Source organism: Mesorhizobium sp. LSHC412B00 (assembly GCF_000503035.1).
Lineage (GTDB): Bacteria > Pseudomonadota > Alphaproteobacteria > Rhizobiales > Rhizobiaceae > Mesorhizobium.
Genome location: NZ_AYWB01000026.1, coordinates 1 through 54,839 on the forward strand (window position 1 = coordinate 1; position 54,839 = coordinate 54,839).

General features: G+C 63.0%; 57 protein-coding genes and 2 pseudogenes. 27 read left to right on the forward strand and 32 right to left on the reverse strand.

Annotated features, from left to right (window positions below; translation table 11 throughout):
* The first annotated feature begins 332 nt into the window (after positions 1 to 332).
* From X757_RS137515 to X757_RS137470, 10 genes are all read left to right on the forward strand, one after another.
* Positions 333 to 599 carry an acylphosphatase gene (locus X757_RS137515; RefSeq protein ID WP_023689148.1) on the forward strand — a complete coding sequence of 89 codons (267 nt, stop codon included), beginning with the start codon at positions 333 to 335 and terminating at the stop codon, positions 597 to 599.
* 157 nt (positions 600 to 756) lie between these two features.
* Positions 757 to 1,410, forward strand: coding sequence for a Rieske 2Fe-2S domain-containing protein (locus tag X757_RS137510; RefSeq protein ID WP_023727820.1), 654 nt, complete (start codon positions 757 to 759; stop codon positions 1,408 to 1,410).
* The gene (locus X757_RS137505; RefSeq protein ID WP_023727821.1) at positions 1,407 to 2,252 is read left to right on the forward strand and encodes an aromatic ring-hydroxylating dioxygenase subunit alpha; all 846 of its coding nucleotides are present in this window, start codon (positions 1,407 to 1,409) and stop codon (positions 2,250 to 2,252) included. Before X757_RS137510 ends, X757_RS137505 begins: the two co-directional genes overlap by 4 nt.
* Positions 2,249 to 2,908 (forward strand): glutathione S-transferase family protein, encoded by a 660-nt coding sequence (locus X757_RS137500; RefSeq protein WP_023689145.1) that lies wholly within the window; start codon positions 2,249 to 2,251, stop codon positions 2,906 to 2,908. Before X757_RS137505 ends, X757_RS137500 begins: the two co-directional genes overlap by 4 nt.
* 1 nt (position 2,909) lies before the next feature.
* On the forward strand, positions 2,910 to 4,289 hold the full coding sequence (locus X757_RS137495; RefSeq protein WP_023727822.1) for an amidohydrolase: 1,380 nt from the start codon (positions 2,910 to 2,912) through the stop codon (positions 4,287 to 4,289).
* A gap of 26 nt (positions 4,290 to 4,315) precedes the next feature.
* Positions 4,316 to 5,413, forward strand: a complete 1,098-nt coding sequence (locus tag X757_RS137490; protein WP_197031298.1) for a BMP family ABC transporter substrate-binding protein — start codon at positions 4,316 to 4,318, stop codon at positions 5,411 to 5,413.
* 3 nt (positions 5,414 to 5,416) lie between these two features.
* Positions 5,417 to 6,940: an ABC transporter ATP-binding protein gene (locus tag X757_RS137485; protein ID WP_023727824.1), complete on the forward strand. Its 1,524-nt coding sequence runs from the start codon at positions 5,417 to 5,419 to the stop codon at positions 6,938 to 6,940.
* On the forward strand, positions 6,937 to 8,037 hold the full coding sequence (locus X757_RS137480) for an ABC transporter permease (protein ID WP_023727825.1): 1,101 nt from the start codon (positions 6,937 to 6,939) through the stop codon (positions 8,035 to 8,037). The genes X757_RS137485 and X757_RS137480 overlap by 4 nt, the downstream gene beginning before the upstream one ends.
* Positions 8,034 to 8,945, forward strand: a complete 912-nt coding sequence (locus X757_RS137475) for an ABC transporter permease (RefSeq protein ID WP_023727826.1) — start codon at positions 8,034 to 8,036, stop codon at positions 8,943 to 8,945. The genes X757_RS137480 and X757_RS137475 overlap by 4 nt, the downstream gene beginning before the upstream one ends.
* Before the next feature lie 542 nt (positions 8,946 to 9,487).
* On the forward strand, positions 9,488 to 10,081 hold the full coding sequence (locus tag X757_RS137470) for a hypothetical protein (protein WP_023727827.1): 594 nt from the start codon (positions 9,488 to 9,490) through the stop codon (positions 10,079 to 10,081).
* A gap of 355 nt (positions 10,082 to 10,436) precedes the next feature.
* On the opposite strand, the gene X757_RS1000000168705 is transcribed toward X757_RS137470, so the two are convergent.
* Positions 10,437 to 10,619 carry a hypothetical protein gene (locus X757_RS1000000168705; protein ID WP_196813864.1) on the reverse strand — a complete coding sequence of 61 codons (183 nt, stop codon included), beginning with the start codon at positions 10,617 to 10,619 and terminating at the stop codon, positions 10,437 to 10,439.
* 218 nt (positions 10,620 to 10,837) lie between these two features.
* The gene (locus X757_RS137460; protein WP_023727829.1) at positions 10,838 to 11,941 is read right to left on the reverse strand and encodes a LacI family DNA-binding transcriptional regulator; all 1,104 of its coding nucleotides are present in this window, start codon (positions 11,939 to 11,941) and stop codon (positions 10,838 to 10,840) included.
* 581 nt (positions 11,942 to 12,522) lie between these two features.
* Here X757_RS137460 and X757_RS137455 point away from each other — a divergent pair.
* From X757_RS137455 to X757_RS137445, 3 genes are all read left to right on the forward strand, one after another.
* Complete coding sequence (locus tag X757_RS137455; RefSeq protein WP_023672352.1) at positions 12,523 to 13,485, forward strand: sugar-binding protein; 963 nt, start codon at positions 12,523 to 12,525, stop codon at positions 13,483 to 13,485.
* Positions 13,486 to 13,607: 122 nt separating this feature from the next.
* Positions 13,608 to 15,146 carry a sugar ABC transporter ATP-binding protein gene (locus X757_RS137450; protein WP_023727830.1) on the forward strand — a complete coding sequence of 513 codons (1,539 nt, stop codon included), beginning with the start codon at positions 13,608 to 13,610 and terminating at the stop codon, positions 15,144 to 15,146.
* Between the two features lie 44 nt (positions 15,147 to 15,190).
* Positions 15,191 to 16,177: an ABC transporter permease gene (locus tag X757_RS137445; RefSeq protein ID WP_023684050.1), complete on the forward strand. Its 987-nt coding sequence runs from the start codon at positions 15,191 to 15,193 to the stop codon at positions 16,175 to 16,177.
* Positions 16,178 to 16,179: 2 nt separating this feature from the next.
* On the opposite strand, the gene phnN is transcribed toward X757_RS137445, so the two are convergent.
* The 9 genes from phnN to X757_RS137400 all read right to left on the reverse strand — a co-directional run bounded on the left by phnN (position 16,180) and on the right by X757_RS137400 (position 25,940).
* Positions 16,180 to 16,809 carry a phosphonate metabolism protein/1,5-bisphosphokinase (PRPP-forming) PhnN gene (phnN, locus tag X757_RS137440; protein ID WP_031251667.1) on the reverse strand — a complete coding sequence of 210 codons (630 nt, stop codon included), beginning with the start codon at positions 16,807 to 16,809 and terminating at the stop codon, positions 16,180 to 16,182.
* Entirely contained in the window at positions 16,806 to 17,960 is a 1,155-nt protein-coding gene (locus tag X757_RS137435) for an alpha-D-ribose 1-methylphosphonate 5-triphosphate diphosphatase (RefSeq protein WP_023727832.1), read from the reverse strand. Before X757_RS137435 ends, phnN begins: the two co-directional genes overlap by 4 nt.
* A 35-nt stretch (positions 17,961 to 17,995) precedes the next feature.
* The gene (locus X757_RS137430; protein WP_023727833.1) at positions 17,996 to 18,703 is read right to left on the reverse strand and encodes a DUF1045 domain-containing protein; all 708 of its coding nucleotides are present in this window, start codon (positions 18,701 to 18,703) and stop codon (positions 17,996 to 17,998) included.
* A 151-nt stretch (positions 18,704 to 18,854) separates the two neighbouring features.
* Positions 18,855 to 19,667 (reverse strand): 5-deoxy-glucuronate isomerase, encoded by an 813-nt coding sequence (iolB, locus tag X757_RS137425; RefSeq protein WP_023672346.1) that lies wholly within the window; start codon positions 19,665 to 19,667, stop codon positions 18,855 to 18,857.
* 192 nt (positions 19,668 to 19,859) lie between these two features.
* Positions 19,860 to 20,108 carry a hypothetical protein gene (locus X757_RS137420; protein WP_023672345.1) on the reverse strand — a complete coding sequence of 83 codons (249 nt, stop codon included), beginning with the start codon at positions 20,106 to 20,108 and terminating at the stop codon, positions 19,860 to 19,862.
* Positions 20,109 to 20,117: 9 nt separating this feature from the next.
* Complete coding sequence (gene iolE, locus X757_RS137415; protein WP_023727834.1) at positions 20,118 to 21,035, reverse strand: myo-inosose-2 dehydratase; 918 nt, start codon at positions 21,033 to 21,035, stop codon at positions 20,118 to 20,120.
* 144 nt (positions 21,036 to 21,179) lie between these two features.
* Positions 21,180 to 22,970, reverse strand: coding sequence for a 3D-(3,5/4)-trihydroxycyclohexane-1,2-dione acylhydrolase (decyclizing) (gene iolD, locus X757_RS137410; protein WP_023727835.1), 1,791 nt, complete (start codon positions 22,968 to 22,970; stop codon positions 21,180 to 21,182).
* Positions 22,971 to 23,007: 37 nt separating this feature from the next.
* On the reverse strand, positions 23,008 to 24,942 hold the full coding sequence (gene iolC, locus X757_RS137405) for a 5-dehydro-2-deoxygluconokinase (protein ID WP_023727836.1): 1,935 nt from the start codon (positions 24,940 to 24,942) through the stop codon (positions 23,008 to 23,010).
* A 152-nt stretch (positions 24,943 to 25,094) separates the two neighbouring features.
* The gene (locus X757_RS137400; protein WP_023672343.1) at positions 25,095 to 25,940 is read right to left on the reverse strand and encodes a MurR/RpiR family transcriptional regulator; all 846 of its coding nucleotides are present in this window, start codon (positions 25,938 to 25,940) and stop codon (positions 25,095 to 25,097) included.
* 213 nt (positions 25,941 to 26,153) lie between these two features.
* Between X757_RS137400 and X757_RS137395 the strand changes: the two genes are divergently transcribed.
* Positions 26,154 to 27,263 carry a Gfo/Idh/MocA family protein gene (locus X757_RS137395; RefSeq protein ID WP_023727837.1) on the forward strand — a complete coding sequence of 370 codons (1,110 nt, stop codon included), beginning with the start codon at positions 26,154 to 26,156 and terminating at the stop codon, positions 27,261 to 27,263.
* Positions 27,264 to 27,275: 12 nt separating this feature from the next.
* Here X757_RS137395 and X757_RS137390 read toward each other — a convergent pair whose 3' ends face one another.
* On the reverse strand, positions 27,276 to 27,974 hold the full coding sequence (locus tag X757_RS137390; RefSeq protein ID WP_023727838.1) for a YafY family protein: 699 nt from the start codon (positions 27,972 to 27,974) through the stop codon (positions 27,276 to 27,278).
* Positions 27,975 to 28,100: 126 nt separating this feature from the next.
* Here X757_RS137390 and X757_RS137385 point away from each other — a divergent pair, with 126 nt between their 5' ends.
* Positions 28,101 to 28,736 carry a LysE family translocator gene (locus X757_RS137385; RefSeq protein WP_023727839.1) on the forward strand — a complete coding sequence of 212 codons (636 nt, stop codon included), beginning with the start codon at positions 28,101 to 28,103 and terminating at the stop codon, positions 28,734 to 28,736.
* Positions 28,737 to 28,851: 115 nt separating this feature from the next.
* Here the strand turns inward: X757_RS137385 and X757_RS137380 are convergent, their stop codons facing one another.
* The 11 genes from X757_RS137380 to X757_RS137330 form a co-directional block, all read right to left on the reverse strand.
* On the reverse strand, positions 28,852 to 29,367 hold the full coding sequence (locus X757_RS137380) for an SRPBCC domain-containing protein (RefSeq protein WP_023727840.1): 516 nt from the start codon (positions 29,365 to 29,367) through the stop codon (positions 28,852 to 28,854).
* The gene (locus tag X757_RS137375; protein ID WP_023687408.1) at positions 29,345 to 29,704 is read right to left on the reverse strand and encodes a helix-turn-helix transcriptional regulator; all 360 of its coding nucleotides are present in this window, start codon (positions 29,702 to 29,704) and stop codon (positions 29,345 to 29,347) included. The genes X757_RS137380 and X757_RS137375 overlap by 23 nt, the downstream gene beginning before the upstream one ends.
* A gap of 75 nt (positions 29,705 to 29,779) precedes the next feature.
* Entirely contained in the window at positions 29,780 to 30,871 is a 1,092-nt protein-coding gene (locus tag X757_RS137370) for a 3-deoxy-7-phosphoheptulonate synthase (RefSeq protein WP_031251670.1), read from the reverse strand.
* Between the two features lie 473 nt (positions 30,872 to 31,344).
* Positions 31,345 to 31,767 (reverse strand): type II toxin-antitoxin system VapC family toxin, encoded by a 423-nt coding sequence (locus tag X757_RS137365; protein WP_023727842.1) that lies wholly within the window; start codon positions 31,765 to 31,767, stop codon positions 31,345 to 31,347.
* A complete protein-coding gene (locus tag X757_RS137360; protein WP_023684063.1) occupies positions 31,764 to 32,027 on the reverse strand; it encodes a type II toxin-antitoxin system Phd/YefM family antitoxin in 264 nt (87 codons plus the stop codon). The genes X757_RS137365 and X757_RS137360 overlap by 4 nt, the downstream gene beginning before the upstream one ends.
* 71 nt (positions 32,028 to 32,098) lie before the next feature.
* Entirely contained in the window at positions 32,099 to 32,893 is a 795-nt protein-coding gene (locus X757_RS137355) for an SDR family oxidoreductase (protein ID WP_023727843.1), read from the reverse strand.
* Between the two features lie 30 nt (positions 32,894 to 32,923).
* The gene (gene iolG, locus X757_RS137350; RefSeq protein WP_023727844.1) at positions 32,924 to 33,919 is read right to left on the reverse strand and encodes an inositol 2-dehydrogenase; all 996 of its coding nucleotides are present in this window, start codon (positions 33,917 to 33,919) and stop codon (positions 32,924 to 32,926) included.
* A gap of 113 nt (positions 33,920 to 34,032) precedes the next feature.
* Complete coding sequence (locus X757_RS137345) at positions 34,033 to 34,815, reverse strand: ATP-binding cassette domain-containing protein (protein WP_027049093.1); 783 nt, start codon at positions 34,813 to 34,815, stop codon at positions 34,033 to 34,035.
* A gap of 2 nt (positions 34,816 to 34,817) precedes the next feature.
* On the reverse strand, positions 34,818 to 35,894 hold the full coding sequence (locus X757_RS137340) for an ABC transporter permease (RefSeq protein WP_023727845.1): 1,077 nt from the start codon (positions 35,892 to 35,894) through the stop codon (positions 34,818 to 34,820).
* A 158-nt stretch (positions 35,895 to 36,052) separates the two neighbouring features.
* On the reverse strand, positions 36,053 to 36,994 hold the full coding sequence (locus X757_RS137335) for a sugar ABC transporter substrate-binding protein (protein WP_023684065.1): 942 nt from the start codon (positions 36,992 to 36,994) through the stop codon (positions 36,053 to 36,055).
* A 372-nt stretch (positions 36,995 to 37,366) separates the two neighbouring features.
* Positions 37,367 to 38,398 (reverse strand): LacI family DNA-binding transcriptional regulator, encoded by a 1,032-nt coding sequence (locus X757_RS137330; RefSeq protein WP_023727846.1) that lies wholly within the window; start codon positions 38,396 to 38,398, stop codon positions 37,367 to 37,369.
* A gap of 383 nt (positions 38,399 to 38,781) precedes the next feature.
* Between X757_RS137330 and X757_RS137325 the strand changes: the two are divergent.
* The 3 genes and pseudogenes from X757_RS137325 to X757_RS137315 all read left to right on the forward strand — a co-directional run.
* Positions 38,782 to 39,783: pseudogene (locus X757_RS137325) on the forward strand (fatty acid desaturase family protein); the annotation flags it as partial.
* Between the two features lie 85 nt (positions 39,784 to 39,868).
* Positions 39,869 to 40,183, forward strand: a complete 315-nt coding sequence (locus tag X757_RS137320) for a MocE family 2Fe-2S type ferredoxin (protein WP_023672328.1) — start codon at positions 39,869 to 39,871, stop codon at positions 40,181 to 40,183.
* Positions 40,184 to 40,199: 16 nt separating this feature from the next.
* Entirely contained in the window at positions 40,200 to 41,417 is a 1,218-nt protein-coding gene (locus tag X757_RS137315; protein ID WP_198024435.1) for an NAD(P)/FAD-dependent oxidoreductase, read from the forward strand.
* 133 nt (positions 41,418 to 41,550) lie between these two features.
* Here the strand turns inward: X757_RS137315 and X757_RS137310 are convergent, their stop codons facing one another.
* The 5 genes from X757_RS137310 to hslV form a co-directional block, all read right to left on the reverse strand.
* Positions 41,551 to 42,507: a DUF1402 family protein gene (locus X757_RS137310; protein ID WP_023710440.1), complete on the reverse strand. Its 957-nt coding sequence runs from the start codon at positions 42,505 to 42,507 to the stop codon at positions 41,551 to 41,553.
* 276 nt (positions 42,508 to 42,783) lie between these two features.
* A complete protein-coding gene (gene hslU, locus X757_RS137305) occupies positions 42,784 to 44,097 on the reverse strand; it encodes an ATP-dependent protease ATPase subunit HslU (protein ID WP_023727850.1) in 1,314 nt (437 codons plus the stop codon).
* A 1-nt stretch (position 44,098) separates the two neighbouring features.
* Positions 44,099 to 44,701 carry a DUF2585 domain-containing protein gene (locus X757_RS137300; protein ID WP_023727851.1) on the reverse strand — a complete coding sequence of 201 codons (603 nt, stop codon included), beginning with the start codon at positions 44,699 to 44,701 and terminating at the stop codon, positions 44,099 to 44,101.
* A gap of 4 nt (positions 44,702 to 44,705) precedes the next feature.
* Entirely contained in the window at positions 44,706 to 45,233 is a 528-nt protein-coding gene (locus X757_RS137295; RefSeq protein ID WP_023727852.1) for a GNAT family N-acetyltransferase, read from the reverse strand.
* Positions 45,223 to 45,774 (reverse strand): ATP-dependent protease subunit HslV, encoded by a 552-nt coding sequence (gene hslV, locus X757_RS137290; protein WP_023672322.1) that lies wholly within the window; start codon positions 45,772 to 45,774, stop codon positions 45,223 to 45,225. The genes X757_RS137295 and hslV overlap by 11 nt, the downstream gene beginning before the upstream one ends.
* Positions 45,775 to 46,011: 237 nt before the next feature.
* Here hslV and hisB point away from each other — a divergent pair, with 237 nt between their 5' ends.
* From hisB to coaA, 9 genes are all read left to right on the forward strand, one after another.
* Entirely contained in the window at positions 46,012 to 46,611 is a 600-nt protein-coding gene (gene hisB, locus X757_RS137285; RefSeq protein WP_023727853.1) for an imidazoleglycerol-phosphate dehydratase HisB, read from the forward strand.
* 4 nt (positions 46,612 to 46,615) lie between these two features.
* Positions 46,616 to 47,092, forward strand: coding sequence for a DUF2628 domain-containing protein (locus X757_RS137280; RefSeq protein WP_023727854.1), 477 nt, complete (start codon positions 46,616 to 46,618; stop codon positions 47,090 to 47,092).
* A 1-nt stretch (position 47,093) separates the two neighbouring features.
* Positions 47,094 to 47,744, forward strand: coding sequence for an imidazole glycerol phosphate synthase subunit HisH (hisH, locus tag X757_RS137275; protein ID WP_023681413.1), 651 nt, complete (start codon positions 47,094 to 47,096; stop codon positions 47,742 to 47,744).
* 1 nt (position 47,745) lies between these two features.
* Positions 47,746 to 48,036: a DUF1330 domain-containing protein gene (locus tag X757_RS137270; RefSeq protein WP_023681412.1), complete on the forward strand. Its 291-nt coding sequence runs from the start codon at positions 47,746 to 47,748 to the stop codon at positions 48,034 to 48,036.
* Positions 48,037 to 48,039: 3 nt separating this feature from the next.
* On the forward strand, positions 48,040 to 48,786 hold the full coding sequence (gene hisA, locus X757_RS137265) for a 1-(5-phosphoribosyl)-5-[(5-phosphoribosylamino)methylideneamino]imidazole-4-carboxamide isomerase (RefSeq protein WP_023727855.1): 747 nt from the start codon (positions 48,040 to 48,042) through the stop codon (positions 48,784 to 48,786).
* The gene (locus X757_RS137260) at positions 48,783 to 49,619 is read left to right on the forward strand and encodes an arginase family protein (protein ID WP_023727856.1); all 837 of its coding nucleotides are present in this window, start codon (positions 48,783 to 48,785) and stop codon (positions 49,617 to 49,619) included. The genes hisA and X757_RS137260 overlap by 4 nt, the downstream gene beginning before the upstream one ends.
* A complete protein-coding gene (hisF, locus tag X757_RS137255; RefSeq protein WP_031251675.1) occupies positions 49,616 to 50,422 on the forward strand; it encodes an imidazole glycerol phosphate synthase subunit HisF in 807 nt (268 codons plus the stop codon). Before X757_RS137260 ends, hisF begins: the two co-directional genes overlap by 4 nt.
* A gap of 8 nt (positions 50,423 to 50,430) precedes the next feature.
* A complete protein-coding gene (locus X757_RS137250; RefSeq protein WP_023672314.1) occupies positions 50,431 to 50,754 on the forward strand; it encodes a phosphoribosyl-ATP diphosphatase in 324 nt (107 codons plus the stop codon).
* A 132-nt stretch (positions 50,755 to 50,886) separates the two neighbouring features.
* On the forward strand, positions 50,887 to 51,846 hold the full coding sequence (gene coaA, locus X757_RS137245; protein WP_023672313.1) for a type I pantothenate kinase: 960 nt from the start codon (positions 50,887 to 50,889) through the stop codon (positions 51,844 to 51,846).
* Here coaA and X757_RS137240 read toward each other — a convergent pair.
* From X757_RS137240 to X757_RS137225, 4 genes and pseudogenes are all read right to left on the reverse strand, one after another.
* Positions 51,833 to 52,972, reverse strand: coding sequence for a phosphatase PAP2 family protein (locus X757_RS137240; protein ID WP_023694619.1), 1,140 nt, complete (start codon positions 52,970 to 52,972; stop codon positions 51,833 to 51,835). The two genes, coaA and X757_RS137240, sit on opposite strands and share 14 nt — an antisense overlap.
* A 58-nt stretch (positions 52,973 to 53,030) precedes the next feature.
* Entirely contained in the window at positions 53,031 to 54,119 is a 1,089-nt protein-coding gene (locus X757_RS137235) for a phosphatase PAP2 family protein (protein WP_081725589.1), read from the reverse strand.
* A gap of 79 nt (positions 54,120 to 54,198) precedes the next feature.
* Positions 54,199 to 54,558 (reverse strand): annotated as a pseudogene (locus X757_RS137230) (alpha-ketoglutarate-dependent dioxygenase AlkB); the annotation flags it as partial.
* 6 nt (positions 54,559 to 54,564) lie between these two features.
* The coding region (locus X757_RS137225; protein WP_023727859.1) for an IS256 family transposase at positions 54,565 to 54,839 on the reverse strand (275 nt) is incomplete at its 5' end.

The window sequence follows — 54,839 nt, forward strand, 5'->3', positions numbered from 1 at the left end:
TGCTCTCCTTGCAAAGGGCCGAAAGTGTAACCCATGTCTCCGGAATGAACTGTCACCCATCTCTCGGGAAGGGCAGATGCATTACAATAGCTCAGATAACCCTAAAGAGCGTCGCGCTGAACGGATTCATGCGACGCGCTTTAAAGTCTTTGTTTAATGCATGTCGTTGTCCCACAACCTCGGCACTTCTGGGCGACATGCATGAGTGCCCGGGTCTAGGCACGGGCGATCAGTCGATATTCGGTGTTATTGGCGCGTCGATTACCACTTCCGCCCGTTCAGTCAGACGCTATGCTGCTGACCGTGACACCAAGGCGCGCGTTCCGTTCGTGATGAAGCAAAGTCAACACCGCTTGCATGAGCGGATGACCATTCGCGGCCACCTCGAACCCGCGTCCTTCCTGCCCTGGATCATGCGCCATGCGGCCAAGCTCGGTCTCGCGCACCACATCGCTCATGCAAGCACCGATCGCATCGAACTCGATATTGCCGGTGCGGCGGAACTGATCGACATGATGGAGATGGGATGTTCGCTTGGGCCCATTGAAGTCTGGGTCGAGACGATCGACCGCGCGCCTGTCGAGCAAAAAAACATATAGCTTTGCGTGTGGTTACCCTCCGTTTGCACTTAATTTAATCAATATTGCAATTGCGAAATAATTATGCATACGTCAGCCGCATCGAGCGGTTCGCCAACTCCTTGCGCCGGCATCTCTCTGGTCGGGAAACAGTAGTATCAGTACGGAAAGTAAGGTCATGCTGTCCGACAAGACGGACACCTGGGTGCCGGTCGCCCTTTCCCAGGATCTGCCAACAGGACAGGTAATGCCGGCGCGGACGCCCGCCGGTCCCATTGCCCTCTGGCGAAGCCAATCGGGGCGCTTGGCGGCATCGGCGGATCGCTGTCCGCATCGCGGCATGCGCCTCTCCCATGGCTTCGTGCGCGGCGAGGCGCTCTCCTGCATCTATCACGGCTGGACCTATTCGCAGGCCGGTCAGTGCCTGCGCATTCCTGCCCATCCCAGCCTCACGCCGCCGGAGACGATTCGCGTTGCGACCCGGTTGGTCGAAGAGGCCGGCGGGATCATCTGGGTCGCGGATGGAGAGCCTGACGGCAAGCCACCCCTTTTTGAGGGTTACGTCCCGCTCCGTTCATTGACGGCCCGCGCCGGAAGTTCGGCGCTCTTTGTCGCTGCCGGTACGAAGGCCACCGTTGAAGGATGCGTCTGGCAGGCGCCCGGCGCGCCGGCAATCCGCCTGCTGCCTATCCCGCAGGAAGCCGGCGAGACGCTGATCCACGTCCTTGTTCCAGCCGATTGCGATGCGTCCGAGCGCATCGCGGCCTCGCGAGCCGCCGAGAGCCTTCGGCGCATGGCCGAAGGGATCGAGGCGAAAGGGACTGTGCCATGATCGACGATGCGATGCGCCACGAATGGTATCCGGTCGGGCTTTTCAGCCGGCTCGACCGCTATGGGCGCGAGACCACCCTGATGGACGAGCCGATCAAGGTTGCGCTCGACGCCGATGGCGCGGCGAAAGTGACAGGCGAAAACGGGCGCGTGCTGCCGGTTTCGGTGCGCTATGGCCATATCTGGTCGTCGCTCGGCGAACCGAAGAAACCGGTCTTCCCAATTCCCGAGGCAGACCAGCCCGGGCGCCGCTTCGTCGATGTCGGCGTGGTGCGGGTGCGCTGCTCGCCGCTCCGCGCCGTCGAGAACTTCCTCGACATCGCACACTTCCCCTTCGTCCATACCGACATCCTCGGCTCGGAGCCGCATACCGAGGTCGAAAACTACAAGGTCGAGATCCGCGAGGAAGAGGACGAGGTCTGGGCGACCCAGGTGAAGTTCTACCAGCCGCAGGCGGCGAAATCCGCGAGCGGAGGTATCACGACGGAATACATGTACCGCGTGCCGGCTCCGACCTGCTCAGTCCTCTACAAGACCTGCCCGCCGCGCCCGGGCGAATGGGATGTCATTACGCTATTCGTCCAACCGCTTGCCGAGGATCTCTGCGACGTCTGGCCGTGGATGGCGCTTTTCGATGACGAGACGCCACAGACCGACCTCATCCATTTCCAGCAGACGATTTTCCTGCAGGACCGCTCGATCCTCGAAAACCAGATCCCGCGTCTTCTGCCGCTCGATCCCGGCATGGAAATCCCGACGCGCGCCGACCTGACCTCGGTCGCCTATCGCCGCTGGCTGAAGCGCCACAATTATACCTACGGCGCGCAATTGGTGGCACAGTGAAGCTTTACGACTACATCCTCTCCCCAAGTTGCTACAAGGTGCGCCTGATGGCGACGCTGTCAGGTGTGAAGCTCGAAATCCGCCCGGTCGACTTCCATCCCGGCGCCGAGCATCGTGGCCCCGAGCTTATGGCGCTTAATCCGGGAGGCTCCATCCCGATCCTTGAAGACGGCGACCTGATCCTGACCGAGTCTTCCGCCATGCTTGGCTATCTCGCCGCGAAGGCAGCACCGGCCTGGCTCGGCAGCGGCGCCCCCGAGGAGACGGCGCGCATCCAGCAATGGCTTTCCTTCTCGCACAGGCTGACCGCCAACCTCGGCGGCGCGCGCCTGCATGAGATGCTGCTGCGCCCCGGTGACATCGGTGCGCTTCAGGCCAATGGCATAGCGGCACTACGTGAGCTGGAAGCCGGCCTCTTCGAACAAAAAATGCGTGGCGACCGGTTTCTCGCTTCCGACCGGCCGACGATTGCCGACATTGCTTGCTTTCCCTATGTCGCGCTCGCGCCCGACGGCGGCGTTTCCCTCGATTCGTATCCCACGATCCGGCTCTGGTCGCGAGCGCTCCGCAGCCTCGACAATTTCATCGAGATGCCCGGTATCCACCGGCTGCACGAGTTGAAGCCCGAACCGCGACCCATGCTGGACGAGGCGTGAGGTGACCGGCTATCTCCTGAAGAATTGCGCAGCGGTCATCACCGACGAGGGCAGGGGTCCGAGCGTCCGGCGCAATGTCGATGTGCTGACGAATGGCCCGCAGATCGAGGCAATCGGGCAAGGCCTGCACAGAAGCGAGTTGCCGGCCGGTACTATCGTGCAGGACGCCGACGGCTGGTTCGTCTATCCCGGCCTCGTCAACACGCACCATCACTTCTTTCAGTGCTTTGTGCGCAACCGTGCCGAACTCGACTGGACGAAGCTGTCGGTCATCGAATGGCTCGACCGGATCTATCCGATCTTCTCCCGGCTCAACGAGGATTGTTTCTACCACGCCTCGATCACGGCGATGGCAGAGATGATAAAGCACGGTTGCACGACGGCCTTCGACCACCAGTACAATTTTCCGCGCCATGCCGGAAAACGGCTCATCGACCGGCAGTTCGAAGCGGCCGATCTTCTCGGCATGCGTTTCCATGCCGGCCGCGGCGGCAACACGCTGCCAAAATCGGAAGGCTCGACCATTCCAGACGAGATGCTGGAGACCACGGACGAATTCATTGCCGACTGCGCACGCCTCATCGACACTTATCACGACACCAGTCCCTTCAGCATGCGTCAGGTCGTGGTCGCTCCCTGCCAGCCGGTCAACTGCTACCGCGAGACCTTCGTGGAATCGGTTTCGCTGGCGCGTGATCGCGGGGTGCGGATGCACACCCATGTCGGCGAGGGCGAAAGCCCGATCATCGAGGCCCGCCATGGCATGCGTACGGTGGACTATCTCGAGGACCTCGGATTTGCCGGCCGAGACACTTTCTATGCCCATTGCTGGGAGCTGACGCATGACGAACTGCGGCTGATGGCGGCGAGCGGCACCGGTGTCTCGCATTGCCCGGAGCCGGTCTATCTGGTGGGTGCGGAGGTGACTGATATTCCCGCCATGTCCGCCTTTGGCCTGCGCGTCGGTCTCGGCTGCGACGGTGCTGCCTCGAACGACAACTCCAACCTCATGCACTGCATCCATTCCGCCTACATGCTGCAATGCCTGGCGGCCTCGACGCGCGCTCATCCCGTGCCTGCGCCGGTCGATTTCCTCGGCTATGCGACAACGGGCGGGGCCGCGCTTCTGGGCCGCAATGACATCGGCCGACTGTCGCCCGGCATGGCCGCCGACCTCTTCGCGATCGACACGCGCCGCATGGATTATGTCGGCACGCGCCACGATCCATTGAGCCTGATCGCCAAGGTCGGCATCGGCATGCCCACCGACATGACCATGATCAACGGCCGCATCGTCTGGGAGAAGGGTGCGTTTACCGGGCTGAACGAGGCCCGGCTTGCTGCGGACGCGGAAACCGCTTTTGCCGCGGTGGAATTCTAACAACTTAAGACAGGGGAACTGACATGCTGAACTATCTGACCCGCAGAACTCTGATGAAGGGCCTTGCCGCAACAGGGCTTGCCGGCGCGCTTGGCAGCCGTCCCGCCTTTGCGGCCGACGAGCCGCTCGGTATCACGCTCGTGCTCCCGTCGCCGGTCGGCGATGTCGGCTGGGGCCATGCGCTCGCCGCCGGCCTCGAGCCGGTCAAGGCCGCATACGGCGACAAGGTGAAGATCACCGTCATCGAGAACATCGCCGAAGGGCCGGACGCCGACCGGATCATGAACAAGACCGTCGCCGACGGTAACAAGTTCCTGATCGCCGGCTCATTCGGCTACCAGAATGGTGCACTACAGATCGCCCGCCGCGATCCTGCGGTCACCGTGCTGCATGCCTCCGGCTTCCAGACCGCGCCGAATTTCTCGCCCTTCGCGGCGAAGTATTTCCAGGGCACTTACCTGCTCGGCATAGCCGCCGCAACTCTTTCCAAGACCGGCAAGGTCGGCTCCGTCTCGGCCTTCGCCATTCCGGAGCTGATCACCTCGATCAACGCATTTACGCTCGGCGCACAGACCGTAAATCCCGATATCGAGGTATCGGTCGTCTGGGTGAACTCCTGGTTCGACCCGGCCAAGGAACAGGAAGCCGCCAAGGCGCTGATGGCACAGAACTGCGACGTGATCTTCTCGAACGCGCAGGACACACCCTCCGTGATCTCGGCCTGCGAGGAGGCTGGCGTCTACGCGTTCAACCTCAATTCGTCGATGAAGAAATATGCACCGAAGAAATATCTCGGCTGCATCGCGACGGACTGGTCGCCCTTCTTCAAGGCTTCCGTGGATGCCCATCTGGCCGGAACCTTCAAGGGCGCCAACACCTTCCTCGGCGTCGCCGAAAAGGTGGTGGAGGTCGTGGACTGGAACTCAGATATCCCAGCCGACACGATGACGAAGATCAAGGAAGTGGCGGCGAAGATCGCCGACGGCAGCTTCTCGCCCTTCACAGGTCCAATCACCAAGGCCGACGGCAGCGAAGCCGCCGCCGCCGGTGCGACGATAGCGGATCCCGAGATCGTCGCGATGGACTGGCACGTCAAGGGTGTCACCACACCACTGCCGAAGTAAGTCATGACCCCGCCCCTTCTGTCGCTCCGCGGCATCTCGAAGAGCTACGGCCAGATCCGGGCCAACCAAGCCATCGATCTGGACGTGGCGCCCCAATCGATCCATGCGATCCTCGGGGAGAATGGGGCGGGCAAATCGACGCTGATGAAGCTCATCTATGGCGTTGAACAGCCGGACGAAGGCACCGTCGTCTGGAACGGAGAGCCTCTGCGCCTTGCCTCGCCCGCTGAGGCACGGCGCAGGGGCATCGGCATGGTCTTTCAGCATTTCTCGCTGTTCGAGACGCTGACTGTCGTCGAGAACATCCAACTCGTCGTCCCCGGCGGCAAGGCGGAGCTGGCGGCGCGCATCCGCAGCCTCGGCCAGGATTTTGGCCTTGAAGTGGATCCTCTCGCCGATGTGCACGCGCTCTCGGTCGGCGAACGGCAGCGGGTGGAGATCATCCGCTGCCTGATGACGGACCCGAAGCTGCTCATTCTCGACGAGCCGACCTCGGTCTTGCCGCCGCAGGCGGTGAAGAAGCTGTTCGACACGCTCAGGCGCCTTCGCGACCGCGGCGTGTCCATCCTGTTCATCTCCCACAAACTGGAGGAAATTCGCACGATCTGTGACCAGGCGACGGTCTTGCGTGGAGGGCGCGTTATCGGCACCGTCGACCCGCGCGACTATGATGCGCACGACCTCGCCCGGATGATGATCGGCCGCGACATGCCCGAGGTGATGCCCGCGTTGGCCATGCCCGAGGGGGAGAAGCGGCTGGAAATAATCGACATGGACTACACGCCGGACGACCCCTTTGCCACGCCGCTCTCCGGCATCAGCCTCACGGTACGATCAGGCGAGATTCTTGGCATAGCCGGAATATCGGGCAATGGCCAAGGCGAGCTTGCCGCGCTTATCTCGGGCGAAGCGATGCTGCTGAAGGAACAACGCGACCGGATTTACATGATGGGCCGCGACGTAGGCGCACTCGATGCGGCCGCGCGCAGGAGATTTGGCTTCGCCTTCGTGCCCGAAGACCGGCTGGGACGCGGCGCGGTCCCTGAAATGTCGCTCGTGCTCAACACCGTTCTTACCGCCCATCCTTTCGATCTCGTGAGGCGCGGCCTCATCAACAGCGCCGGAGCGACGGCTTTCACCAGCGAATGCATCCGTCGGTACGACGTCCGCGCCTCCGGCCCGGATGCCGAAGCGGGCTCGCTGTCCGGCGGCAACTTGCAGAAATTCATCGTCGGTCGCGAGATGATGCTGTCGCCAAAACTGCTTTTCGTGGCGCAGCCGACCTGGGGTGTAGACATTGGCGCTGCATCCGCCATCAGAAGGCGGCTCATCGCGTTGCGCAACCTGGGCGTGGCGATCCTCGTAATTTCCGAGGAACTCGAGGAACTTTTCGAACTCTGCGATTTCATCCAGGTGCTCCATCATGGAATGCTGAGTCCGCCTCTGGTCACGCGGGACACGCGCCCCGAAGACATCGGCAGATACATGATCGGAGCACATGCCTCGCCAGAGAAGGTTCCTGCATGAGCGTTTGGGCCGCGCCGTTCCTCCCCGCGCTCGTCCGCCGGGAGCATGCCTCGCTCGTCGCGGCCATGCTGGCCCCGGCTGTCGCGCTTGGCATGGCGATCATCCTCAATCTGGGCCTTTATGTGCTGATAGGCCGAGATCCGGCGGCCGTCCTGTACGCGATGCTTCTCGAGCCGTTCCTCTCCTGGGCATCGTTCGCGGAGGTGCTGCTGAAGGCGGGGCCTCTTCTCCTCATTGCTCAGGGGCTGGCGATCGGTTTCCGCGCAAAAGTGTTCAACATCGGCGCGGAGGGCCAGTTTATCCTGGGCGCTATTTTCGCCTCGGCGATCCCCGTCTGGTTTCCGCAGGCGACCGGGCAGTGGATCTGGCCGCTGATGCTGCTTCTCGGTGCCCTCGGCGGTGCGCTTTGGGCATCTATCACCGCCTTCTGGCGCGTCAGGCTCAATGCGAACGAGATCCTGGTCTCCCTGATGCTGAGCCTCGTTGCGGCGCAAGTCCTCAACTACCTGCTGCTCGGCCCATGGAAGGACCCGGCCGGCTTCAATTTCCCACAATCCGTCATGTTTCAGAACGACGCGATGGTGCCGACCCTGATCGCCGGTACCCGCGTCAACGTCTCGCTGCTCATCACACTTGCGCTCTCGCTGGTGGCCTGGGTTTTCATGCAGCGAAGCTTCATGGGGTATAAGCTCAAGGTCGGCGGCCTTGCCCCGCGCGCGGCCGGTTACGCCGGCTTCAGCGAAGGGCGTGCGATTTGGCTATCGCTTCTGATCGGTGGCTTGGCGGCGGGACTGGCAGGCGCGGCGGAAGTCGCGGGTCCGCTCGGCCAGCTGCAGCGCTCGATCTCGACCGGCTACGGTTATGCGGCCATCATTGTCGCCTATCTCGGCGGCTTGCATCCAGTCGGCATCATCTTTTCCGCGCTCTTTATGGCTGTTCTCTATATCGGCGGCGACAATGCGATGGTGTCGGCAAACCTGCCGATCGCCGCCGTCCGCGTCTTCCAAGGCAGCTTGCTGCTCGCCTATCTCGGCGCTGTGGCCTTCGTGCGCTACCGCATCGAGTGGCGCCGCCCCCATCACCTGAGCCAGCCATGAACGCCGTCGAGTTCATTATTTCGGGCATGCTCGCAGCGGCAACCCCCTTTCTCCTTGCCGCACTCGGCGAGTTGGTGGTCGAGCGCGCCGGCGTTCTTAACCTCGGCGTAGAGGGCCTGATGGCCCTCGGCGCGGTGCTCGCGTTCATCGTCGTCTACCACGGCGGTGGACACCTGCTGGGGTTCGTTGCCGCCGGCCTCGGTAGCGCCGTCCTGTCCCTCGTCTTTGCAGTGCTGGCACTCGGATTCCGGGCAAACCAGGTCGCGACAGGCCTTGCAATCGGCATTCTCGGCCAGGGCCTTTCGGCGCTGTTCGGCAAAAGCTACGAGAGCTTGACGGTCAAGGGGCTCCCGAAACTTGCCTTTCCCGGCCTCTCGGAAATCCCGGTAGTCGGCAGGCTGTTTGTCCAGGACGTCGTCGTATGGCTTTCCCTTGCCGTGACGTTTGCGATCTGGGCGATGTTTGCCTATACGAGAGCCGGCCTTGTCGTGAGGGCAATCGGCGAGAATCCCAAGGCAGCCCACGCCATCGGCTATCCGGTCATCGCTATCCGTGTCGCGGCCATAGCTTTTGGTGGCATGATGGCGGGTTTTGCCGGCGCCTATGCGGCGGCGGTGTACACGCCCCTTTGGGCGGACGGTATGATTGCCGGACGTGGCTGGATCGCGATCGCACTCGTTGTCTTTGGTACGTGGCTCGCTGGCCGCATCTTCCTGGGTGCCTGCCTCTTCGGCGCGGTTTCGCTGATGAGCCTCGCCGCCCAGGCGACCGGTCTGGACCTGCCATCGCAACTGCTTTCCAGCCTTCCCTATCTCGTTACGATCGTCGTGCTCGGTGTCATCTCGGCGGACCGCCGCTTGCTCAGGCTGAACGGTGTCGCCTCGCTTGGCGAACCCTTCGAACGTTAGCCAGGATGCAAAGTGGATTTGCGAAACTCGACGTAAGTTGAAGAGATCGAAACGCCAGCGGACGATCGGCATCCGATCCAAAGGGCAGAAACGCCAAACGGGGCGAAGGTATTTCCGCAAGGGTAGCGCTGACGCCGTCGACTGCGAGCAGGGGAACGATGTGACGCTCAACGCGCCCGACACCGGTGGATCGTCGCGGGTTCTTGGATCGTCCCCTTTCCCCAGTACGAGCCCATTCTCGAGGGTCCATTCTCCACCGCAGCCTAGGGAAGCGGCTTCGCAAGATGGCCTGAGGCATGCGCCCGGTAAATTCCCGCATGCGAGCACTCGTCCTGCCTCTCTAAGATTCCGAGTCTAACCGCAAATCCTCGGTTTTTTCTGCCAATTCCAAAATATGTATTCCGATCGTCGCAAGCAGCGATAACAACGATTTCCAATACTACCTATTCTCGCAGAAACTAAAAACGCTACACTCGCGTAATCATATTGGTAACGGATGCTGTTCAACCTGCGTCCAGGCAACCAACGCGGGGAGCGGCGTTATGGATTTCTTTAAAAGTTTAACAAAGGTCTTGGCCGGCGGCGCGGTTTCCGTGGCTTTGTGCTTTCCGGCTGGCGCGGGCGGGCTCAGTGTGGGCATCGGCGGCAGCGGTGGGGTGGGCGTCTCGGTCGGCGGCAGTGGCGGCGGACTTGGCGTCGGTGTGTCGGTCGGCGGGAGCAAGGGCGCCAATGTCGGCGCAACGGTCGGCGGCACCAGCGGCACCACCGCCAGTGTCGGCGCTACGGTTGGCGGCACCAGCGGCGTTGCGGCCGGGGTCGGCGCATCGGTGGGCACGGGCGTCGGGGTTGGCGTCGGCGCAACCGTCGGCAGCGGTGTCGGGGTCGGCGCCGGTGTCGGGGTGGGCAATGGGGTGACGGCCGGGGTCGGCGTCGGCATAGGCGCACCGACCGCGCCCACCAGCCCCAGGGATCCCAACACGCCGGCGGTGCCGACGCGACCGGCGGTGGTTGCCATCAGCGCCATGTCGGCCGGCCAGATCGCCAAGATGAAAAAACGCTGCGCCAGCGTGCTCAGCGGAAAGGGCACCTACGACCGGGACCTGAAGGAGCTCTGCCGGATATTGGCGCGGCGCTGAGTACCGCAACATCGCATCTGCCGTGGGGCGTCAGTCTCTCAGCCAGCCACTGCCGCAAGGTGGCGGGCATTCTTAGGGGGTAGCTTTGCCAAGCGGTTCAGAGTTTCGCGGAAAGGCGGAACCGCTCAGGCTGTGCGCTTTCATCGGCGGCATTCCGCATGGCTTGGTCGCCGAGCCGAAGGAAGCGCGCCGCCCGGTAGCGGCCTTGCTCCGACCTCTGCCGTCCGTCCGGTCACCCGTTTGGGCCGGCTCGAAGATTCGCCTCTGGCCTTTTGTATCACCCGCTCTAGCTGCTTTGTGTTAGGCTCGTCATGTTAGCCTTGTCTTGCTGATGGAGGTTTTGATGGATCGGCGATCATTCTTGACAGCATTGTTCGGCGTTGCGGGGGCCGCGGCGCTTGCTACCGCGGTTCGGCCTCTCGAGGCCGTGGCCGGGGTTCCCAATATCGGTAACGGCATTCTCGATGAACTCGACAAGCAGGATGCCAATTCGTTTGATGACGACGAAGGCCCGGGCGATGTCGAGCAGATATCGCATCGGCGATGGCACCATCGTCGCCACCACAGGCGGCATGTCTGGAGACGGCACTGCCGCACGTTCTGGCGGCATGGCCGGTTGCGCCGGCGCTGCTATCGCAGGCGCTCCTTCGTCGTCTTGCGGTTCTAACCGCGGCACGTTCCCGGATTGACCCTGCCCTGAGGCGCAAACACCAAACAGACCCATCCCGATTTGCATCGGGATGGGCTGGTTCAGCTTTATCCAGCCACAGCTGCCACCGAATCCCGCTGCACCAGCGGGCATTCCAGCTTGGTGATTGGATAGCGGCCGCGGCCGGGAGGCGGCGGCACTTCGAGCTGTTCGATCGCCCATTGGCCCATCGCCATGTGCGGCAGGATCGATGTTGTCAGCGGCGGGAACAGGTGGCGGGCGATCTCCTCGTCGTCATAGCCGACGACGGAGACGTCCTGCGGGATGTGCAGGCCCGCCTCCTTCAGCGCTTCGTAGCAGCCGATGGCTGTGCGGTCGTTCTGGCAGAAGATGGCGGTCGGGCGCTCCTTGAGCGCCAAAAGCTTAACGGTCGCGGCATAGCCGGCGCTCGCCGACCAGTCGCCCTCGACCACCAGTTCGGGATCGAACGGGATGTCGGCGGTGGCGAGCGCTCTGCGGTAGCCTTTCAGCCGGTCCTGCGCGGCCTGCATCCACGGCTCGCCGGTGATGGTGGCGATGCGGCGGTGGCCGTGGCCGATCAGATGCCGGGTCGAGTTCTGGCCGCCGGCGATCTCGGACGGCACCACGGCCGGGAAGGCATAATCGGCCGTGTAGCAGTTGAGCAGGATGACCGGGATGTCGAGGCCGTAGAGGAAGTCCGGCGCCGTGATCTCGCGGGTGAAGATGGTCATGTAGATCAGCGCCGAGATGCCGCGCCTGGTGAGCGCCGCAACGGCGCGCGGCTCCATGACGGCGTCGCCCATGGTCTGCGCCACGAGCAACACATTGCCGGCGTTCCACGACGCCTGGCGCGCGCCCTCGATGGCGACAACGGCTTCTGGGCTTGTCGCCAGCTGGTCGACGGCGAAACCGATGACACTGTCAAGTCCATCGAAGGCGGGAACAGGTTTGCGCAGCGCCGAGAAGGCGGGTGCTGCGTAGCCGAGCGCACGCGCGGCGTCGATCACCCGCTCGCGCGTCTGCTGCGACAGCCGGATGCCGGGCGAATCGTTGAGCACGAAAGAGACGGTCGCCTGCGAGCACCCGGCTGCCCTGGCGATGTCGGTCATGGTGACGCGGCCGCCCTTGGCGGCTCTCGCCGGCGCCTTGCGCCGCTTCGCCGTGTCGTCCGGATCCCTCGTCTCGCTCATGGCATTGCGTCCCAATCCCCAGCCTGTCTAGTCGCAAGCCTGCCACACCGACAAGATGGTGTCGCGCCGTCGACCGATGGAAATAGTCGAAGGCGTTTATCTTTATTAGCAGCTTTGAAGTTCCCGCCATGCCGCTGCGGGCCGCGTGAAATTCGAGGACTGCAAGGCATCTGCTTGCGCGAAGCCGTGCTGCACCTCTTCGGGCAAACTAGACCTAGGGCCACCGCCGAGTGTCCGCGCGAGACCTCTGCTAATAGTGTTTACTAATACAAAACGACGCTGTAACGTCAATCCGCCGTGTCCGGTCAGGTGGGACCCCGTGCGGCGAGAAGTGCCACGTGAATAGCCCGATGGCGAGCGGGGCTTGCCTCCGCAAGCCTGGTCTCGGACATGTGATATGTCAGACAAATCAGACTATTTACGAGCACGGGATGAGTCTCTAAAGTCCGTGATCGCGACCGACGACGCCATTCTTCAGCGCCGGGAACCCCTGAGGAGGAGGGCGTCCAAATCGCGAGCGGCAAGTCAGTGAATGCAAGATCGGTTCAGTCCGACGACTGAGCCAAAACGGGAGGTTGAACATGAAATCCTTGATACGACATGCATCCGTGGCCACCGCAGCCCTGCTGCTTGGCCTGACCGCGACAGCCATTGCGCGCGCCGACGACAAACCGACGCTGGCCTTCGTCGTCAACGGCGCTTCCGATTTCTGGAAGGCCGCCGAAGCCGGCGTCAAGAAGGCGCAGGCCGAATTGCCCGACTACAATCTCGAACTCAAATATCCCGAGCAGTCCTCGGTCGCCATCCAGCAGCGGCTGATGGACGATCTGGTGACCGCCGGCGTCAAGGGCATCATGGTCTCGGCCGTCGACCCCAAGACCTCGACCGACGGTCTGAACAAGATCGCGTCGGAAACGGCGCTGTTCACCACCGACTCCGATGCCCCGCAGACCAAGCGCGTCGCCTATATCGGCTCGTCCAATGTCGACGCCGGCAAGCAGGCGGCCGAGATCGCCAAGAAGGCGATGCCGGACGGCGGCAAGTGCCTCGGCTTCGTCGGCCTGCTCGGCGCCGACAATGCCAAGGAACGCATCCAGGGCATGAAGGACGGCCTCGCCGGCAGCAAGATCGAACTGGTGGACGTGCGCGGCGACGACATCGACCAGGCGCGCGCCAAGAAGAATGTCGAGGACGCGCTGGTCGCCAGCCCCGACATCACCTGCATGGTCGGCTTCTATTCCTACAACACGCCGCGCATCTATGAAGCGCTGCGCGACGCCGGCAAGCTCGGCTCGATCACCGTCGTCGGCTTCGATGACGATCCGATCACGCTGGGCGGTGTCAAGGAAGGCACCGTGGCGGCCACCGTCGTGCAGCAGCCCTTCGAATGGGCCTATCAGGGCATGAAGCTGATGGCCGCCTATCTCAAGGGCGACAAATCAGGCATTCCGGAAGGCGGCCTGATCATCATCCCGACCAAGATCATCGGTAAGGACGATGTCGACACCTATGCCGCCAATCTGAAGGCGATGTCCGGAAACTGAGACCACGAGCAGTTGCGCCGGCTCAGGGTTCGCCTTGCGCCGGCGATCGTGTTGACGGGTCGGCCAAGGCCCGTCAGTCTGTAGCCCACCGGCTGCTGGCAAGCCTGATCAAATATGGCGTGATGAATTATTCCGACCCATCTATCATCGCAACCACCCCGTTCCTCGGCCTCGAGAACGTGCGCAAGACCTATCCGGGCGTGGTGGCGCTGGACGGCTTTTCCATGGAGGTCAGGCCGGGCGAGGTGATCGGCCTGGTCGGCGAAAACGGCGCCGGCAAATCGACCTTGATGAAGATCCTCGGCGGCGTCACCAGGCCGGACAGCGGCGCCATCACCGTCGACGGCGTTGCGCATGACGGGCTCACCGTCGAAGGCAGCCTGGGGTCGGGCATCGCCTTCGTGCACCAGGAACTCAACCTTTTCGAAAACCTCGATGTTGCCGCCAACATCTTCTTCGGCCGCGAGCCGTTGCGCGGCGGGCCGCTGAGATTGGTCGACCGCGCCAAGCTGCGCGAAATGGTGGCGCCGCTGCTGAAGCGTGTCGGCGCCAACTTTTCCGCCGATACGCCGGTTGCCTCGCTGTCGCTTGCCCAGCAGCAGATGGTCGAGATCGCCAAGGCGCTGTCGATCAAGGCACGGCTGGTCATCCTCGACGAGCCGACATCCAGCCTGCCGCTTGCCGAAACCGACAAGCTGCTCGACGTCATCAAGGCGCTGAAGGCCGATGGCATCAGCGTCATCTTCATTTCGCACCGGCTGCATGAGGTCGAGCGCGTCGCCGACCGCGTCGTGGTGCTGCGCGACGGCATGCTGGCCGGCACCTTGCCGAAGAGCGCCATCAACCACGACCAGATGGTCAAGCTGATGATCGGCCGCATGCTGAAGGAGCGCGAAAAGGCCTCCGAGGCGGCGCGGGCGCCGGGCGCCACTGCGCTCTCGGCCAAAGCCATCCGCACCCCCGCCTACCCTGCCCGGCCGGTCGACCTCGACATCAGGCGCGGCGAAATCCTCGGCCTTGCCGGTCTTGTCGGTTCCGGCCGCACCGAACTGGCGCGGGTGTTCTTCGGCATCGACAGCACGCTTGGCGGTGGGCTCGAACTCGACGGCAAGCCGCTTGTACTGGGTTCGGCGGCCGATGCGGTCGCGCATGGCATTTTCCTGGTTCCGGAAGACCGCAAGCTGACCGGCATTTTGCTTGACCTGTCGATCGCGCAGAACATCTCGCTGCCCAACCTGCCGGCGCATGCGAAGCGTCGGCTGGTGTCGGCAAGCTCCGAGGCCGCCACCGCAGAGAAGCAGAAGACGAATCTCGGCATCAAAGCGCCGTCGGTGCAGACGCGCACCGGTACGCTGTCGGGCGGCAACCAGCAGAAGGTGGTGCTGGGCAAATGGCTGGCGATGAACCCGAAGGTGATGATCCTCGATGAGCCTACGCGCGGCATCGATATCGGCGCCAAGGCCGAGATTTACGGGCTGATGCGAGCCTTGGCCGATGCCGGCGTCGCCGTGCTGATGATCTCCAGCGACATGGAAGAGGTGATCGGCGTGTCCGACCGCATCGCCGTCATGCATGAGGGCCAGATCTCGGGCATTCTCGACAAGGAACAATTCAGCCAGGAAAACGTGCTGTTGCTGGCGGTCGGCAAGCCGGCAAACTAGCGGGCTTCAGGCGATTGCCGGTCCGGCGCATTGGGGAGAAGACGATGAGCAAAAAAGATCTCGGCCTGCTGATCCTGATCCTGGTGGTCGGCGCCGTGGTGACCGCCATCAACCCGCGCTTCCTTTTACCGATCAACCTCGCCAACACCTCGAACCTGATCGGCCTGTTTGGGATCCTCGCCATCGGTCAGGCCTTCGTCATCATCACCGGCGGCATCGAATTGTCGGTGGGATCGCTGGTGGCGCTGCTCGGCACGCTGTTCATCGATTTCATCGCCGTGCGCGACATGCCATGGCCGGTGGCGCTGCCGCTGATCCTGGTGCTGGGCGGCATCATCGGGCTGGCGCATGGCTGGCTGATCACAAGGCTGAAATTGCAGCCCTTCGTGGTGACGCTGTGCGGCCTTTTGATCTATCGCGGGGTCGCCCGTTTCTATACCGCCGACGGCACCGCCGGCTTCGCCTTCGGCCAGAATTTTCCCGAGCTCGAATTCCTCACCGCGGGCCGCAGCTATGGCGTGCCCAACAGCTTCATCGCACTGATCGTCATTTCGATCGTCATGTGGGTGGTGCTGCACCGCTCGGTGTTCGGACGCTACCTCTATGCCATCGGCAAGAACGAAGAGGCGGCGAAATATTCAGGAATTCGCACCGGCCGCGTCGTGATGGCCGCCTATGTCATCTGCGGCGTTCTGACGGCGCTGTCGGCGATCTATTTCGCCATGTACACGCGCTCGATCTCGCCGGCCAGCCACGGCCAGTTCTACGAACTCTACGCCATTGCCGCCGCCGTTCTCGGCGGCTTCTCGCTGCGCGGCGGCGAAGGCTCGCTGGTCGGCGTCATCCTGGGCACCGTGCTGCTGCAGGAGTTGCAGAACCTGGTCAACCTGCTCGGCATCCCGTCCTCGCTCAACTTCGCGGTGATGGGCGGCGTGATCCTGATCGGCGTGCTGGTCGACCAGCAATGGGGCGTGTTCCGCGCAAGGCGGCTGATGCTCGACGCCAGCCGCAAGACTGTCGCGGCGGAGTAGCGCTACATCACGCCGGATATGTCGGAGAAGGCCATCGCCTTGCGCAGCACCTCGGCGAAGCGTTCTCCGGCGGCTTCGCGCCGGTCGCCATTGTCGATCGAGGTGACCCCGGGTCCGGACAAAGCGACATTGGCGCCGCGGGCGAGCCGAGCCAGCACTTCGCCGCGCGATTCGCGGCCGCGCTGGGCGAGACGCTCGGCGAGGATTTCCGGCGAGGCGGTGATCTCGACGACAGCCAGATTGGCATAGCGCTCCCGCAGCACCGGGATGACTGCGCGCGAGACATTGGCGACCGCGACATGGCCATTGGCGATGGACCAGTCGACATCGGCCGGAATGCCGTAGCGCAGGCCGTGCGCCTCCCAGGAAATGGCGAAGGCGCCGTCGGCCTCGGCTTCGACAAAGGCCGCGTCGGCCAGCGTGTCGTGATCCTCGCTTGCCGCATCGCTCGGCCTGGTGATGACCCGGCGGACGAACTCCAGCCTCGTCTCGTCGGCAAACAAGGTGCGGGCATAACCGATTACCGTATCCTTGCCGGCGCCACTCGGGCCGACGACGGCGACGAAGACGCCGTTGCGGACCGGAAAGGCCTCGCTGGTCAGTTCGCGCTCGATCGACGCCGAGACCATCAGGCGACCCGGCGTCCCTGGCGCCAGACGGTGCGCACGACCGGCACATGATCGTCGACGCGCACCCGCACGAGGTCGGCGCGGCGGCCCTGTTCGATGACGCCGCGGTCGTTGAGGCCGATGGCCTCGGCCGGGTTCTTCGACACCATGGCGACCGCCTGCGGCAGGGAAATGCCCTCGACGACGTCGCCGAGAAAGAAGGCCGACTGGATCAGGCTGAAAGGGATATAGTCGGACGACAATATGTCGAGCAGGCCGTCGCCGGCCAGCGTTCGAGCCGAGACATTGCCCGAATGCGAGGAGCCGCGCATGACGTTGGGCGCGCCCATCAGCACGCCGAGCCCGGCATCCTTCGAGGCCTTGGCGGCTTCCAGCGTGGTCGGGAATTCCGCGACGCGCACGCCTTGTTCGATCGCCTCGTCGACATGGCCTGATGTGGCGTCGTCATGGCTCGCCAGCACAATGCCCCGCTCGTTGCAGGCGGCTGATATCGCCACCCGGTTCGGTCCCGAATTCTTCGCTGATTCCGACATCCGCTTTTCGCAGAACAATTGGAAGTCGCGATCGGTCAGCTTCAGCTTGCGCTGGTAGTAATAGGCGTAGGTCTCGAGATTGACGAACTGGCGCTGTCCCGGCGCATGGTCCATCAGCGAGGCCAGTTTGACCCGCTCGTCGCCATCGAAATTGGCGAAAGCCCGCAAGCAATCCGGCGCCGAGACCTCACAGCGCAGGTGCAGGAAATGGTCGGCCCGCAACCGGTCTTTCGCGACGCTGTCCTCGATCGCGTCGGCCAGCTTGCGGATGTCGTCGGAGGAAAGGTCGGCGTCCTCGTCCATGCCGACGCGCAGCGCGTCGAGCACGGTGGTGATCCCGGCGGTCGCTACCTGCGCGTCATGGGCGAGCACGGCGGCGATCGGGTTCCAGCGCACCTTCGGGCGCGGCGCATAATGGCCTTCGAGATGGTCGGTGTGGAGCTCGACCAGACCGGGAATGATGTAGTCGCCGCCCATGTCCTCGCCAGCCATGTTCCCGCCGATTTGGCCGGTGCCGGCGTCGATGCCGGAGATAAAACCGTCGCGCAGCGCGAGCGACCCTTCGACGATCTCGTCGGCAAGCACGATGCGGGCGTTGTGGAGAACAGTTTCGGCGGTCATTTCAGGCGGTCCCTGGTTACTCGGACGAATTGCGGTCAGGCGGTTTTTCGGGCAGCGCGGCGGCCGAGCGCATGATGCGAAAGCACCATGAACGGAGCGCCCGGTTCGGTTTCGACGAACAGCGTCAGCGCATCCACCAGCACCGGCTGCTGCAGCACATCGGCGAACAGGCTGTCGATTGCCGCGCGCAGACGTTGGCTTTCCTGCGGCCCGGCCCGGCCGGACAGCGTCATGTGGAAGCGAAAGGTCTCGAACACGTAGGGGTAGCCCCACTGACAGAGATTGCGGAACTCGGCCGGTTTCAGCGAATCCGGGCTGCGCCGTTCGATTTCCGCTTCGGTGAGCGGCGCGCGAAAACGGTCGAAGCTAAGCACGACATCATCGGCGAAACGGTTGAGCGGCGGCAGCGGACCTTCCGGCACCAAAGCGAAGAAACCATCGATCTGGCTGACGACCAGGCGCGGGATGGTGACCGTCGGCGTTGCTTTGGCAAAGGCGTCCAGCGCCGCGCGCAGCGAGCTTTCGGTTTCGTTGGCCGCCAACCGGAACGGCGCTTTCAGCGTCGCATGAAAACCGTAGCGCCGCGCCGATGCGGTGTGAAAAGCGACTTCGGCCGCCGACAGCTCGCCCACCGCCTCGACCGGCCTGGTGGCGGCGCCAAAGGGGTCGCGACCCAGCCAGTTGGCGGCGATCCGCGCCAGCGGCTCGTCCTGCATCGGGGTGAAATAGATGGCGTAGCGCATCGAAAATCCTCGTCAGCCCGCTGCCATAGGTGATTTCCATGACGGATTGACGAAGCTTATGCGGGTTTTCGAAGGCAAATCGACCCCGCAGGTCCTTAGCCGACGATTTTTCGCTGCTGGACCAACAGCTTCCGCCACAAGCGAAGGCCGATCAGGCCTTCATCAGCCACTCGTGCTCGGGCGCGTTGTGGAACTTCCACGTCCGCTTCGGCCCGGCCATGACGTTAAGGTAATAGAGGTCGTAGCCGTGACAGGCCGCGCACGGATGATAGCCCTTGGGCACCAGCACGACATCGCCGTCCTCGATCGCCATCGCCTCGTCCAGTTCGCGGGCGCCCGACTTGTCGGCGTCGGTGTAGACCCGCTGGAAGGCAAAGCCCTGCGGCGGGTTGAGGCGGTGGTAATAGGTTTCCTCAAGATAGGATTCGGCAGGCAGATTGTCCTGGTCGTGCTTGTGCGGCGGGTAGCTCGATGTGTGGCCGCCGGGCGTGATGACCTCGACCACCAGCAGCGAGTCGGCGGGCTTGCCCTCGGGCAATATGTTGGTGACGTAGCGCGTGTTGGTGCCTTTGCCCCGAGTCTCCTGGCCGAGGTCGTCGGGTGCGATGACGCGAACGGGCAAGCCGCCGCCCAGGCCCGGCGCCGAGCAGACCGCGAGTTCGAGATCGGTGTCGGCGGTGACCGACCAGTCCGAACCCTCCGGAATATAGACCGACCACGGCTTGCCCTCGAAGGGCGACATGCGCTCGCCGAGCAGGCCGAGTTCCTGGCCGCCGGCCCTTGCCGTGCCCTTGCCGGTGACGAACACCAGGCAGACTTCGCGATCCTGCGTCTTGCCGGATGCGGTCTCGCCCGGCTTCAGGCGGTGCAGGTCGAAGCCGACATAGGTCCATCCGGCGCTTTTGGGCGTGACATGGGCGACGCGGCCATGGCCCTTGTCGGCTTTGACGAGCAGTTTCGACATGTTTTGTCTCTCCTATCGCAAGTCTTCGAGGTCGGCCTCTCAACTTCGTCATCCTAGGGCGAAGCAGGAGCGAAGCTCCGTCGCGAAGACCCTAGGATGACGAAGCGAGGGACGTTCCGGCCAATCACCGACGTAGGCGATACGCCAGGTGTCCAGTGTCCGACCCGCAAGCCCTTCCGAGCCACGGCCGCTTCATTCCTTCGGTTCGGCGTCCGCCTTCGCTTCGCCGGTCTTCGGTCGATCAGGCGCAGCCTTGCTCTCCTCCACCGGCTTGTAAAGGTAGAAGAACTGCCAGACGGCGTAGGCGGCAAAGCCGAGCGCAATGATGCCCCAGAATGGGGTGCCGGAGGCGAATTCTATCCCCGCCCAGATCACGCAGACGGCGACGACGGCAACGCGCCGCCACAGCGGCCGGAAGAACGGGTGCTCGTAATCCTTCATCGGATCGCCTCAGGCATTGGGAAAGCCTTGCGTCTCCACCGTGTAGCCGGCAGCCGTCATCACGCGCATCAATTCCTTGTGGCCGACCTGCGCCATCTTGAGCGGCGGGTTCTTTTTCGGGTCCTGCTCGGCCTCGACGACGAACCAGCCTTCATAGCCATGGTCGGCGAAGCGCTGCACGATGGCGCCGAAATCGAGCGAACCGTCGCCAGGCACCGTGAAGGCACCGAGCGCCACGGCGTCGAGAAAGGACTGCTTTGTGCGGTCGAGCCCGTCGATCACACCCATGCGCACATCCTTCACATGGACATGGCTGATGCGCTTGTGGTGGTTGTCGATGGCGTGCAGCACGTCGCCACCGGCAAAGGCGAGATGCCCTGCATCGAGCAGCAACGGAATGCCTTCGCCGGAATGGCGCATGAAGGCATCGAGCTCCGGCTCGGTCTCGACCACCGCCGCCATGTGATGGTGATAGGACAGCGGCATGCCTTGCTCGGCGCACCATTCGCCGAATTCGGTGAGGCGCCTGGCATAGGCCCTCATCTCGTCGTTGGACAATTTCGGCTTCGTGGCGAGAGGCCTGGAGCGATCACCCTGGATCGAGCGGCCGACCTCGCCATAGACGATGCAAGGCGCATTCACCGCCTTGAACAGGTCGATCATCGGCTGGATGCGATCCTTGTTCTTGCCCATGTCCTCATCGACCAGCGTGCCGGAGAACCAGCCGCCGCACAGCGTCACGTCGGCCTTTTTCAGGATAGGCAGCATGATTTCGGGGTCATTGGGAAAGCGGCGGCCCATTTCCATGCCGGTGAAGCCGGCCGAGCGCGACTGGCGCAGGCACTCTTCCAGCGAGACGTCGTCGCTGAGTTCGGCAAGATCATCGTTCCACCACGCAATGGGGGACATGCCCAGTTTGGCTTTCAAGTTTTAGCTCCGGTTTCTTGTTCACCTCCCCCTTGTGGGGAGGGTCGCTGCGAAGCAGCGAGGTGGGGTGCGGCGCCAGACCCCCACCCGGACCTTCGGTCCGACCTCCCCACAAGGGGGAGGTAGGGGCCGGGTGCATGTACATCAATCGCCGATTGTCTGCATCTGCCGCTTTTCGTCGTAGGCCTTGCGGGCTGCGTTGACCTGCGGCCGTGCGGAGACTTCCGGCACCGCGACATCCCACCAATGGCCGCCGGCATCGGTGGAAATCAGCGGGTCGGTGTCGATGACCAGCACGGTGGTGCGGTCGTTGGTTTTCGACTTTTGCAGCGCGGTCTCCAGGCCGGTGATCGACGGCACCTTCTCGGCAATAGCGCCCATGCTCGCCGCATGCGCGGCGAAGTCGATGTCGGGCAGGATCTCGTGGCGCGCGTCCTTCAGGAGGTTGTTGAAGTTGGCGCCGCCGGTGGCCATCTGCAGCCGGTTGATGCAGCCATAACCCCTGTTGTCGAGCACCACTATGGTCAGCTTCAGGCCGAGCATCACCGACGTGGCGATTTCGGAATTCATCATGAGGTATGAGCCGTCCCCGACCATGACGACGACCTCCTGGTCGGGCTTGGCCATCTTGGCGCCGAGCCCGCCGGCAATCTCGTAGCCCATGGTCGAGAAGCCATATTCGCCATGGTACGAGCCGGGCGCGCCTGCCTGCCAGAGCTTGTGCAACTCGCCCGGCAGGCCGCCCGACGCGTTCAGCAAGGTCACGCCGGATCCCAGCGCGCGCTGCACGGCGCCGATCACCTGCGCGTCCGAAGGGAAGGCGGCGTTGGTCGACGCCGTCACCTTGGAGGCTTCGGCCTGCCAGGCCTTCTTGCCTTGGGTCGCATTGTCGGTCCATGTCGCCGGTGCTTTCCACTTCCCCAGCGCAGCACCGAGTTCGGCGAGCCCTTCGGCCGCATCGGCGACCAGCGGCAGCGCGCGGTGCTTGCCGGCGTCGAAAGGCTGCACGTTGAGCCCGATGATGGTCTTGCCGGAGTTCTTGAACAGCGCCCACGAGCCGGTGGTGAAATCCTGCAGGCGGGTGCCGATGGCGAGCACGACATCGGCTTCTTCCGCCAGCCGGTTGGCCGCGGACGTGCCGGTGACGCCGACCGCCGCCATGTTGAGCGGATGTGTGTCGGGCAGCGAGGATTTGCCGCCTTGCGTCTCGCAGACCGGAATGCCGGCGCTCTCGGCGAATTTCGCCAGTTCATCCGAAGCCTGCGAATACAGCACGCCGCCGCCGGCGATGATCAGCGGTTTTTTCGCACCCTTCAGCGCGGTGACCGCCGCCGCCAATTCATGCCGGTCCGGACGCGGACGGCGCTGGTGCCAGACGCGCTCGGCGAAAAAGCTCTCGGGATAGTCATAGGCCTCGGCCTGCACGTCCTGGCAGAGCGACAGCGTCACCGGGCCGCATTCCGCCGGATCGGTCAGCACCTGCATGGTCCGCGCCAATGCCGGGATGATCTGCTCGGGACGGGTGATGCGGTCGAAATAGCGCGACACCGGACGGAAGCAGTCATTGACCGTCGCGGTGCCGTCGGAAAAGTCCTCGGCCTGCTGCAGCACCGGGTCGGGAATGCGGTTGGCGAAGACATCGCCCGGCAAAAACAGGACGGGCAACCTGTTTACATGGGCGAGCGCCGCCGCCGTCACCATGTTGAGCGCACCGGGGCCGATCGAAGAGGTCGCGGCCATGAAGCGGCGGCGGAAATTGGCCTTGCCATAGGCGATCGCCGCATGCGCCATCGCCTGCTCATTGTGGGCGCGGAAGGTCGGCAATTCGTCGCGCAGCTGGTACAGCGCCTCGCCGATGCCGGCGACATTGCCGTGACCGAAGATCGCCCACACACCGCCGAAGATGGGCACTCGTCTGCCGTCGATCTCGGTCATCTGCTTNGTTTTCCTCCGCAGTCCTCTTGCCGCGCCTTTATGCTGCTTTACGGCCACGCGCGGCAAGCCACGCTTCGGTCAACTGTCCGAAGCGCGCGGCCATGTCGGCGATAGCCTCGTCATCCGTCATCTTGCCCGCCAGCCATTGTTCGGCGGCGTGGACGAAGATGGTGCGGCCGACGGCAAAGCCCTTGACGATCGGTGCCTTGGCGGTGGCGGCAAAGGCCGCTTCCAGTTCGTCCTGCGGCGCTTCGAGACCCAGCAGCACGACGCCACGACACCAGGGATCGTGCTTCAGGATCACCGCTTCGATCTTGGCCCAGGCGCCGGCCGACGCCTGCGGTTCGAGCTTCCACCAGTCCGGCTTGATGCCAAGCGCATAGAGTTCTTCCAGGGCGCGCGGGATGGTCGTTTCGTCGAGCTTGCCGTGCTTGCCGGCGATGATCTCGACCAGAAGCTCCCGGCCGACCTTCCGCGCGGCTTCGAACAGCGAGCGCAGCTTCTGCTGCTGCTCATCCTTGAGCGCTGCCGGATCGTCGGGGTGATAGAAGCACAGGCATTTGATGCAGTGGTCGACCGGCCATTCCACCAGTTGCGAGCCGATGTCCTGCGAGAACTCGAAGCGCAGCGGCCGCGAGCCCGGCAGTTCGACGGGACGGCCGAGCCAGGCAAAGGGGTGGCGGGCGAATTCGAACATCGCTTCGCGGCCATGCTTCTCGTCGATCAGCATGCCATAGCCGTCGCGTCCGGCGGCGACTTTCGCCGCAGCCTTGACCGCCAGCACCTTGAAATCGCGGATGCGCGCCGGATCGGCGCCGGTCTTTGCCGCGACGTCCTCAAGCTGCACACGGTGGTCGCAGGCGAGCGCCATCATCGAGGGGATATCGCGGCGGCGGGTCGTCGCCCAATGGATGTGGTTGATCGCCTCGTCCTTGCGCAACGCTAAGTGCTTGCTGCCGTTCTTGAGGAAGAACTGCAATTCCTCGAAGGTCGGATATTCCGGCGCGCAGAGCAGCCGCGACACGGCGAAGGCGCCGCAGGCATTGGCCCAGGTCGCCGCCGTTGCCAGGTTTTCGCCACCGAGCCAGCCGCGCAGAAAACCGGACATGAAGGCATCACCCGCGCCGAGCACATTGTAGATCTCGATCGGAAAGCCCTTGCCGACGATACCGTCTTCCAGATCGTCGCTGACCGGCCCGTCATAGACGATGCAGCCCATGGCGCCGCGCTTCAGTACGATGGTTGCCTTGGACAGCGCGCGGATCGTCTTCAGCGCGCTCAGGCAATCGTCGGCGCCCGAGGCGATCATGATCTCTTCCTCGGTGCCGACGATGAGGTCGCAATCGGGCAGCACCGTCTTCAGCTGGGCTGAGACGCGGTCGGATTTGACATAGCGCTCAAAACCTTCGGCATGGCCGGCGAGGCCCCAGAGGTTGGGGCGGTAGTCGATGTCGAACACCACCTTGCCGCCCCTGGCCTTGATGATGCGGATCGCCTTGCGCTGGGCGGCGTCGCTGTTGGGCCGGGAAAAATGCGTGCCGGTGACGACGATGGAACGGGCCGAGGCGATGAAGGCTTCATCGATGTCTTCTTCGGCGAGCGCCATGTCGGCGCAGTCGCTGCGATAAAAGATCATTGGCGAGACGCCTTCGCTCTCGACCGAAAGCAGCACCAGGGCCGTCAGCCGTTCCTGGTCGGTCTTGAGCCCATCGACATTGACGCCTTCGCGCCTGAGCTGCTCGCGGATGAAGCGGCCCATCTGCTCGTCGCCGACGCGGGTGAGCAGCGCCGAGCGCAGGCCTAGTCTCGCCGTGCCAACCGAGATGTTGGCCGGGCAGCCGCCGACCGATTTGGCGAAGGAGGTGATGTCCTCCAGCCGCGAGCCGATCTGCTGGCCGTAAAGGTCGACGGAAGCGCGACCGATGGTGATGACATCGAGCGTCGCCTGTTTGGCGTCCATGGCTTCGCTCATTGGAACCTCCCGTCGGTCTTGTTGTCTTGAGCAACGTAGTTGGGGGACACGCGCGAGCGGCAGCGTGGCGCCGGGAATATGAAATAATAATTCCAATCCATAGTCAATATGGAATGAGCATTCCTCCGCGAATTCGAGCGCCGGGCGCCGGCCTAGGCCTTACGCTTCTTTCCGGTGCTGCGCCGCTTCTCGCCGACGCCGACGGTGAGCGCCATGGCCAGCGCCATGGTGGCCGACAGCGAGCGGAAGCCGGCGAAATCGGCCTCGGCGACCTCGAACCAGACCTTGGCGAACTGGGCGAGTGGCGAAAACGAACTGTCGGTGATGGCGACGATCGGCACGCCCTGTTCGGAAATGGTGCGGGCCTCCTCGATGGTGGCCGGTGCGTAGGGCGAGAAGCTGATGGCGATGACGGCGTCCGCCGGGGTGGCGAAGGCGACCATTTCGGCATTGAGGCCGGCGGCGGATTCGATCAGCTGGTTGCGGATCTTCAGTTTGCCCAGCGCATAGGCGATGTAGCTCGCCACCGGATAGGAGCGGCGCTTGGCCAGGACATAGATGGTCTCGGCCTTGGCCAGCAGCGCAATTGCGTCTTCCAGATGGGCCTCGTCCAGCGAGCGTGAGATGTCGTTGAGCGAAGTGCTGGCGGCGGCGACGAAGCCGTCGAAGATGGCGCGGTGTCCAGCACCCGCATCGGCCTTGGCGCGCAGCGCCTGCAGGCGTTCGTCATAAGAGGAATTGCGCTCGCGCAGCCGCTCGCGAAACACCTGCTGCAGGCTGGTGAAGCCGTCGAAGCCTAGTTGCTGGGCAAAGCGGATCAAGGTGGACGGCTGCACGCCCGCCGAAGCGGCGATGCTGGCGGCGGTGCCGAAGGCGATGTCATCGGGATTGTCGAGCGCATAGGCGGCGATCTGGGCGATGCGCTTGGGCAAGGTTTCACGGCGATCGAGGATCGTGGCGCGCAGCGTCTCGAAGTCGCGAGGTACCCGTTCGTCCATCGTCGCCCCGTCCAAGCTCATCTAGAGCATGATGCCGAAAAGTGTGCAGCGGTTTTCGGACGACATCATGCTCTCTTTAACTCAAGTGACGTCCTCTCTGCCCCATCATAGCGAGCCTGCGCAAGAAGGCCATAATAAATGAGGCAGACATTCCATTCGGAGAAGAAATGGACTAATTCATCCATCGATCGCTTCAGGTATTGGGAGAAAGAAATGGTCGGCGTTGGTCTTATCGGCACGGGTTTCATGGGCAAATGCCACGCCATTGCGTGGAGCGCCGTCGGCGCCGTCTTTCCCGATGTCGCCAAGCCGAAGCTGGTCCATCTCGGCGAGGTCAACGAGGAGTTGGCCAAGCGTAAGGCCGGCGAGTTCGGCTTCGCCAAGGCGTCCGGCGACTGGCGCGCGGTCGTCAACGACCCCGAGGTCGATATCGTCTCGCTGACCACGCCCAACCAGTTCCATCCGGAGATGGCCATCGCTATTCTCGAAGCCGGCAAGCATCTGTGGTGCGAGAAGCCGATGGCGCCGAGCTTTGCCGAAGCAGCGGCGATGGCGGCCGCTGCCAGGGAATCCGGCAAGGTCGCAGCCCTTGGCTACAACTACATACAGAGCCCGGCCATCCGCCACATCGGTGCGCTGCTCGAGGAAAAGATCATCGGCGAGGTCAACCATCTGCGCATCGAGATGGACGAGGACTTCATGGCTGACCCCGAAGCACTGTTCTTCTGGAAGCATGAGGCCGCATCCGGCTATGGCGCGCTCGACGATTTCGCCGTGCATCCGCTGTCGCTGGTCTCGACGCTGTTCGGCCGCGTCGCAAAAGTCATCTGTGACATGGCCAAGCCCTATGTCGACCGCAAGCTGGCCGCCGGCGGCCGCCGCGCCGTCGAGACCTACGACATCGCCAGCGTGCTGATGCATCTGGAAAACGGCATTGCCGGCACGCTCCTGGTCAACCGCTCGGCCTGGGGCCGCAAGGGCCGCATCGCCATCCAGATTTTCGGCTCCAAGGGATCGATCCTGTTCGACCAGGAGCGGATGAACGAAATCCAGCTCTATGTCACCGCCGATCGCCCGACCGAACAGGGCTACCGCACCATATTGGTGGCGCCACATCACAAGCCCTACGACGCCTTCCTCCCGGCGCCCGGCCATGGCCTCGGTTTCAACGACCTCAAGATCATCGAGTGCCACGAATTGCTGACGCGGCTTGCCGGCAAGCCGGCGCGGGTCATCGAATTTGCCGAAGGGCTGGAGATCGAGCGCACCGTGCACGCGATGGCGAGGTCGTTCGAGGAGAAGCGCTGGGTGGATGTGCGGTAAGATCCGCTCGCTTCAGCCGCCAGCGACAGCGTTCGCCTCCCAGCCATTGACCCAGACCTGCCGCAGGCGATCGCCTTCGCCCTTGAAGCGCAGGCCGGTCGGCTGGCAAGCCTCGATGCGGTCGCTGCGGAAATTGCGGATGGCCTGGCGCAATTCGCACCAGGCGACGATGTTGGCGGTCTCTGAATAGTAGATCAGCGCGATCGGACGGATCAGCCGCTCGGAGGCGCGGCCGATTTCGTCGCGATAGGACAGGTCGAGCTTTTCCTCGTCGCGGATTGCGCGGCGCACCAGCGCCAGATCGATGGTGCCGATTGCCGGTGCTGCGAACCCCCAGACATGCAGTGCGTTGGCGTCGAACGCCTGGCGCAACGGCGGCGGCACGGCGCCGGCGATCTTGGCGCTGACGCGCTTGGCCGCCTGCTTGAGTTCGCTGTCTCCCGTGCGCTCCAGCAGCGCCAGCGACAGGACGATCGCTTCCATCTCCTCGATCGAAAACATCAGCGGCGGCAGGTCGAAGCCGGGCCGCAATATATAGCCGATACCGCGCCCGCCTTCGATCGGCACGCGCATCGCCTGCAGTGCGGCGATGTCGCGATAGATCGAACGCATCGTGACTTCCAGCTGCCCGGCGATCATGGCTGCCGTCACCGGCTGCCGCGCCAGCCGCAGGATCTGGATGATCTCGAACAGCCGCGACGCCTTGCGCATTTCCTCTCCCTGATGAACGCTACTGACACATCCCCGTCAGTTGGGATGATTTATTGGACTGCCTATCGGGTTGAAAATCAACAAATTCCTCCACGGCACCCCAGCAGGAAGCGACAAGCAACTGACATGAGCTACGCGGAAAATCTCTGGCTGTTCTTTATCCTGCTGTCCGGCATCATCATCGTGCCCGGGATGGACATGCTGTTCGTGCTGGCCAATGCGCTCACCGGCGGCCGCGACCGGGGCCTCGCCGCCACGGGCGGCATCATGGTCGGCGGCATCGTGCACACGCTGAACGGCGCCATCGGCGTCGGCCTGCTGATGAATTTCGTACCGATCCTGTACAAGCCGCTGCTGATAGCCGGCGCCGCCTACATGGCCTTCATCGGCATCTCGCTGATGCGCAGTTCCATCACCGTCGGCCACGACGGGCCCGCCGGCAGCCGCACGGCCTGGAAGGCCTTTCGCCAGGGACTGGTGACCTGCCTGATCAACCCGAAGGCCTATCTCTTCATATTTGCCGTCTATCCGCAGTTCCTGAAGCCGGATTACGGCCCGATCTGGATGCAGGCGACGGTCATGGGCCTGCTGACGGTGGCGACTCAGGCCGCGATCTATGGCGGGCTCGCCATCACCGCCGGCCGCAGCCGCAATCTGCTGGTGGCCAATCCGCGGGCGACCGCTTTTGCGGGCCGGGCGGCCGGACTGCTGCTGTTTGCGGTCTCGGTGTTTACGGCATGGGAAGGGTTGAGGGCAGCGTGATCCCGATCAAGCGATGACGCCGCGTTTCTTCGCCTCGGCGCGGCGCTTGCGGATCACTGTCCCGGTCTTTTCGTCGTCGAGGGCGGCAACTACCCCGTCCGCGAGACCGATGACGTCATGACCGCCTCACGCCCTCGCCCAAGACGACGAGAAGCTCGTCCAATTGCTCGAACGTCTCGCCCATCGCATCCGCCGCCCCGGTACCGGCCGCGTCGAGAGCCTCCTTCGAGGGATAGAGTTCGTGCATGACCAGCAGCGTCTTGCCACCCTTTTCCTCGAAGGTCAGCGTGGTGACGGGTCCACCGTCACCACCTTCCTCATTGGTCCAGACGAGGCGTGAGTGCGGTGTCACTTCGATATACCTGCCGAAGAATTCGTGAAGGTCCGAGGCGTCGTGGCCGAACACTAGGCGGTACGTGCCTCCTGAACGAGCATCCATCTCGCAGGAACGCAGGAACATGCCCATCGACTTCGGCACCCACCACTGCTTGAACAGCTCGGGCTTGGTCCACGCCTCGAACACGATGCGCGCCGGACCGTTGACTGTTCGCGTGACGACCAGCTCGCGCTCGGACGTCCGTTCGACCGTCGTGCGGTTGTTCGTGGGCTCACTCTCGGTTCTTTGGCGCATCGGCTTTCTCCTTCCGTTTCAATTCCTCGACAACCTTGTCCAACTCGTTGAAGCGTGCGTCCCAGAGCAGGCGGTGCCGCTCGATCCAGGCCGCCTCTTCCTCCAGTCCGCGCAGGCCGAGCTTGCAGGTCCGCACGCGGCCAACCTTCTGCGTGGTGACGAGCCCCGCCTGCTCCAGGACGCCGACGTGCTTCTTCATGCCCGTGAGGGTCATGTGGAACTTTCCGGCAAGCTCGGTGATCGAAGCATCTGCGCGTCCGAGCTGCTCCAGAACGCCACGCCGGGTGGCGTCCGAGAGCGCGGCGAACGAGGAGTCCAAGTCGGCATACTGAACCATATGGTTCAGTATCTAGCAGACCGGTGGCCGGGGTGCAAGGGGAGCCGCAGCGTCCTTCCCGCGCATCGCCTCGTATCAGGCGGCGCCCGGCCGGTTCTCCATCATGGCGCGGCGGGCTGAGCGGCGCCATTCTACGGCGCCGGCGAGGCCGTGCAGCACCGTCTCGGTGGTCGCCCAGTCGATGCAGCCATCTGTGATGCTCTGGCCATAGACGAGCGGCTTGCCTGATACCACGTCCTGCCGGCCGGCGACGAGATTGCTCTCGATCATGACGCCGATGATACGCTCGTCCCCTGCTGCCACCTGGCCGGCGACATCGGCCGCCACCTTCGGCTGGTTCTCCGGCTTCTTGCTCGAGTTCGCGTGGCTGACATCGATCATCAGACGGGGGGCGACGCCGATGCGGGCAAGTTCGACCGAGGCCGCCTCGACGCTCGCCGCATCGTAATTCGGCTGAACGCCGCCGCGCAGGATGACGTGGCAGTCCTCATTGCCGGTTGTAGTCGCAATGCCGCTGCGTCCGCCCTTGGTCACCGCCATGAAATGGTGCGGCTGGGCGGCGGATTTCACCGCCTCGGCGGCGATCCTGAGATTGCCGTCGGTGCCGTTCTTGAAGCCGACCGGGCAGGACAGGCCGGAAGCCAGTTCGCGGTGGATCTGGCTCTCGGTGGTGCGCGCGCCGATGGCGCCCCAGGCGACGAGGTCGGCAATGTATTGCGGCGTCGTCATGTCGAGGAATTCGGTCGCTGCGGGCAGGCCGAGATTGTTGACCGCCGACAGCACGTTGCGCGCCATCCGCAGCCCCTTGTCGATGTTGAAGCTGCCGTCGAGGTCGGGGTCGTTGATCAGGCCCTTCCAGCCGACGGTCGTGCGCGGCTTTTCGAAATAGACCCGCATGACGATCTCCAACCGGTCGCACAGGGTCTCGCGCAGCGCCACCAGCCGGCTGGCATAGTCAACGGCCGCGACCGGGTCGTGGATCGAACACGGGCCGACGATGACAAGCAGCCGGTCGTCGGTGCCGTTCAAGATGGCATGGGTGGCGTTGCGTGATGCGCTCACGGTGCGCGTTGCCGTCAGCGTGCGCGGGATCTCCCGCATCACCTCGTCCGGCGTACTCAATTCTCGGATTTCCTTGACCCGAAGATCGTCTGTGGTGGTCAACACGGCTTTCTGCTCCTGTTTTTAGGAGACCTGCCGGCTGATACAAAAAAGCCGCCAGGTCTGGCGGCTGTTCGGACTTGTTGCTGCAATCTTCAGATCGAGCGCAATCCTCCCGCCGCCAGCGAGCTGCTAAAGTACCAATACGAGGCGGTCAGGTTGATCATGAGGCTCATATAGTCGATGCGGAGGCGCTTGTCACGTGGGGTATGCGGAGACAATTCGGGATGGGCCGAATCCTCGCGATTTCGTCATCCCTGGGCGGAGCAGGAGCGAAGCTCCGTCGCGGAGACCCTGGGATCCATTCCGTGACCTGGGCCGTGGAGTGCGGCGGAGCAGAATTCTGGACCGTAGCAGCGCTCTGAAGTCGCGGCATGGATCCTCGGGTCTGCGCTGCGTCGCTACGCTCCTTGTTCCGCCCGTGGATGACGAAGTGCCGGCGGTTTCGCCAATCGCCAACACGTATAACGCGGAGCGGCTCATGCGGTCCAGGGATCGAGAAGTTCAATTCCCAAGCCTTCGAAATCCTTCGAATTGCGCGTTGCCAAGGTGAGCTCGTGCGCAATCGCAGTGGCTGCGATCAGGCCGTCCATCGACGATAGACCACGACCGGGGCGCTTGCCAAAACCCATCAGGTCGCCCCAGGCCAAGGCAACCGCATCGTCCACCGGCAAAACCCGCTGTTCGAAGCGCTGGGGCAGGTCCCGGGCGAGCCATTCGGCCAGCGCCTCGCGTTTGCGGCCCTCATCCATCGGAGAGACGCCGCGCCGGATCTCGGCGATCGACACTACGCTGATGAAGGAGCGGTCCTCATCAAGCTCGTCCAGCCAGCCTAGGACACGTGCGACAGGCGCTGGCCTCGTCACCTCGGACAGGACATTCGTGTCGAGCAGCAGTCTCACCGCGGCAGGTCACGCGGTTCGTCGCGCTGACGTTCAAGGTCGAGATCTGCGCCGCGCAGCGGCGAGTCCAGCAGGAACTCGGCAAGCGTACCCTTGCGTGCGATCTTGCGCTGCCATTCCTCGGCCGAGACGACAACCACGCTTGGTTTGCCGTTCTTGGTGATCGTCTGCGGCGAGGACTGTGCGCGCTCGATGACCTCGGAGAGCCGGGCTTTTGCCCCGGCAACCGTCCAGTTGGTGTCTTTGGATGACGTTAGCATCGCATGCTCGTGACTAGCCCGACTATCATGACTATGTGGGAATGGCGATGTTGCTGCAACAGGGTTTGAGGCTACTCCGGCGAGGTCCCCGCGACGTTCTGGTCGTAGTCAACCAGCGAGCCGGTCATGACACCGGATTGCGGGCTGGCCATGTAGCTGATCAGCCGCGCCAACTGATCCGGCTTCACCAGTTGGCCCATGGGCTGGCCGGCCTCTGCCTTTGCCAGCCAGTCGTCGGAGGCGCCGTGCCATTTCTTCTGCACGATGTCCTCGCCCTCGGTGTCCATCCAGCCCGGCAGCACGGCGTTGCAGCGGATGCGGTTGGAGCGATAGGCGTTGGCGACGTTCTTGGTCAGTGTCGCCAGTGCACCCTTGCTCGAGGAATAGGGCGCCAGGAACGACTGGCCGCAATGTGCCGACATCGACAGCACATTGACGATCGAGCCAGGCGCCTTTTTCTCCAGCAGATGCGCCACCACGCCCTGCATCAGGAAGAACGGGCCGCGCACATTGGTCTGGAAAATCTGGTCGAAGGTCTCCTCGGAGGTTTGGACCAGCGAACCGCGCGCGGACGTGGCGGCGGCGTTGACCAGCGCGTTGACGGTGCCGAAATGCGAGACGGCGGTGGCGACGGCGCGCTTGCAGTCCGCCACTTTCGAGACGTCGGCGCTGATGAAGATCGCATCGACGCCTGCCTTCTTGAAGTGGGCGACAGCCTTGTCGCCCTTCTCCTGCGAACGGCCGACGAGCGTCAGCGCCTTGCAGCCCTCGTCGGCCAGCGCTTCGGCGACGGCAAAGCCGATGCCTTGCGCGCCGCCGGTGACGATGGCGCGCGTGTTCGAATTGCGATCGGCGGATGTGCTCATCGCTCTGCTCCTGTGCCTTGGTTCCGGTTCTTACTTGTCGAGACGGACGGTCTTGCCTGATGTCGCCGACTTCAGCGCGGCATCGGCCAGCTTCAGCGCCACGAGGCCGTCGGCGCCGCTCGGCGATGCCTTTTTGCCCGACGTCGCGGCGGCGATGAAGGCGGCGATCTCGATGGCGTAGGCGTCGAGATAGCGGGTCATGAAGAAATCGTGCAGCGGCGGGCGGGTATAGCCCTTCTCGTTGGCGACCTCTATCGACACCGGCCGCTGGTTTTCGGCGGCGACCATGCCCTTGGAACCATGCACCTCTATGCGTTGGTCGTAGCCATAGGTGGCGCGGCGCGAATTGGAGATGACGGCCTGCTTGCCGGACGCGGTTTCGAGGATGACGCTGACAGAGTCGAAATCGCCCGCTTCGCCGATCTTCTCGTCGACCAGAACCGAGGCATGGGCGCTGACCGCGACCACCTCTTCGCCGAGCAGGAAGCGCGCCATGTCGAAATCGTGGATTGTCATGTCGCGAAAGATGCCGCCCGAGCGCTTGATGTAGTCGACGGGCGGCGCACCTGGATCGCGCGAGGTGATGGTGACCATCTCGACCTTGCCGATGGCGCCGTCGTCGATCGCCTTGCGCACGGCGGCGAAATGCGGATCGAAGCGGCGGTTGAAACCGACCATCAGCGTCGCCTTGGCCTTGTCGACCACGGCCAGGCATTTCTCGACACGCTTGACGTCGAGGTCGATCGGCTTCTCGCAGAAGATCGCCTTGCCGGCCTTGGCGAAACGCTCGATCAGATCGGCATGGGTGTCGGTCGGCGTGCAGATGACCACGGCGTCGATGTCCTTGGCCTTCTCGATCGCGTCGATGGTGCGCACCTCGGCGCCATAGGCGGTTGCCAACTCGGTCGCCGCCTTTTCAAAAGCGTCGGCAACGGCCACCAGTCTGGCCTGCGGGTTGGAGCCGACGGCGCGGGCATGGACCTTGCCGATGCGGCCGGCACCGAGGAGGGCGAAACGAACAGTCATGGGGTATTTCCTCTAGGGGGATGGGTTCGAGAGAGTTGTGTCTCCACCTTCCTTTTGAGAAAGGTGGCAAGATTATTTTTCGAGCACGCCAGAAAACAGGATGACCATCCTGTTCAGGCCGCGAGTTCCGCCTCCCCGGTCTTGGCGCCGGTGATGTAGGAGACGATGTCGTTGCCGTCGGTGTTTTCCTTGCGCAGGTTGGCGACGATGCGGCCGCGCCGGAAGACGACGATGCGGTCGCACAGATCGAACACCTGGCGCATGTTGTGGCTGATCAGGATCAGCGGTTCGCCATTGTCCTTCAGCGTGCGGATGATGTTTTCGACCTGCGCAGTCTCCTGCACGCCAAGGGCTGCCGTCGGCTCGTCCATGATGATCAGCTTGGAGGCGAAGGTCGCCGTCCTGGCGATGGCAACGCACTGGCGCTGGCCGCCCGACATGTGGCGAATGGTGTTGGACAAATTGGGGATTTTCACTGCCGTGCGGATCAGCGCCGCCTCGGTCGCCTTGCGCATGTATTTGCGGTCGAGGATCGAGAACGGCCCGAGATTGAAAAGCACCTTTTCGCGGCCGAGGAACAGGTTCGACGGCACGTCGAGATCGTCGGCCAGCGCCAGGTTCTGGAACACGGTCTCGATGCCCGCCGTGCGCGCTTCGATCGGCCCGGCAAAATTCACTTCCCTGCCGTCGAACCAGATCTGGCCGCTGGTGCGCTGCTCGACGGCGGTGATCTGGCGCACGAAGGTGGATTTGCCGGCGCCATTGTCGCCCATGATGGCGACATGCTCGCCCTTGCGCAGCTCGAAATTCGCGCCTTCCAGCGCATGGACGCCGCCATAGCGTTTGGTCAGGTTTTCGGTCTTCAGGACGATGTCTGTCGTGGAGATATCTGGCATGGTCAAGCCCTCAATGCCCGCATGCGCTGGCGCCATTGGTCGAGAACGACCGCGCCGACGATGATCACGCCCTTGACCATCTCCTGATAGTAGGCGTCGAGGCGCAGGAAGGTGAAGCCGGAAATGATGACGCCGAAGATCAGCGCGCCGATCACGGTGCCGACGATCGAGCCGCGGCCGCCCGACAAAGAGACGCCGCCGATGACCGCCATGGCGATGGCGTCGAGCTCGTACATGACGCCCATGCCGGACTGTGCCGTCAGGTTCTTGGAGGAGAGCACGACGGCGGCCAGCGCGGCGAGGATGCCGGCAATGACATAGACGAGGATCTTGTGGTTGGCGATCTTGATGCCCGACATGCGCGCGGCATCCTCGTTGGAGCCGATGGCGTAGCAGTGCTTGCCGTAGCGTGTGTAGGTCATGATCAGCTGGAACAGCACCGCCAGCGACAGGAAGATGATGACCGGCATCAGGCCCTTGCCGATACCAGCGAAACTTTCGGTCGGAAACGAGATCGGCTGACCCTTGGACCACCACTTGGCAATGCCGCGCGCGGTCACCATCATGCCGAGCGTGGCGATGAACGGCGGAATGCGCGTATAGGCAATCAAGGAGCCGTTGACGAGGCCGGCGAACAGACCGCAGGCGATGGCGACCAGCACCGGCACGATGACCGGCAGGTCGGTCCAGCCCTGCGCCAGGAACATCGCCTTGGGGTTGGGATTGCCGTTGACCGTCGCCACCTGGGCAAAACTCATGGCGATCATGGCGGTGGCGCCGACGATCGAGCCCGAGGACAGGTCGATGCCGCCGCAAATGATCACCTGCGTGACGCCGATGGCGATGATGCCGACGATCGACACCTGCAGGATGATGATCTGCAGGCGGGCCTCATTGAATATCCCGGCGACGTTGTCGCGCGTGTTGAACAGGAAGCTGTCGCCAAGAAAGATGCGGCCGATCAATTCGAAGATGACGACCAGAATGACCAGCGCCAGGAAGACGTTGAATTCGGCCGGCCATGTCCGCCTCTTCGCGTCATAGCTGACCCCGCCGACGCCATGAGATGTCTGTGACATGTCTGTCCTCCGTGAGGCGGCATTTGCCCTCCCTCCCCTCAGGGCGGTGGGGGAAACGGGAGCGGCGCGGTTGCGCCGCTCTCTTGTTTGTTGTCGCAATTCCGGACGGAAAACCGCTTCACACTTTTCCTGGAATTGCTTACGCGTGAGTTGCCGGCTCAGTTCTTCTTCAGGAACTTGTCGATGTTGGCCGGCGTAACCAGCTGGAAGGGCACGTAGACCTTGTGCTCGACCTTCTCGCCCTTGGCGAGCTTCAGCGCTGCGTCCAGAGCGCCGGCGCCCTGGCCGGCCGCATCCTGGAACACGGTGGCATCGAGGTCGCCGGCCTGCATGGCGGCAAGCGCGTCCTGCGTGGCGTCGACACCGCCGACGACGACCGTCTTCATGTCGATGTTGGCGGCCTTCATCGCCTGGATGGCGCCGATGGCGCTTTCGTCATTGTTGGCGATGACGCCGTCGAACGGCTTGCCGGTTGACAGCCAGTTGGTCATCAGGTTCTGCGCTTCGTCGCGGTTCCAGTTCGAAGTCTGCTTGTCGATGATCTTGATGAAGCTGCACTCCGGCGTGGCGATCACCTCTTCGATGTCCTTGGTGCGCTGCACGGCGGCCTGGTTGGAAAGCTCGCCCATGATGACATAGACATTGGCCTCCTTCTTGCCGGCCTCGGTGAACAGGCGGCAGACTTCCTTGGTCTCGAGCGTGCCGGAATCGGCCTCGTTCGACGCGACGAAGGCCTGGTTGTCCGGCAGCGTGTCGACATTGACCGGCTGGCGGTTGACATAGACCAACGGGATCTTGGCGGCTGCGGCGGCGTCCGACATCGCCTGCGTGGCCGAGGTATCGACCGGGTTGACGATGATGGCGTCGACGCCCGAGGCGGCGAAGTTCTTGATCTGGTCGAGCTGCTTGGCGACGTCGTTCTGCGCGTCCTCGACCTGCAGTTCCACGCCGCTCATGCCCTTGGCCTGCTCGATCATGCCGTTGCGCAGCACGGTGAGGAAGTTGTCGTCGAACTTGGCCATCGACACGCCGACCTTGGCGGCAAAAGCGGACGAACTCATCAGCGCCGCAAAGGCGACGCCCAAAATCAGTTTCTTCATTGTGTTTCTCCTCCACATTGGTGTCCGGCTGCACCGATCTACCCGGAATCCCCGATAGCCCGAGGAATCTCTCCCTGATGCCTTCCTGTTCCGTATGGCGTTTTGTCCAAGCGATGGAACGCCAGGCTCCCAGTTTGAAACAGATGTTCCGGAACGAAAGAACCAAAATACCAATCTGATGAAATATTTATTCCATTTTTTCGCGAGACGTCAAGAGCGATTCCTAAGTCGGAAAGCGGATTTTCGGTCGCCTCGCCGCAATTTCACGTCGAATCAAGGCCGGCAGCGGCACAGGCCGTGTCTGAAGGCAGACTCTGATAGATTCTATCATCGCCGGAGAGCCCGCGCCGAACGGGTCGGCGCGGCAACGCGTTAGATATTTTCCGGCAGATATATGTCGAAGGGCAGAAAGGTCTGGCCCGGCGCGTTGGCGGCGCCGGCCTCGATGGAATGCGCCATCAGGTCGACAAGCTCGCGGCACAAGGCGGCGAGCGGCGTCGAGATCACCATTGTCAGGATGTTGTCGGCGAGTGCCGCGCGCGATTCGGCGTTGATCTCGTTGCAGACGACCACCGGCATGCTTGCGGGCTTCGCAGCCCGCAGCGCCGAGACCGCGCCTTCCATGCCGCCGCCGGCGACATAGCAGCCGGCAAGATCCGGATACCGCACCAGGAGATCGATCATCGCATCGTGGGTGACCTGGTTGGCTTCCAGATTGACCAGCGTTTCCATCACCGTGAAGTCCGGCGCATGTTCGCGGAAGAAGGAGCGAAATCCGATCTCGCGCAGTTCATGGCCGTGGAAGCGATGACTGCCGACGAAAAGGGCGACCTTGCCGGGGTTCTTTGCCGCCCTGGCGATCATCCAGGCCGCGGTGCGACCGACCTTGCGATTGTCGAGGCCGACATATCCCTCACGGATGCCAGCGGCAAAGTCGGACAGCAGCGAGAAGACAGGTTGCCCCCTCGCTTTCAGCGACTCCACGACCGCCGTCAGCGTCGGATGGTCCGGACCGACAACGGCGATTGCTCTGGATTTCGCTGCCAGCTTGCGCATCTGGGCGGCGATCTCGTCGGCGGCTAGCGAGCTGGCGAAATCGATGGTGGCGACGCCGCGGAAGCGCTGCGATTGCGAGACCGCCATTTCTAGCTCCCTCGCGAAATCGCCGTAAAAAACATCATTGCCTCGCAGCAGCAGAAAGCCGAGGCGGAATTCCGGCAATTCCTGGCGCATGCGCCGCTTGATCAGCCCGGCGGCGTGGTAGCCGATGCCGGTCGCCGCCTCATAGACCCGGCGCGCGGTTTCCTCGCGCACCGGCAGCCGGTTGTTCAGCACCCTGTCGACAGTTGCGACGCTGACGCCGGAGATGCGCGCCAGATCGGTGATGGTTGGCCGTTTTGCCATGACTGTCCCGCATGAGTGCCTGCAACTGCTTACATCGTTCTGATGGAAAATGATAGAAACTATCTTTGTGATGTTGAGACTATCACCGCATGGCGCTATTTTGCGCTCGGACATAACCGCCTGTAATGGACATATCCGTCCTGACGGATGCTGTGGCCGACGGAGGCAGCCCCTATGGAAGCGACACTATCCACACCACCGTCCCGGCGCGACTACAGCCTGATCGGCCGCGATTCCAAGCTCGCCGTCGAGAACGGGCTGGCGGCGGCCGAGTGGTATCACACCGATATTCCGCGCAAGCAGATGAAGGAGCTGATGCAGCGCTCCGACGGGCCGGCGATCCGCGACACGATCATCTGGGTCGCCGCGATCCTGGTGTCGNGTATCACACCGATATTCCGCGCAAGCAGATGAAGGAGCTGATGCAGCGCTCCGACGGGCCGGCGATCCGCGACACCACGATCTGGCTGGCCGCGCTGATCCTGAGTGCCGCCGGCGGCGCCTGGTTCTGGGGCAGCTGGTGGTGCGTGCCGTTCTTCTTCGTCTATGGCGTGCTCTACGGCTCGTCCACCGACTCACGCTGGCACGAATGCGGCCACGGCACCGCCTTCCGCACGCAGTGGATGAACGACGCGGTTTACCAGATCGCCTGCTTCATGATCATGCGCAATCCGGTGACCTGGCGCTGGAGCCACACCCGCCACCACACCGACACCATCATCGTCGGCCGCGACCCGGAAATCTCGGTGATGCGCCCGCCGGACCTGTTGCGCGTCGCGCTTGCTTTCGTCGGCGTGATCGACGCCTGGAAGGCGATGTCGGACATGCTGCGCAACGCCGCCGGCAATATCAGCGCGGCGGAAAAGACTTTTATCCCCGAACAGGAGCAGCCTAAAGCCATTCGCATCGCCCGAATCTGGACGGCCATCTATGCCGTCACCATCGCGATCGCACTGTATTTCGGTTCATGGCTGCCGCTGATGCTGGTCGGGCTGCCCCGGCTCTACGGCGCCTGGCATCATGTCATGGTCGGCCTGCTGCAGCATGGCGGGCTCGCGGAAAATGTCGTCGACCACCGGCTGAACAGCCGCACCGTCTACATGAACCCGGTCAGCCGCTTCATCTACTGGAACATGAACTATCACGTCGAACACCACATGTTCCCGATGGTGCCCTATCATGCGCTGCCTAAACTGCATGCGCTGATCAAGCACGATCTGCCGGCGCCGACGCCGTCGATCCTGGCGGGCTATCGCGAGATGATCCCGGCCTTTTTGCGCCAGCTGCGCAACGAGGACTATTTCCTCAAGCGCGAACTGCCGCCGACGGCGCGGCCGTACCGCGAGGAACTCCACAAAGACGCCGTCGCCGCCGCGGCGGAATGATCGCGCGATTAAGCTTTTGTTTTGACGCAACTCCGAACGGAAAACCGCAACGCACTTTTCCTGGAATTGCTTTTGGGAGGAACACATGAGCGACTGGATCGAAGCCTGTGCTGCCGGCGACATCGACGAAGAAGATGTGATGCGCTTCGATCATGGCGGCCGCACCTTCGCCATCTATCGCAGCCCCGATGACGACTACTTCGCCACCGATGGCCTGTGCACGCACGAAAAGGTGCATCTGGCCGACGGGCTGGTGATGGATGACATCATCGAGTGCCCCAAGCACAATGGCCGCTTCAATTACAAGACGGGGGCGGCACGCGGCGCGCCGGTTTGCGTCAATCTCGCCACCTATCCGGTCAAGGTCGAGGCCGGCAAAGTGCTGATCCAGATCGGGTAGGACCATGCAGGCGGGAATGGTCATCATTGGCGCCGGCGAGTGCGGCGGGCGGGCAGCCCTTGCTCTGCGCGAACTGGGCTATGACGGGCCGGTGACGCTGGTGGGTGAGGAACCCCATCTGCCCTATGAGCGGCCGCCCCTGTCCAAGGACGCAATGACGAGCGACGCGGCCGAGATCAAGACGATCGCCAGCGACGAAATTCTGGCCGAGAAATCGATCCGGCATATCCATTCCGTTCAAGCGGTGGCGATCGACCGCCCGGCGCATATGGTGCGGCTGTCGGACGGTTCGGCCCTGCCCTACGACAAGCTGCTGCTGGCGACCGGCTCGACACCGCGCAAGCTGCCGATGCCGGGATTGGGGTCGCGCTGCGTCTACCTCCGCACCTTTGCCGACGCGCTGGCCATTCGCGCCCACCTCAGCCCGGCAAACCGCATCGCCATCATTGGTGGTGGCTTTATCGGCCTGGAGCTCGCCGCTTCGGCGCGCAAGGCAGGGGCTGCCGTCTCCGTCATTGAGGCGCAGCCGCGCATCCTCCTGCGCGGGGTGCCGGCGGAGATCGCTGAAATCATCCATCAGGCGCATGAGGCCGAAGGCGTGACCGTGCTCACCGGTCAGGGCATCGCTGATATCGCCGACGACGGCGCTGAGGTGCACATCATGCTCGCCGATGGGCAGGACATCGTCGCCGATCTCGCCGTCATCGGCATCGGCGCCGTGCCGGTGACCGGGCTTGCCGCGGAAGCGGGCCTGACCGTCGATAACGGCATCGCCGTCAATGGCGAACTCCAAACAATCGATCCCGACATCTTCGCCGCCGGCGATTGCTGCTCGTTTCCGCTCGCTGTCTATGCTGGCCGGCGGGTGCGGCTGGAAGCCTGGCGCAATGCGCAGGAACAGGGTGCGCTGGCCGCGAAGAACATGCTGGGCGCCCGCGAAGCGCATGCCGCGGTGCCATGGTTCTGGTCGGATCAGTATGGTTTGTCGCTGCAGGTCGCCGGCCTTTCGGACGAGGGCAAAAGCACGGTCCGCCGCGATCTCGGCGACGGTGCTTTTATTCTGTTTCATCTGGCCGAGGATGGCAGGCTGGTGGCGGCGAGCGGCCTCGGTACGGGCAATGCCGTGGCGCGCGACATCAGGCTGGCCGAGATGCTGATCGCCAAGCGGGCTAGGCCGGCGCCGGAGGCGTTGGGGTCGCCGGATGTGAAGCTGAAGTCGTTGCTGGCAGCGTGAAGGACTGACTTACCCTCCCCTTGTGGGGAGGGTCGCTGCGAAGCAGCGGGGCGGGGGTGCGGCACCGGCCTCCACCCGGACCTGCGGTCCGACCTCCCCACAAAGGGGGAGGTAGACGGCTGAGCTAAGCCCGCTAAAACAGCGCCTTCAGCTCGTCCAGCTTGTCGTTGACCAGCCAGCCGTAATAATTCTCCTCGGGCAGTTTGACCGCCTCACCCGCCGCGCGGCGCTTGTCGTTCTCGGCCTTCAGCGCATAGGCGCGCTGCTCGGGATTGCCGACATTGTAGAGCGTGGCGGTCAGCCCCGGATTGCCTGAGATGTCGAAGCCGGCAATGTTTTTGTAGGCGTCGATCGACTTCCTGATCGTCGCTGCGACGTAGGGCAATGTCAGGTCCGGATCCATGATGGTCTTGTAGACCCCATTGGGATCGCCGACATCGAGCTCGGGCAGCCCCGACACCTTGTGCACGAGATCGCTCATCTGCAGCGCGGTCAGCGGGTTGAGCTGGCCGAGGCCAAAGGTCTGGCCGGCATAGTAGGGCTGGAAGAAGGTTGCGCCGAAGCGGTCGTTGGGAAAGCTTGTGCCGCCGACGGTCTTGCCGCGGAAGGAGCGGTTCCACACCTGCTCGCGGCATTCCCACAGGTCGTAGCTGTCCGACATCGTGCACTTCTTGAATTCCGGCCGCTGCACGAAATCGGTGATGTCCTCGCCGTCATAGGCGAAGGACAGCTTGCTGGAGAGGTAGGAGATCGCCTTGACGTAGTAGGTCTGCAGCCGGTCGTAGGCATCGACATTGTAGGTGTGCTCGCCGACGATGGCGCCGACGATGTGCAAGGGGTTGATGCCGTAAGCGGCAGCCGCCTTCCTGATTTTGGCGCGCAATTCGGCGTCGTTCTGCAACAGAGCGTAGACCTTGCGGTATTTGGCCTGGAAGGTGGTGTTGGTGGCCTGGGTGCGGCGGCTGGAGGCGCCCGGTATGTCAGGCTGCACGACATTGCGGTTGCCCGCCGGCACCAATGTCGCCGCGTCAGCCGCGAACAGCGTCGCCGCCAGCGTCAAGCCGAGAATGAGCAGGATCAGTTTTTTCATGCGCCGCCGCCTAGAGAATTGCCGCGCAAATTAGGTAAAGCTCCCGGTCGAGTCGAGAGCGCCCTTGCAGCCAGCAAGACGAAAGGTGGCCGCATGATACCATCCGGCCACACACGATGATGTTTGCCGGAAACTGTTGCCTAAGCATCGGCCCAAAAATCGAAACCGATTTTTGGAAAGTCCGATGCGTCGATTCAATACTGTTAGAGCGACCTTTGCGCGTCCAAAGGACGCGCGGCGCTCTAATACCGGCGCCGGATGAACCGGCGCCCTCGTTTAAAGGATGAATCGCGACAAATCTGTGTTTCGCGAGAGGTCGCCGACATGCTTTTCCACATAGGCGGCATCGATGGCGACGCTGGTGCCGTTGCGGTCGGGCGCGTCGTAGGAGATCTCGTCCAGCACGCGCTCCATCACCGTCTGCAGGCGTCTCGCTCCGATGTTTTCGACGCTAGCGTTGAGGTCGACAGCGATGCCGGCCAGCGAATCGATGGCATCGTCGGTGAAGGTGAGGTCGACGCCTTCGGTCTTCATCAGCGCGATATACTGCTTGATGAGGCTGGCCTCGGTCTCGGTGAGGATGCGAATGAAATCGTCCTTCTCCAGCGCCCGCAACTCGACACGGATCGGCAGGCGGCCCTGCAATTCCGGCAACAGGTCGGACGGCTTGGAGACATGGAAGGCGCCCGAGGCGATGAACAGGATGTGGTCGGTCTTCAACGGTCCATATTTGGTCGCCACCGTCGTGCCTTCGATCAGCGGCAGCAGGTCGCGCTGCACGCCTTCGCGTGAAACGCCGGCGCCCATGCCACCTTCGCGCGAGGCGATCTTGTCGATCTCGTCGAGGAAGACGATGCCGTCATTTTCGGTCGCGTCGAGCGCCCGGCGCACCACCTCGTCCTGGTCGAGCAGCTTGTCGGACTCGTCGTTGACCAGCAGCGCGTAGGATTCCTTGACCGTCGTCTTGCGCGCCTTGGTCTTCTTGCCACCCATCGCCTTCGACAGCATGTCGTTGATGTTGAGCACGCCGATATTAGCGCCCGGCATGCCGGGGATCTCGAAGCCGGGCATGCCGCCGGTGCCGGTGTCGGCAACCTCGATCTCGATCTCCTTGTCGTCGAGCTCGCCGTCGCGCAGCTTCTTGCGGAAGGAATCGCGGGTCGCCGGGCTCGCCGTCTTGCCGACCAGGGCTTCCAGCACGCGCTCCTCGGCATTGAGGTGCGCGCGCGCCTTCACGTCCTCGCGCATCTTCTCGCGCACCAGGCTGATGGCGATCTCGACCAGGTCGCGGATGATCTGCTCGACATCGCGGCCGACATAGCCGACTTCGGTGAACTTGGTGGCCTCGACCTTGACGAAGGGCGCACCGGCGAGTCGCGCCAGGCGGCGCGAGATCTCGGTCTTGCCGACGCCGGTCGGGCCGATCATCAGGATGTTCTTCGGCATCACCTCTTCGCGCATCTGGCCTTCCAGCTGCTGGCGGCGCCAGCGGTTGCGCAAGGCAATGGCCACGGCGCGCTTGGCGTCCTTCTGGCCGATGATGAAGCGGTCGAGTTCCGAAACGATTTCACGGGGAGAGAAGGTGGTCATATCACTGAATTCCACTTTGCCACTGCTTGATGGACTCGAACGGATGCAGCAGCATGATCACGTTGAGCGTCAGATTGTCCCGGATGAGGTAGCCGACACCCAGTTCGAAGATGAGGGCGAGGCCGACGACCACCCATATAGGTAGCTTTCTGGCCATCACAAACCCCAGCACCATGGCCAGCGTGTCGGACACCGAATTGATGATGCTATCGCCATAGTAATCCAGCGAAATGGTGCCGGCGCGGTAGCGCTCGATGATGAACGGGCTGTTTTCCAGGAGTTCCCAGCCGCTCTCGATGACGACGGCGAAAGCCAGGCGCAGACCGATTGGCGAGCGCGGGAACAGGAACCAGGCCAAGGCGTAGAACAGGAAGCCGTGGATGATGTGCGAGAAGGTGTACCAGTCGGAAATATGCTGGGAATTCTCCGAACTGTTCACCACACCGTGCCAGAGTTTGACGTAACCGCAGGTGCAGATCGGCGTGCGGCCCATGCCGTAAAGCGCACCGGCCTGGAAGATGAGCAGAGCGAGCACGAGCAGAAGCCCCATGCGCCAGCTGTCTTCGTAGGCCGAGTAATTTTTGGCAGTGCCCGGTGTCGCCATCAACTCATTCCCCTTCTTCCACGTCGCTCTCTTTGCCATCGACAGCCATCAGCACGGCGTCGCCATATCTAGAGTGCCTGCGATCAATGACGCGGAATCCGGCCTTTTCATAGGCGCGGATGGCACGGCCATTGCCGGGATGCGGATCGATTATGACGCGCGGCGCGCCTTCCTCGAACAGTTGCTCGACGAATTGCCTGACGATCGCCGAGCCATGACCTTTGCCAACCAGGTCAGGCACGCCGATCGACAGGTCGATGCCGAGCGTGCCGAACGGCTGGTCGGCATAGGGATGGTCCTCTTCCAGATGCGGATCGTAGCTCTGCAGATAGGCGATCGGCCTGCCGTCGAGCTCGACGATCAGCGGCTCTACAGAAATAGAGTCAATGTGCTCCCGGATTTCGGCGATTTCCGTCTCCGGATCGTCCCACCATTCGGCGACATGCGGCTCGGCCAGCCAGCCGGCGATCATCGGCAGGTCTTTTTCGGTAACCGGTCGAAAATCATAGAGCACCGGCGGGTTAGCCGGCATCGAGCGTTTCGACAACGAAGTTGTTGTTGGTGTAGACGCAAATGTCGGAGGCGATCTGCATCGCCTTGCGGGCGATCTCCTCGGCATCCTTGTCGCTGTCCATCAGCGCGCGGGCAGCGGCCAGCGCATAGTTGCCGCCGGAACCGATGGCCATGACGCCGAATTCGGGCTCCAGCACGTCGCCGGTGCCGGTGAGCGCCAGCGAAACCGACTTGTCGGCCACCAGCATCATTGCTTCCAGCCGGCGCAGATAACGGTCGGTGCGCCAGTCCTTGGCGAGCTCGACGCAGGCGCGCGTCAACTGGTCGGGATATTGTTCGAGCTTGGCTTCCAGCCGCTCCAGAAGGGTGAAAGCATCCGCCGTGGCGCCGGCGAAACCCGCAATGACATTGCCGCCTTTGCCGATGCGGCGCACCTTTTTGGCGTTGCCTTTCATGATGGTCTGGCCAAGGCTGACCTGGCCGTCGCCGGCGATCACCACCTTGTTGCCCTTGCGCACCGTCACGATGGTCGTGGCGTGCATGCTCAGTTCATTCGACATTTTTAGCTCCGATTCGCGCGATCCCGATAAGGCGATTGGCGCGCGGTACGAGTGATTTCGATCGGCCATATGTATGCATGGGGCGGGTGATTGCAAACGGCGTCCGCCATGGCCGGTGGCTGTCCGCATCGCAACTGGCAATCGCCGGATCATGCTGCTAGAAGGCTTTCGTTTTCAAGCAAATGACAGCTTGGAACCCCGTCTTGAGTTTCGAACCCCTCAGCCAAGGACAAGGTCATGGCGTCCCGTTCCGCCGAAGTCAGCCGCAAGACCAAGGAAACCGAGATCAGTGTCTCGGTCCATGTCGACGGCACCGGAAAATCCGACATGTCGAGCGGCGTCGGCTTCTTCGACCATATGCTGGACCAGCTGTCGCGCCACTCGCTGATCGACATGACGGTGAAGGCGAAGGGCGACCTGCACATTGACGACCACCACACGGTCGAGGACACCGGCATTGCGATCGGCCAGGCGCTGGCCAAGGCGCTGGGCGAGCGGCGCGGCATCATGCGCTATGCCTCTGTCGACCTTGCCATGGACGAGACGCTGACGCGGGCCGCGATCGACGTGTCGGGCCGTCCGTTCCTGGTCTGGAATGTCGCCTTCTCGTCGCCCAAGATCGGCACGTTCGACACCGAACTGGTGCGTGAATTCTTCCAGGCGCTGGCGCAGAATGCCGGCATCACGCTGCATGTCACCAACCATTACGGCGCCAACAATCACCATATTGCCGAGACCTGCTTCAAGGCGGTGGCGCGCGCGCTGCGTTTCGCACTGGAGCGCGACCCGCGCCAGCCGGAAGCGGTTCCCTCCACCAAGGGATCTCTGAAAGGGTAGGCTGATGGCCATCTATGTCGTGATGGAACCGCCAGGCCGCACCGAGGCGGCCGACGCACCCATTTTTGTCCGCGACGGTTTTTCCTGGCTGGCTTTCCTGGTGGCGCCGCTGTGGCTCGCCTGGCACCGGCTTTGGATCGAGGCCGCGCTCGCCTTCGTCGCCATGGGGCTTATCTCGGTGCTCGGCCAATGGCTGGGACTGGACTGGGCCGGCTCCGCACTGTCTTTACTGGTCTTGCTCTATATCGGGCTGGAAGGCCAAGGGTTGCGGCTCGCAGCCCTTCGCCGCCGCGGCTGGCATGAATGGGGCGTCATCGAAGCCGACAATCCTGACGATGCCGACATTCGCCTGACGCTGGATGCCGAGGCGCTTGCCGATGAGCCGGCGCCGCTGCCGCGCATCGTGCCGGACGCCAGCCTGGCCCGGCCGGCTCAGATCGGGCTGACGCTGGGCCTGAGCCATACGCCGGGAAAAGCCTGAGATGCGGGTCGCCATCATCGATTACGGGTCGGGCAATCTGCGCTCGGCCACCAAGGCCTTCGAGCGCGCCGCGCATGAAGCCGGCATTGCCGCTGCCATCGAGCTGACCGCCGATGCCGAGCGTGTGCGCAGCGCCGACCGCATCGTTTTGCCCGGCGTCGGCGCCTATGCCGATTGCGCGGCGGGCCTGCGCGGCGTCGCCGGCATGTGGGAAGCGGTGGAAGAGGTAGCGATCGCCAAGGCGCGGCCGTTCCTCGGCATCTGCGTCGGCATGCAGCTGATGTCGGAGCGCGGCCTGGAAAAGACCGTGACCAAGGGCTTCGGCTGGATTGCCGGCGACGTCAAGGAGATCACGCCCGCCGATCCGGCGCTGAAGATCCCGCAAATCGGCTGGAACACCATCGATCTGGAGCGCAAGCATCCGCTGTTTTCCGGCATTGCAACCGGACCCAAGGGTCTGCACGCCTATTTCGTTCATTCCTATCATCTCGACGCGACAAGGCCGGACGAGGTGCTGGCCGTCGCCGATTATGGCGGCCCGGTAACGGCGGCGGTCGCGCGCGGCAACCTTGCCGGCACGCAATTCCATCCGGAAAAGAGCCAGGCGCTCGGCCTGGCACTGATCACCAATTTCCTGCGCTGGAGGCCTTGAGATGAGCAAGAAGGGCTACTGGATGGCGATGGTCGATGTGACCGATCCGGAAAACTATCCAAAATACATCGCCGCAAACAAAGCGGCGTTCGACAAATACGGCGCGAAATTCCTGACGCGAGGCGGTCAGTCGTCAAGCCCGGAAGGGCCATCCGGCAATCGCCATGTGATCGTCGAGTTCGAAAGCTACGAGATCGCGCTGGCTTGCTTCCATTCCCCCGAATACCAGGCAGCGCTGAAATTCCGGCGCGCTTATTCGACCTCGCATTTCGCCATTGTGGAAGGGGTCTGAACGGTGATCCTGTTTCCCGCCATCGACCTCAAGGACGGCAAGTGCGTGCGGCTGAAGCACGGCGATATGGCGACCGCGACCGTCTACAATGACGATCCGGCGGCCCAGGCCAAGGCCTTCGAGGACCAGGGTTTTGATTGGCTGCACGTCGTCGACCTCAATGGCGCGTTCAAAGGCCAAAGCGTCAACAGCGCGGCGGTCGGCGCCATCCTCAAGGCGACGAAAAACCCGGTGCAGCTCGGCGGCGGCATCCGCACGCTGGCGCAGATCGAGGACTGGCTCGACCGCGGGCTGGCCCGGGTCATCCTCGGCACGGTGGCGGTGCGCGATCCCGACCTGGTCCGGGAAGCCTGCAAGGAATTTCCTGGAAAGATCGCCGTGGGCATCGACGCCAAGGGCGGCAAGGTGGCGGTCGAAGGCTGGGCCGAGGCCTCCAGCCTCGGCGTCATCGAACTGGCGCAGAAATTCGAAGGCGCCGGCGTTGCCGCCATCATCTACACCGATATCGACCGCGACGGCGTTCTGACCGGCATCAACTGGGCTGCCACGATCGATCTCGCCGACGCGGTGTCGATCCCGGTCATCGCCTCGGGCGGGCTGGCCTCGATCGCCGACATCGTGCGCATGACCATGCCCGACGCAAAGAAACTCGAAGGCGCCATCTCCGGCCGCGCGCTCTATGACGGGCGCATCGATCCGGCCGAGGCGCTTGCGGTGCTGCAGGGCAAGGCTATGGAGGCCCGATCTTGAAGATCTCCATCATCCTGGCCTCCTATGACAGCGGCCACTATCACGGCGGCATGGGCCGAGGCCCGGATGCACTCGTCGCCGGCGGGCTGGTCGACGCGCTGACGCTCTCCGGGCATGACGTCGTCGTCACCGATATCGGCAGGGTTGGCGACGAACAGCAGCGCGAGATCGCCACCGGCTTTGCCGTGTGCGGCGCCGTCTCCGGCGAGGTCCGCATCGCCATAGACCGCGGCCGGCTTCCCATCGTGCTGGCCGGCAATTGTCTGACATCGGCCGGTGCGGTTGCCGGCGAGGATGCCGATGCGATCATCTGGGCCGACCAGCATGGCGATCTCAACACGCCGGAGACGTCCATCTTCGGCTTTCTCGACGGCATGGCGCTGGCCACGGTTCTCGGCCTGTGCTGGAAGCCGATGGCCTCGGCCATCCCCGGCTTCAAGCCGATCGATCCGGCGCGCTGCGTGCTGGTCAACGCGCGCGATCTCGATCCGGCCGAAACAGAGCTGTTGAAGACGTTGCCGGTCATCCGCACCGAATGCCCGGACTGGGCGACGGCGAGCGGCAGGCTGAAGGCGCCGGATGCGAAGCGGGTGCACCTGCATCTCGATCTCGACGTGCACGACCCCGGGGCGCTGCAGGTCAACCGCTACACCACGCCCGGCGGCCCGGAGCCGAAACAGCTGCGTCAGGCTGTCTGCGGCATGGCCGGCCTGCTGCCGATTTCCGGCATCACCATTTCCGCCTACGATCCGGCGTTCGATGCGCAGGCCGAGGTTCCGCCGCTGGTCGGCGAACTGCTCAGCGAGTTGCTGGCGACGATGGAGAAGGGCTGATGCTGAAGGCCCGAGTCATCCCTTGCCTCGACGTCAAGAACGGCCGCGTCGTCAAGGGCGTCAATTTCGTCGACCTCATCGATGCCGGTGATCCGGTCGAGGCGGCCAAAGCCTATGACGCGGCCGGCGCTGACGAGCTTTGCTTTCTCGATATCACCGCGTCGTCCGACAACCGTGAAACCATCTTCGACGTCGTCGCCCGCACCGCCGAACAATGCTTCATGCCGCTGACCGTCGGCGGCGGCGTGCGCCAGGTGGCCGATATCCGCAAACTGTTGCTGGCCGGCGCCGACAAGGTGTCGATCAACACTGCGGCGGTGAAGAACCCCGATTTCGTCGCGGAAGCCGCCGACAAGTTCGGCAACCAGTGTATTGTCGTGGCCATCGACGCCAAGAAGGTGTCGGCGCCGAAAGAGCCCGGCCGCTGGGAGATCTTCACCCATGGCGGCCGTGAAAAGACCGGCATCGATGCGGTCGAGTTCGCGCGAAAAATGGTTGATCGCGGCGCTGGCGAGATTCTTTTGACCTCGATGGACCGTGACGGCACCAAGGCCGGCTACGACATTGCGCTGACCCGCGCGATAGCCGATGCGGTTCGCGTGCCAGTCATCGCGTCGGGCGGCGTCGGCACGCTCGACCATCTGGTCGAGGGCATTCGCGACGGCCATGCCGGCGCCGTGCTCGCCGCCTCGATCTTCCATTTCGGCACTTACACGATTACGGAAGCCAAGGCGCATATGGCCGAGGCCGGGCTGCCGATGCGCCTGGACTATCCGGTTCAATCCACTCCACAAAGGCTGTAGGCTGCGCCATGGCTGAATTTTCGCTGTCCGATCTGGAAACGATCATTGGCGAACGCGCCCGTTCCGGCGACCCGGACTCGTGGACGGCAAAACTGTTCGCCAAAGGCATCGACAAGGCGGCGCAGAAGCTTGGTGAAGAGGCAGTCGAGACCGTCATTGCCGCCGTCAAGGGCGACAAAAATGCCCTCGTTTCCGAAAGTGCCGATCTCATATATCATTGGCTCGTCGTGCTTGGCATGGCCGGCGTTTCGCTGGGCGAGGTGCTGAAGGAGCTTGAGGGCCGTACCGGCCGTTCGGGCGTCACTGAAAAGGCATCCCGGCCGAAAGGCTGACCGCGAGAGCCGGATGATTTCGGGCCGAGGCCTTAAATCTGAATCCGTCTCTAAATTGATAGAGGGAGCATGATGTCGCCCGAAAACCGCTTCACACTTTTCGGCCTCATGCTCTAGAGGGCAGGAAACTCGATGGACCAGCTCGCTCCGACCGAGAAATATTCCCCCTATCGTTTCTTCTCGGCCGAGCAATGGTCGAACTTCCGCGCCGACACGCCGATGACGCTGGGCGAAGACGAGATCAACCGTCTGCGCTCACTGAACGATCCGGTCGACCTGGAAGAAGTCAAGCGCATCTATCTGTCGCTCTCGCGGCTGCTTTCGGCGCATGTCGAGGCCAGCCAGTTGCTGTTTCGCCAGCGCCAGGCCTTCTTCAACGCGCTGGATGTGGTCAAGACACCGTTCATCATCGGCATTGCCGGTTCGGTTGCGGTCGGCAAATCGACCACGGCGCGCGTGCTGAAGGAGCTTCTGGCGCGCTGGCCGTCGAGCCCCAAGGTCGATCTCATCACCACCGACGGTTTTCTCTTACCCAACAAGGTGTTGCGACGCGACAATCTGATGGAGCGCAAGGGCTTTCCCGACAGCTACGATGTCGGTGCGCTGCTGCGTTTCCTCTCGGGCATCAAGTCGGCGCAGCGCAATGTCCGCGCGCCCGTCTATTCGCATTTGACCTATGACGTCATTCCCGGCGAGTTCGTCACCATCGACCGGCCCGACATTCTGATCTTCGAAGGCATCAACGTTCTGCAGCCCGGCAAATTGCCGAAGGACGGCAAGATAGTGCCGTTCCTGTCGGATTTCTTCGATTTCGCAATTTATATCGACGCCGACGAAAAGCTGATCCACCAATGGTACATCGCCCGCTTCATGCGGCTGCGCGAGACGGCCTTCCGCAATCCGGACTCCTTCTTCCACCGCTATTCGCAGCTTTCGGAAGACGCCGCGCGCGCCATTGCGGAAGGCTTGTGGGCCAACATCAACCTGAAAAACCTGCGCGAGAACATCGTGCCGACACGGGCGCGCGCCGACCTCATCCTGCGCAAGGGCGCCAATCATTTGGTCGAGGAAGTGGCGCTCAGGAAACTGTGACCGCCGCCTCCGGGCTGGTCGCGATATCGGCCGATTGCGTATCCTGCGCCGGTCGCCGGACATAGCGCCGGTCGGCCGGGACGAGTTTGCGCGCCGCGACATAGACAATCACCGAGACAGCAGCTGCGGCATAGCCGTCGATTGCATAGTGCCACGCCAGATAAACCGAGCTGACGGCAACAAAGGCCACATAGACAAACGCTACAGCGCCGAGACGGCGATTGTACTCCCATGCAAAAAGTGCGTTGAGCATCGCCAAGCCGACATGCACGCTGGGAAAGGCCGAAATGCCTGACGCGAAACCGGTCTGCCTGGCCTCATGAAGCCTCCACAAATATTGCTGGTAGGAAACAGCGGAATTGGAGGATTCGGCGCCGCGGGCCAAGAATGCGAGCTGTTCGCCAAACCGCGCCGTGTCGCCCGTGACCATCCCGTAAAACGCCGGACCAGCCGACAGGAACAGTCCAGCCAATATGTTGCCGACGACGATCCAAACCACCATGAAGCAGATGACATAGCGCGTTCGAACCGACGCCGTCCGGGGCGATGTCGCGACGAAGAACAAGGCGCCAAAATTGAGGACAAACCAGAATACGTTGTAATTCCACTCGATGGCAGCCCGCACGAAATCGTTTTTGGCCACCAGATAGAGCCAGCGCCACGGATCGGCGCCGAAATGCAGGAACGCATCGATGTCGGCATGCAGCACGTCAAATGGAAAGCCGTCCTGCCAGACCGGCATTCCGTTCTTCACCGAGGTGAATGTGCCTTGAAAGATCATGAGCGCCATGAGGAGGCATAGACCCGAGAGCGAATATGCCAGCCGCGATGTCGAGAACACATATTTCGCCGCCAGACGGCGCCTGATGTCGGTGCGATGTATAAGCAGGCTTATGTCAACAATAATGGCGAAGGTCGGCAGCATCAGGCCGTTCAACAATATCCACCGCCCGAAATATATCGAATACGCGCTGCGGTCGGCCGCGCCTATTGCATACAGAAAAACCAGTCCGGCCAATGTGTAGACGACGATGAACAGATAAACGCCTGAATCCCGGCGAATCAGCGGGATCGCTTGTTTGATGACTGCCCACAACTGACGGAAAACCACACTGCTCTTTGTCATTGTCCCGAGCCGACGTTGCAATGCCCGGGCACTTTATAAGGAAAATCTGTAGAATCGGTTAGTGCTGTGCGAGGACGCGCTCGCTCAAGAAAGCGTCGTCATTCGCCAGCCCCAATTTGCCACAGCCCCACCAGATGGCGAGCGCCGCGGCAATGCCGACAATTCCGTCCACGGCATAGTGCCACCCGAGGTGAATCGAGCCGAAGAACAACAAGACGCCAAAGGCCAGCATGGCGTGACCGAACCTGCGATCAATTGAGTACGCGACAGCCACAAACAGCGCCGCCTGCGCGTTGTGCATGCTGGGCATGGCCGAAATGCCACCGGGCAAATCGACACGGCCAGTATAGACCTCCCAAAGAAAATCCTGTGTCAAGGATGACGACAGCGGATAGATCGAGGCAACCTCGTCGAGATAGCGCATCAGATCGGCATATGGCGAGGGTGCGCCCGGCACCATTTCCGCAAAGTAACAAGGTCCTGCCGAGGAGAACAACGTTGCTATGACCAGGCCGATCAGGATCCACGAAATGACCGTCGCCCGCCAGTAGCGAAGGCGGATCCGCTCAGGCACGCGCGGACTGACAAGCAACCCCACCCAGAACAAGAACACCAGCAGCATCCACAGAGTGTACACTATGTCCAACAGGCGAGTTACCCAAGGCATGCCGACGACCGGCTGAATGATTTGCCACGCCTGATTCCCACCCAGGAGATTTGCATCCCAGTGGGAGAAAGTTTCGTCCCACTGGAAGGGGGCGACAATCGGAATCATCATTTTGTTGTAGAGGAATGCCGCCATGAAGAGAGCCAACACGACGCTAGCGCAGAAACCCCGCGCAAGGGTATTCGACATGCCTCCGAGGGAAGCGACCGCGATGCTGACTGGTGACCCATGGCGACCCTGAACGAGCGCGCAGGAACCAACCACGGCAACAAGGATAGAGCCCAGCAAAGGCAAAAAGCGCACAATTCGACCGGTATATTCAACAATATGGGGCAGGATCGAATCGCCCCTGATTGTCGCGATGAGAAAGGTCAACACGACAAATGCGAAGATCATTGCGCTGCGGCGGCCCTCACGCGCGAGCCATGCGGGAAACCGGTCCACATGCGAAGGACTTTGCACGATTTCAGAGGAAGCCATAGGAACGGCCCCAATCTTTTTGAGAACATTCCTTTGTGTCGCACCTATACTTTAACAAACAGTAAGTCGAAGAATACCTCTACTGCTCCAGGGTACGGTTGACCCGCCGCAGCGTCAGATTGATCCGGCCGCCATTTTTCAGCAGCGCCGAGGTCGACGGATAGATGCGGCCGACGCCGTGGAAGCAGAGCCGGCCTTCGCCGCCGAGCACGACGACGTCGCCGCTTTTCAGGCGGAACGATTTGGTACCGCCGTCGCGTGTGGCCCCCCTGCCCGTCACTTGGCCGACCCGGAACAGGCAATCGTCGCCAAGTGACACCGAGACCACTGGGGCCGAGAAATCGGCTTCGTCGCGATCCTGGTGCAGACCCATTTTGGCGTCCTGCGTATAGAAATTGAGGTTGTGTGCGTCAAGTTCTGCAAAATGGGGCAGCCATGATGCTGGTCATGCGGCTTGGCGCAGAGCGAGCTTCTTGTGCTCGCGCAGGTCGTCCATGTTGATGTATCGGTTGGCCTCCATCCAGTTTTCATTGGTCTCGACGGCCAACGCCCTGACCAGGCGCAGGCAGCTTTCGGTGTTGGGGAAGATGCGCACGACATAGGTGCGCCGGCGGATTTCCTCGTTGAGCCGTTCAAGCATGTTGGTGGACTTGAGGTGCTTGTGATGCTGACGCGGCAGCCGGAAGAAAGTCAGCGTCTGTTCTATGGCTTCTTCCGCCC

Excerpts from the sequence above, each read along its gene's own strand:
- X757_RS137515 (WP_023689148.1), top strand. The coding sequence starts at position 333 with ATGAAGCAAAGTCAACACCGCTTGCATGAGCGGATGACCATTCGCGGC.
- X757_RS137510 (WP_023727820.1), top strand. The coding sequence starts at position 757 with ATGCTGTCCGACAAGACGGACACCTGGGTGCCGGTCGCCCTTTCCCAG.
- X757_RS137505 (WP_023727821.1), top strand. The coding sequence starts at position 1,407 with ATGATCGACGATGCGATGCGCCACGAATGGTATCCGGTCGGGCTTTTC.
- X757_RS137485 (WP_023727824.1), top strand. The coding sequence starts at position 5,417 with ATGACCCCGCCCCTTCTGTCGCTCCGCGGCATCTCGAAGAGCTACGGC.
- X757_RS137480 (WP_023727825.1), top strand. The coding sequence starts at position 6,937 with ATGAGCGTTTGGGCCGCGCCGTTCCTCCCCGCGCTCGTCCGCCGGGAG.
- X757_RS137475 (WP_023727826.1), top strand. The coding sequence starts at position 8,034 with ATGAACGCCGTCGAGTTCATTATTTCGGGCATGCTCGCAGCGGCAACC.
- X757_RS137470 (WP_023727827.1), top strand. The coding sequence starts at position 9,488 with ATGGATTTCTTTAAAAGTTTAACAAAGGTCTTGGCCGGCGGCGCGGTT.
- X757_RS1000000168705 (WP_196813864.1), bottom strand. The coding sequence starts at position 10,619 with ATGCGATATCTGCTCGACATCGCCCGGGCCTTCGTCGTCATCAAACGA.
- X757_RS137460 (WP_023727829.1), bottom strand. The coding sequence starts at position 11,941 with ATGAGCGAGACGAGGGATCCGGACGACACGGCGAAGCGGCGCAAGGCG.
- X757_RS137455 (WP_023672352.1), top strand. The coding sequence starts at position 12,523 with ATGAAATCCTTGATACGACATGCATCCGTGGCCACCGCAGCCCTGCTG.
- X757_RS137450 (WP_023727830.1), top strand. The coding sequence starts at position 13,608 with ATGAATTATTCCGACCCATCTATCATCGCAACCACCCCGTTCCTCGGC.
- X757_RS137445 (WP_023684050.1), top strand. The coding sequence starts at position 15,191 with ATGAGCAAAAAAGATCTCGGCCTGCTGATCCTGATCCTGGTGGTCGGC.
- X757_RS137435 (WP_023727832.1), bottom strand. The coding sequence starts at position 17,960 with ATGACCGCCGAAACTGTTCTCCACAACGCCCGCATCGTGCTTGCCGAC.
- X757_RS137430 (WP_023727833.1), bottom strand. The coding sequence starts at position 18,703 with ATGCGCTACGCCATCTATTTCACCCCGATGCAGGACGAGCCGCTGGCG.
- iolB (WP_023672346.1), bottom strand. The coding sequence starts at position 19,667 with ATGTCGAAACTGCTCGTCAAAGCCGACAAGGGCCATGGCCGCGTCGCC.
- X757_RS137420 (WP_023672345.1), bottom strand. The coding sequence starts at position 20,108 with ATGAAGGATTACGAGCACCCGTTCTTCCGGCCGCTGTGGCGGCGCGTT.
- iolD (WP_023727835.1), bottom strand. The coding sequence starts at position 22,970 with ATGACCGAGATCGACGGCAGACGAGTGCCCATCTTCGGCGGTGTGTGG.
- iolC (WP_023727836.1), bottom strand. The coding sequence starts at position 24,942 with ATGAGCGAAGCCATGGACGCCAAACAGGCGACGCTCGATGTCATCACC.
- X757_RS137400 (WP_023672343.1), bottom strand. The coding sequence starts at position 25,940 with ATGGACGAACGGGTACCTCGCGACTTCGAGACGCTGCGCGCCACGATC.
- X757_RS137395 (WP_023727837.1), top strand. The coding sequence starts at position 26,154 with ATGGTCGGCGTTGGTCTTATCGGCACGGGTTTCATGGGCAAATGCCAC.
- X757_RS137390 (WP_023727838.1), bottom strand. The coding sequence starts at position 27,974 with ATGCGCAAGGCGTCGCGGCTGTTCGAGATCATCCAGATCCTGCGGCTG.
- X757_RS137385 (WP_023727839.1), top strand. The coding sequence starts at position 28,101 with ATGAGCTACGCGGAAAATCTCTGGCTGTTCTTTATCCTGCTGTCCGGC.
- X757_RS137380 (WP_023727840.1), bottom strand. The coding sequence starts at position 29,367 with ATGCGCCAAAGAACCGAGAGTGAGCCCACGAACAACCGCACGACGGTC.
- X757_RS137375 (WP_023687408.1), bottom strand. The coding sequence starts at position 29,704 with ATGGTTCAGTATGCCGACTTGGACTCCTCGTTCGCCGCGCTCTCGGAC.
- X757_RS137360 (WP_023684063.1), bottom strand. The coding sequence starts at position 32,027 with ATGCTAACGTCATCCAAAGACACCAACTGGACGGTTGCCGGGGCAAAA.
- X757_RS137355 (WP_023727843.1), bottom strand. The coding sequence starts at position 32,893 with ATGAGCACATCCGCCGATCGCAATTCGAACACGCGCGCCATCGTCACC.
- iolG (WP_023727844.1), bottom strand. The coding sequence starts at position 33,919 with ATGACTGTTCGTTTCGCCCTCCTCGGTGCCGGCCGCATCGGCAAGGTC.
- X757_RS137345 (WP_027049093.1), bottom strand. The coding sequence starts at position 34,815 with ATGCCAGATATCTCCACGACAGACATCGTCCTGAAGACCGAAAACCTG.
- X757_RS137340 (WP_023727845.1), bottom strand. The coding sequence starts at position 35,894 with ATGTCACAGACATCTCATGGCGTCGGCGGGGTCAGCTATGACGCGAAG.
- X757_RS137335 (WP_023684065.1), bottom strand. The coding sequence starts at position 36,994 with ATGAAGAAACTGATTTTGGGCGTCGCCTTTGCGGCGCTGATGAGTTCG.
- X757_RS137330 (WP_023727846.1), bottom strand. The coding sequence starts at position 38,398 with ATGGCAAAACGGCCAACCATCACCGATCTGGCGCGCATCTCCGGCGTC.
- X757_RS137320 (WP_023672328.1), top strand. The coding sequence starts at position 39,869 with ATGAGCGACTGGATCGAAGCCTGTGCTGCCGGCGACATCGACGAAGAA.
- X757_RS137315 (WP_198024435.1), top strand. The coding sequence starts at position 40,200 with ATGGTCATCATTGGCGCCGGCGAGTGCGGCGGGCGGGCAGCCCTTGCT.
- X757_RS137310 (WP_023710440.1), bottom strand. The coding sequence starts at position 42,507 with ATGAAAAAACTGATCCTGCTCATTCTCGGCTTGACGCTGGCGGCGACG.
- hslU (WP_023727850.1), bottom strand. The coding sequence starts at position 44,097 with ATGACCACCTTCTCTCCCCGTGAAATCGTTTCGGAACTCGACCGCTTC.
- X757_RS137300 (WP_023727851.1), bottom strand. The coding sequence starts at position 44,701 with ATGGCGACACCGGGCACTGCCAAAAATTACTCGGCCTACGAAGACAGC.
- X757_RS137295 (WP_023727852.1), bottom strand. The coding sequence starts at position 45,233 with ATGCCGGCTAACCCGCCGGTGCTCTATGATTTTCGACCGGTTACCGAA.
- hslV (WP_023672322.1), bottom strand. The coding sequence starts at position 45,774 with ATGTCGAATGAACTGAGCATGCACGCCACGACCATCGTGACGGTGCGC.
- hisB (WP_023727853.1), top strand. The coding sequence starts at position 46,012 with ATGGCGTCCCGTTCCGCCGAAGTCAGCCGCAAGACCAAGGAAACCGAG.
- X757_RS137280 (WP_023727854.1), top strand. The coding sequence starts at position 46,616 with ATGGCCATCTATGTCGTGATGGAACCGCCAGGCCGCACCGAGGCGGCC.
- hisH (WP_023681413.1), top strand. The coding sequence starts at position 47,094 with ATGCGGGTCGCCATCATCGATTACGGGTCGGGCAATCTGCGCTCGGCC.
- X757_RS137270 (WP_023681412.1), top strand. The coding sequence starts at position 47,746 with ATGAGCAAGAAGGGCTACTGGATGGCGATGGTCGATGTGACCGATCCG.
- X757_RS137250 (WP_023672314.1), top strand. The coding sequence starts at position 50,431 with ATGGCTGAATTTTCGCTGTCCGATCTGGAAACGATCATTGGCGAACGC.
- coaA (WP_023672313.1), top strand. The coding sequence starts at position 50,887 with ATGGACCAGCTCGCTCCGACCGAGAAATATTCCCCCTATCGTTTCTTC.
- X757_RS137240 (WP_023694619.1), bottom strand. The coding sequence starts at position 52,972 with ATGACAAAGAGCAGTGTGGTTTTCCGTCAGTTGTGGGCAGTCATCAAA.
- X757_RS137235 (WP_081725589.1), bottom strand. The coding sequence starts at position 54,119 with ATGGCTTCCTCTGAAATCGTGCAAAGTCCTTCGCATGTGGACCGGTTT.